Here is a 57,671-nt window from a genome sequence, read left to right on the forward strand (position 1 = left end):
TTACCAGGAAGGGTTTTTAATTAATAAACATTTACACAAATATATATAATTTAGTTAATTAAAAATATTAAAAAAGGATCAAAAGATGAAAAAACTTTTTAAAAACAAATTATTGTTACTTTCACTTGGCGGGGTGGCTTCAGCATTTGCTTTTACTTCATGCAACAACACAAAAGCAGCTACTGAAGAAGAAAAACAAGCCGATAATCATGTTGTTAAATTTGAAGAAATGAAAACAACTCAAATTCAAATTTGAGGTCAATTACTTGCTATTTTTAAAGCAATAAATGAGGAGATTTCAAGTAATGCATTTGAAAATGAGCAAGATTTGAATCATTTTATTGATAAATGAAGTGAATTGAATTTTTTTGAAAAATACAAAGAGTCGATAAAGAAACATAGTCAAGTACTTTTTGGAGTTAATTACCTTGCGAAAATAAATCAACTTAATAAAAATTTTATTGCTGTTATTGAAGGCATTGCTAAAGATGAAAATCCATCAGTAATTGAAAACAAAGTAAAAGCACTTGCTCGTTTATATATGACATATGTTTTTGGAAAAGATAATACTTTCAAAAATATGCAAAACTTCTTCGCTTCAATTCCTACTCAAGATAAAGAACTTGCTACAATAATCTCCATGGCTTTACCTAGCATATTAAAACTTCCTGTCGCAAATATTCCAAATATGGGTATTCTTGTTGAAAAATTAGCTGGAGGCCAAATTAGTGAAGAGGATATTGTAAATGAAATTACTAATGTTGTTGTTCCAGTGCTAATGAATTCAAAAGAAGAATTTAAAAAGATTGTAGATTTACTTAAAAATAAAGAAATTAAAAATGAAAATGATTGATTTGATAAAAAAGAAGCGCAAAAATTAACGGATGCTTTATTTAAAGAAGGTGCTCCTAACGAATCATTATGAATTTTTGATTTATTAATTAATAATGGTGAAAAAGTAAAACAATTAAGTTCAAGCGAAAAAGCTAAAATTTTAGAATTTATGAGATTAATGAAACAACAAATTGCAGAAACTCTCCCATTATACCTATCAAGTTTTGAAGCACTTAAACTTATCATATCTCCTGAATAATAATTAACAAAAACTGACACAGTCATTGCTGTGTCGTTTTCTTTGCAACCTTAAATAACTTCACCACCAATACGGTTGTTTTCTTTATCCATTTCGGTGATTCTGGCTTTAATAACTTCACCTGGAGAGAATGATTCATAAATAGTTTTATCTTTTAAATTGATTTTACTAATGTGAATAAAAAGTGATTTTTTAATGCCGATATAAACAAATAATCCAAAGTCTGTGATGTTTTCAACAGTTCCTTCAATTTCTGTCCCAATGTGAAGATCTTCCATTTTAGTAATATCTTTTTTAAGAATAAATCCAGTTTTATTTCGATCAATATTTTTAATCGGATTTGATAAAGCTTTGATAATTAAGTCTATTTCATAAAAATTGCTATTATATTTAGCTGCAAGTTCATTAGCATCTAAAAATGATAAATCAACACCTTGTTCATTTGGAGTGATTTTATAATCCTTAATAATTGTATTAGCAAGTTTATATGATTCAGGGTGAATGAAGGTTTTGTCTAGGAAGTTTTTAGAATTGAAAATTCTTAAAAAACCAATACATTGCTCATAAGTTTTAGCGCCAAGGCCTTTAACTTTTTTAATTTGATTTCGATCTTCAAAATTCCCAAGCTCTCTTCTGAGTTCTAAAATGTTTTTAGAAGTGCTTGGTTTAAGCCCTGAAACATGAGTAAGAATTTCTTCGGTAGCTGTGTTAACATCTACTCCGATTTGGTTAACAACTTTTGAAACCTTAAATGCTAAATATTCATCTAATTCTTTTTGATTTAAATCGTGTTGGTACTGCCCAACCCCAATTGATTTAGGATCGATTTTAATAAGTTCATTAAGTGGATCTAAGAATTTTCTTCCAATATGAATAGCGCTTCTTTCTTCAACGCTAATATCAGGAAATTCTTTTAAAGCTATTTTGGAAGCCGAATATACACTGGCTCCAACTTCAGAAACAATTGTATATTTAACGTTTAAATTGTTTTTAGAAATTATTTCAGCTACAAATTCTTCAGTTTCTCTTGAAGCAGTTCCGTTTCCAATGACAATAATAGAAACTTGAAACTCCTTGATTAAATCCAAGATAATTTTTTTAGCTTTATCCACTTGTTTTTGCGGTTCATGTGGATAGATTTTAGCAAGCTTTAATAAATCACCGTTTTCATTTAATACCGCCATTTTGCATCCGTTTGCATACCCTGGGTCAATTGATAAAACAATATGATTGGTAGTTGCTGGAGCAAAAAGCATTTTTTCAACATTATTTGAAAAAATTTGAATTGAAGCTTTTTCGGCTTTTTCAAATAAATCATTAAAAATTTCTCTTTCAATACTTGGCAGAATTAACCTTTTTAAAGAATCTTCTATTGCTAATATAATGTTTTTATGGTTGAATTTTTGCTTAATATATTTTCTTGCGATGATATTTTTTAGAAATTCTTCTTGATAAACAAAATCTAGTTTTAAGATTTTTAAATTCACTCCACGGTTAATAGCAAGCACATTATGATTTTTAATGTATTTGATCGGAATGATAAATTCATAATAAATTTTGAATTTATTTTCTTCATCATTTGCGCCCTTTTTAAGGGAAGTTTGAATTTTTCCATATGTTAAAATGTTGTTTTTGATTTGCTGACGAACATCTGGATCTTGACTAATTCATTGGGAAATAATGTAAAAAGCGTTTTCAATTGCCATTTCAGTTGAACCAACTTTTTCATTTAAGTATTTTTGAGCTTCTTTTTTGATATCAAAATTAGGGTTTTTGTTTTCTAAAATGATTTTTGCAAAAGGCTCAAGACCCATTTTGATAGCTTCACTAGCTTTTGTAATTTTTCCCAATTTAAATGGTTCATAAATTGCTTCCACTTCACTTTTAGTAGTTGCATTTTTAATTTTGTTTGCAAGTTCTTCAGTTAAAATGTTTTTCTCTTCTAAAATAGCAAGGATGCTCTCTTTTCTTTTATTTAACTCTTGGTTATATTTATAAATTGACTCAATTTGGTAAATTTGCTCTTCATTAAGTCCACCAGTGGCATCTTGTCTATATCTTGAAATAAAAGGAACTGTGTTCCCTTCACTTAAGAAATTAAGTACTATTTCAATTTGCTTAGTTGAAATATTTAGTTGTTTTGAAGTATCTTTAATTGCTTTTTCTATCATTTTATTTACCTATCATCTTTTTAAATCTACGGTGTTCTTTTTGACTGTTGATTCTCATTGAATCAAGTAAATTCATTACATCTTGTGTATCAAAAACAACAGGAAGCTTATCACTTTGTTTGTGAATTAATTTAATTTTTTCAATTAATTTATCTTCTGTTACTAATAGAACGTGTTTTTGAATATTGCTTACATCAATTTTGGTATCTTTTGGAAAGACGATAATTGAAACTTTAGGGAATTTCTTTCCAATTGTTTTTTGAAAGTGAGCAAGGTGTTTTTCGTTTTGCAGAATTGGGTTTTTAATCTTAATTTTCTTGCTTTTTGAATTAGATAAATAAAGATCGGGTTTATTACCATCGCCATTAATTGTCCCTTGATAAGCTTTATATTCTAAAACAATTGCGAATTTATCGCTAATAATAAAAGAATCCAGCTCATACATTTTTGAATCATATGAGTACATTCCGCCTTCTTTAAATTTAAGTTCTGGAATGTCTAAGTTGTTTTTGATTAAATTGTTGACTTTCTCTTCAAATTGATACCCAATATTTAAGTTTTTACGATATTTTCATAAGTATCAATAAAGGAAATAGCCAAATGCTGCTAAGATGATTAAAGTAAAAATGACAATAAGAGCAATAACTGCATTTGAATCAATTACTTTAGATACAGCTTGGACTGTTTGTTTAGCTTTTTCAGTAGTAGCTTCACCGTTAGCTACTTCAATATTATTATTTGTTGAATCCATTTCTCTCTCATTTCAATCGCTATTTAAACATTAAAAATAGTGGTTTTATATTCACTTCCATAAATTTTATCAAGTTGTTCTTTATATGAATTAATTTGAAGTGGATATTTTGTTTTATCTCTTCCATCAATTAAATTGTACGGATAAATTGTTCCATTTTCATTTCAAAGTTTAGCACTTTGCACAAATTGAATAAAAAGAATTGTGTGATTTGTAACATATTCATTTTCATCATTTAAGTAAACTAAAGAATCATTTTTTAACGCTCCAAATAGCACACCAATTGGCAGCGCATCTTGATTAATAACCAAGCTTCCGCTTACACCACCAACGCTTTTATTTGCTTGATCACTTCGATAAGCTACTCCATAAAAATAAGGTAAATCTTCTCCGTTAAATTTAGCTCCATGATCTGCTATTTGTTTATTATGAAATTCGTCAAGTGGTAGAAAAGGAACTTCTTTTTTACCATATCAATCACTTCGATTTAAAGAATTTAAATCTTTGTCTAAAACATTAGAAAAAATCCCTTGCCGCTGAGCTGAATATGAAGGAAATCCATACACAAAAAGAGAATTTGGTCGATAACGATATTTCAAGTCTCTATTATCTTTTAAAATATTACCTAAAAAATTAGAAATCTCTTGTGCTTTTTCATAAGTATTTACTTCGTTTAAATTACCTAAGTTATCAACTCCAATCATATTTGCTCTTGCTTGTCAAAATGAACGATAATCGTAGCTTGAATAAGGGATTTCCTTATTAAACATTGAAATATCATTATTTTTCACTTTCGCAATTGATTCATCAATTAGTCTTGGAGCTTCGATAACTAATTGTTTTAAGATAGGTATATTTTTCTTTACTTTTGAATATTTACTTACTTTTAAATCTCATTCAATTACAGCAAAATCAGTGTAATAAACTTTATTTTCAACATAATCTGGATAAGCTTCTCGTTTCATAAAATTACGAGATAAAAAGAAAGTTCTAGGTAAATTATCAAGCGAAATTTCCATATATTCTAACTTACCATTAAATACAGAATTACTATTTCCTATTGCAATAAACAGACGAGAAATAGCTTTATTTCTATTTGGCTGTCTATATTCTGGATAATCAAATTTGCTAAAAAGTTCAACAGCAACATGATAGTTTGTTCCAAAAAATAGCTTGTATTCATCTTTTTCTTTAATTAATTTGTAATCAAGTAATCAAAGAGTTCCAGCAGTATAAGTTCCATCATCAAAGTATGTTACTAGTGAAAAACTACGTTTTCTAATTTGATCTAAATACTCATTATTTGTACTCAATTTGTAGTAATTAGGAACCGCGTCATTATATTTATAAGCATTTGGAAACTCATTGTAGTAATATTCAGCTGTTTTAGAGCTATTTGCATCTTCAGTAGCAGAACTTTCTTCAGGTGAATCATATACTACATTTTCAACCCCATTTGTTTGTTCAACATTATTATTTGAGTTTGAATTTTCGCTGCTTTTTTGATTTTCGTTAACATTGTTTTCTAAAAATTGATCATTAGTGTGTTCATTGTTTGATTCTAGATTATTACCAGATTGACTTTCATCATCGTGAGAACTAACTTCTTGATCTGATGGATTATTTGAATTTTGATCATTTTGGTTTGGTTCGTTAATCGGAGTAGAATTATTTTCTTTGTTATTTTCACCACTTGGAAGCTGAGTATTATCTTCTAAAACATTATTATCATTTTCACTATTATTAGTATTAGAAGTTCCTTCAAGCTCTTTATTATTTTCTTCTTGTAAGTTGGGATTTTCTTTATTGATAGTTTCTTTTTCAACTAAATCTGAGGCATTTTCATCATTTTGATTATTAGTAGTTTCTTGCGATTCACCTGCTACACTCTCATTATCTAAATTAGAATTTTCATTGGTTCTCTCATCATCATTAGAATTATTTTCTTGAGTGTTTTCAGTAGGGTTTTCAGCTTTATTATTAAATGAATTCTCACTTTCTAAAGCATTGTTATATACTTCTTTATTTGTGGATTTTTCACTAACTAAAGTATTTGATTTTGGTGAATTGCAACTAAAAAACGCACTAGTTCCAAAAACTAGTGAAATTACAATTAAGATTAATTTTCTGAACTTTTGAATTATCATGAAAACTCTTTCCAATATTAATATAAACAAATTATAAAGAATTAACGAAAAAAAGAAATAAAGATGTAAAAAACACACCAAATGCTTGATGTGTTTAATGTTTAGAAAATATTAATGAACTTTAGCAACTACTGTATCTAAAGCGATTTCATCACCAATTTGTGCAACGAATTCAACATTTGTGTGTGTTGATTCTGAAAGAACTACAGCAATTACATCACTTTGAATATTTTTCTCTTTAAGTAATGAAAGGTCTACTTTAGCAATTAAATCACCAGCTTTAATTGAATCACCAGCTTTTACTAAAGCTTCAAACCCTTCTCCGTTAAGTGTAACTGTGTCAATTCCAATGTGGATTAACATTTTTACACCTTCTTTTGTTGTAATTCCATATGCGTGTTTTGTATCAAATACTAAATCAACAACACCTTCAACTGGAGAGTGAACATTTCCTACTTTATCAGCTTCAAAGGCGATAGCAAAACCATCACCCATCATTTTTGCAGAAAATACTCCATCATTAACTTCTTCGATGTTTAAGAATTTTCCTCTTGCAGGAGTTTTAATTTCAACATTTACTGTTGAAGATTCTGAAACTACTTCTTCTTGCTGTTCAACAACAGGTTGTTCAAAAGCAACTTCTTTATCTTTATTTTCTGCTTCTCATTTAGCAATGATTTCTCTTTGTCCTTTAATTTTTGAATTTAATTGTTCAGCAACAGGTCCAAAAATAGCTTGAACATGGTGTTGTCCTTCAACTTTAATACCGGATGCACCAGCTGCTTTAAGAGCATCTTGATCAACTAATGAAGCATCAACAACGTCGTATCTAAGTCTTGATGCACAGTTGTTAAATGCAGTAATGTTTGAAAGTCCTCCGTAAGCTTGAACTACTGCTAAAGCTTTAGGATCAACTTCACCTAAAAGACCATCTTTTTTAGCTAAGAAATCTTTTTTAGTGAATAATTTTGTGTTGTTTCCTCTTCCTGGGGTTTCAAGGTTGAAACGTTTAATAAAGAAGAAGAATAATCCAAAGTAAATTGGGAAGTATCCAAGTCCAATAACAAGTGATCATCAGAAGTGTGTTCCTTTTTGAACTGGAATAATTCCGTAAATTGTTAAGTCTAATAATCCTCCTGAGAATGCCATTGGAACATGCACACCAGCAAGGTTAGCAAACATGAATGAGAATGCACATAAAACAGCATGTACTCCTCAGAATAATCATGGTGCTAAGAATAAGAAAGTAAATTCGATAGGTTCTGTAACCCCTGTTACGATACATGTAACAACAGAAGGAAGAACTGTACTTAATGCAACTTTTCTATTTTCTTTTGGAGCTGCTAAAATCATAGCAAGACCAGCTCCTGGAAGTCCAAAGATCATAAATGAGAATTTACCATCCATAAATCTTCCGATTTTAAATCCTAATTCATTTGAAACAAATTCAAATAATGGTAATGAATGTCCTTGCCCATTAACTGTTCATGTAATAGTGTTGAATGGGAATTTTAATAATGCATTTGAAGTTGTTGAATCACCAACATATTTTGTAGGTTCAGCAGAAACAGCTTTAATAAGTTCAGTTAAACTTTCTCCTGGAACCATTGTTTGTTTAGCTGTAACAAAACCATCTTGTCATACTTTTAATGACTCACTAAGATCCCCACCAGCATTTGAGTATCAAAGCGGAGCATAGAACACGTGATGTAATCCAAATGGAACAAGTGCTCTTTCAACAAATCCGAAAATAAATGATTCAAATCCGTAAGGAACTTTTCCTAACGCATTACCAAAAGCACTAAGACCAACCCCTACTCATGGTCATAAAAGAAGGTAAGCAAATGCTAAAACAATCATTGAAGGCATTGTTATGATAGCAACAAAACGTTTTCCTCCAAAGAATGATATAACTTGTGGTAATTGAATTTGGTGGAAACGGTTGTAAAGTCATTGAACAACAAGACCAACTGTTAATCCTCCAAATACTGATGTTTGTAATGATTTAGTACCTAAAGTAGTACCTACTAATGCTTTAAGAGATTCAGGATTTCTTCCAGCACCACCAAAAAGAATTGTGTAACCTTTAAGAACAGATTCTTTAACTGAAACTGTAGCTTCTTGATTGGTTGTTCCCTCAAGAATCCCTTTTACATTTTTGGTTTCTTCAACCATATGATCTCAAATAAATACGCTTTGAATAGCATTGAATACAAAGTATCCAATAATTGCTGCAAAGACTGCGACCCCAGCTTCATCAGTGAAAGCTATAACGAATGCAGCAGCAAAAAGAAGTGGTAAAGCACTAAAAACAGGATCACCTAATTGGGCAATGAATTTCCCAAAAGTTTCTCATCCAGTACCTACTCCTGCACTAGCAATTGCGGCTCCAACTCCAAGGAAAAATCCGGCAATAGCCATAACAGAAATAGGTAACATGAATGCGCCTGAAATTTTTGAAAGTACCTTACGAACATTCTTTGAAGAGCTATTATCTAAATTTTTAGGTTCTTTTTTTCTTGAAAAAAAAGACACTTTTTGAAATAAAGACTTCATTAACGTCCTTTCTATATACTTTATGAAATTTAAATTTAATTTATAAATTGTAAAAAATTGTAAAAATTTTACTTTTTAACTATATCAAAATTGAAAATTTTTTTACAAAAATGGATCATAAAATGATAAAAATGCAATAAATATAAAAAATTTCCACATTTGTGGAAGTGTTATGCTAACTGACTAGTTATAAATGAAATTCCAATGATACAAAGTACAAGCCCAATTATTAGTGGTGATTGGTATTTAGCTCTTTCTCATGAAGGCACGTAAAGTCCCGTTTGATCATAAGAAAGGTGTTTTTTCTTTGGGTGGTTAATTCTGTATTGCTCAAGTTGTTTTTGTTTAAACTCTTTCATTTTTCTCGAAGTAACTGTATAAAAAAGAAACACAGTAATCCCAAGAAGCAAAAGTAGAATTCCCATTATTATTAAAACAATTTTTGTGCGATTATCAGTTTGTGAAGCTGAAGCAATAGTTGCATTATTTTCAGCTTCTAATAAGAAATTTAAAAGTGTATTCATAAAAATAATTTTACAATAAAAACAATATTTTGGTATATTATTAAAATATGAAAAATATAATTAAAGTTAAAATTGAAATTCAAAAATATTCAAAAATTAAATACGAATATAACCGTAAAACAGGTGAAATTGAAGTTGATCGTATTTTAAGAGGAGATTTTAAATACCCTGCAAATTACGGTTTTATTCCTAACGCACTTGACTGAGATGGTGATGAACTTGACGTACTTGTTTATTCAGAAGAAACATTTATGCCAGGAACTACATTAAATGCTCGTATTATTGGTGCTATGAAAATGATTGATGATGGTGAAACAGATACAAAATTAATTGCTGTGCATCACGATGATTACCGTTTAGATCACATTAATACACTCGAAGATCTTCCGGCTCCATTTATTGATACAGTAAGAACTTTCTTTTCAACATACAAAAACTGAAAACGTCCAGGAATTACATCAGTTAATGGATTCGAAGATGTTCAGTGAGCATTAGAAGAATATGCTGAATGTGTCGAATTAATGGATAAATACGGATCAATGGATAAAAAAGAATTCATTGAAAAAATGATGAAAGAACACCCAGAAAAATATACAGCTTAATTTTAAGTAACTAAAGCCAAATGGCTTTAGTTTTTTTGCACCTATTTTTGCAAAGAAAAAGACATAGCTCTAGCTATGTCTTGTGAATGCGTTTAATTATTTCACAACGTATTCTGTAATTTGCTGGTTTTCCACAACAAGGTATTTGTCACCTTTTTGTGCACCATAAGGAGCAAGAGCTTCTTGTCCTTTTGAATGATCAGCTTTAACTTCGCTAAATAATGATTTTGAATCAAGAGAAGTAAATACACTTGAGTAAACTCCAAATCCATTTACTAATTTTTCATCTTCTAAAAGACCAATAATTAATGTGTTTGGACGGAATTTAGCAACTTCTTTAAGAAGTTTTCCTGTTCTTGAAAGAACAACAACAAATTTGTAATCACCTCTTCTTGCACGGTTAGCAATATCGTAAGCTATAAGTGAACGAACATCCATATCGTTTGAATTTTGTCTAACTTTTTCAAGTTGAACATCGTAGTAATTTTTTGAGTAGAATTCTTTTTCAGCTCTTTTGTTAATTGCTGTCATTGTTTTAACAGCTTCAAGTGGGAAGTTTCCATTTGCAGATTCACCTGAAAGCATAACTGAGTCAGCTCCAAGTTCAACAGCAAAGTAAACATCTGTTACTTCAGCACGTGTTGGGTGTGGTGAATTTTCCATTGAATCAAGCATTTGTGTAGCAACGATAACTGGTTTTCCTGCTTCACGGCAAACTCTAATCATTTTCTTTTGGTAGTAAGGAACATCATAGTAAGGAATTTCAAGTCCTAAATCTCCACGAGCAACCATAATTCCATCAGCTGCCTCAGCGATTTCTTCGATGTTTGTTACACCAAGGTGTGATTCAATTTTAGCAATAATTTGAACATGTGATCCACCGTTTTCATTAAGTAATTTTCTAAGTTCATGCACGTTTTTAGCTGAGTTAACAAAAGAAGCAGCAACATAGTTAATTCCATTTGCAATTCCGAATTTAACGTCGTTAATATCTTTTTCAGCTAAGAAAGGAAGGGTAAAGTCAACACCTCGAAGGTTAATACGTTTGTTTGTTTTAAGTTTGTGGTTGTTTTCAGCTTTAACTTTAACGTATCCTTTTCCAACTTCTGTAACAACTGTTGATAATTTACCATCATCAAAAAGCACTTGGTTTCCAACTGTTAAATCTTGTGACATATCATATGAAACAGATAATTCGTTTTCTGTTCCAAGGTGGTTAGCAAAAGCTTCTGGTGTTGTGTGAACTAAAATTTCTGTATCAGCTTTAATAAGTTGAGCACCGTCAGTCATTTTTCCAACACGAATTTCAGGTCCTTTTGTATCAAGCATTAATGATACAGGGATGTTTAAATCTTTAGATACTTGTTTTGCAATAACAAATTTGTTTAATTGTTCAGCGTGATCACCGTGTGAAAAGTTTGCTCTAACACATGTAACCCCATTTTCTACTAATGAACGTAATGTTGCATAATTATCACTTGAAGGTCCAATTGTTGCAACTAACTTTGTTCTTTTTTCTGTAAGTTTCATTTTTCTCCTAATTTTATTAGTTAAATCTCATTTTCTTAAAAATTTAGCTTTAAGTAGTTCTATTTTATCACATTGATTAAAAAATAGCCATAGAAATGACTATTTTTAAACGCTTAAAAAGGAAAAAATTACATATCAATATTTTAGTGTCCACTTGCTTCTGCTGATTCATTGTTTGCAGCGTTATTAGCTGTAGCACTTGAATCGCTTGCATTAGTTAAAGCAAATAAATCCTTAGATAATTTTAATTTAGACATATAAAGCAAAGTTCTTGCATCTGGGTTTTTGAAAACAGAATAGCTAAGAATGTAGTTATTTTCATCTTCACCTACTTCAGGATCAAATGAAGCATCATAACCTTCAGGAAGATTTTCAAGATTTAATTTAGAGAATTTGTGACTATTTTTGACATATGAAGCTTTAAGCTCATCCACAGTAATTTTGTCACCATTTTCCTTATTTACAACAGTTGCTCTAAAGTTAGTAAATAACTTTTTAACATTAAAGAATTGAATAGCATATTCATAAGTTGCTCTTGTATTAATTTGTTTATCAACTTCAACATTAATTAGCTTATCTGTTTTAGCTGCATCCACTTTTGCATTGAGCACTAAATTAAATACAACATTGTTATCTGAAACAAAAACTAAATTTGACTGAGCTAAATTAATTTGAGCAAATTTTGAAGCTTCAAAGTTAAAGTGCTTACTTAAAAATTCTGCTTTTTGTGCTTCGGTTTCTAAGTTTTGGTATGCGTTTTTAAAGGCTTCAAAGTTTTCGTATGTTTCAAACTCAGCAGCTTTCTCAGTTACGCTTGATACAAACATATTTTCGCTAATGTCACTAAGAGCAAGTTTTTTAAATCCATCAATTTCAAAAGTTGCTACTTGTTTATTTTTATCTGTTTTAGATTTTGGAGCTATAGTTACAACGATAAATAATTTGCCTTCTAAGTTGTTAGCATATGAATCAAAGTAAAAATTCACTTCACCGTTGTTAAAAACATTAAGCAATTCACCTTTTGGTCCAATGAGAGCTAAATCTTGAGTTGCAAGTTGATTTTGGTTTTTAATAGAGCTAAAAATGAAGTTATCTTCAAAATATGAAGCACTTTTTGCTTTTGAAAAAGTATTTTGGTAAGTTGCATAATTACTTGCAAGCTCATTTTTAATTCTCTTTTTAAAAGCATCACTTTGAAGTAATGTAAAATCCTTTAATGTAAGCTCTTTAGTAACTTTTGAATAATGCACCATTGTAATTGTTCCAGCAAAAAAACCAGCTGAAGCTACAAAACCACCAATTAAAAGGGCGCTTTTAAGACCTTTTGACATTCTTTTTTTACTCATGATTTTCTCCAAATATTTCATTAATTTGATTGATTAAATTTGCTATTCCATAAGAAGTTTCAGAAGAAACAATGTGGTATTTGTCAAATTTGTAATTTTGCATATCTAGCTTAATTCTTTTAAGTAAAGCTGACTTTTCTTTTTGATTTAACTTATCAACTTTAGTATAAACTGCAGTAAAAGGTAAGTTGATTCTTGTTAAAAATTCCATTACCTCTTTATCACTTTTAGTTGTTGGAATTCTTGAATCTAAAAGCAAGAATAAATGAGTTAAATTATCTCGCTCAATTAGATAATTTTCAATCATCTTCATCATTTTTTGAATTTGGCCTTGTGACAGTTTTGCATATCCATAACCTGGAAGATCCACAAAGACAGCTCCATGCTCATTTTCAAAAAAATTTAAAAGCTGCGTTCTTCCTGGTGTTTTAGAGACTTTAGCAAGCTTTTTATTATCAACAATGGCATTTAAAAGTGAGCTTTTACCAACATTTGAACGACCTCAAAAAGCAATCTCTTTATTGCTATGCTCATATCAATTGCTTTTTTCGGTGCTAGATTTGACAAACTTAAACATCTTTTTTCATTTTCTCCTTATGTCTAATTAAAGTTGATGAATACTTGATGTACTCATAACTTGGGATTAATAAAACGGTTTCTAATTCATTATTTAAACTATTATTCCCTGCTGCAAGTTCAAGTTCGTAATTAAAATCAATTACATCCCTTGCACTTCTTACTAAATATTTTACATCTAATTCTTGAGCAATTTCAGCAATAAAGCGGTCTTTGTTTTTTAATACTTGCACATTAGTTAAATTACTTAGTAATTTCTTTGTATTATTATATCTTATATCAATATCGCTAGCATCTGGTTTATCTGGGTTAATTGAAACAATTACATAAACAAAATCAAAAAGCCGAGCGGCTTTTTGAAGTATTTGAAAATGTCCATCATGAAAAGGATCAAAAGATCCTGCATAAATTGCTTTTTTATCTGTTTTCATAAATTTTTCTTGCGTTTTTAGCAATTACAAGTTCTTCGTTGGTTGAAATTACATAAATAGGAACTTCTGAATCTTGAGCTGAAATTACCCGATATTCAGAACCACGGCTAAGTTGGTTAAGTTCTAGATCAAGCTTGATGTTTTTAAAGAATAATTTTTCAACAATCATTCTACGAATGCTTTTATCATTTTCTCCAATACCAGCGGTAAAAACAATTGCATCAATCTTTCCACCGAGTTTATTTGCATACATTGCTGTATAATCAGCTACTCTTTGAGCAAATAACTCAAGTGTAAATTGTGCATTTTCGTCACCTTTAAGAGCTGCATCACGTACATCACGCATATCACTTGAAATTCCTGATACACCTAAAAGACCACTTTTTTTGTTAAGTAAATTAGTAAATTCTTCAACATCCATTCCAGTTTGTGCTTTAACAAATTGGTGAATTGAAGGATCAATGTCCCCACTACGTGTTCCCATCATAATTCCAGCAAGTGGTGTAAGTCCCATTGAAGTATCAAATGAACGAGAATCTTTAACAGCACATAAGCTTGCACCATTTCCAAGGTGTAAGTTAACAAAAGTAACTTTTTCTTTACCAAGAATCTGGCTTAATCTTTCAGTAATGTATTGGTGACTAATTCCGTGAGCTCCATAACGTTTTATTTTTAATTTTTCAGCAAGTTCGCGGTTAATTGGATAAGTGCTATTTACTTTATCAATTGTAGTATGGAAAGCAGTATCAAAATCCGCACTTAAAAGAGCATTAGGGAAAACTTTTTTAAACCCATACATGGCTTGGACAGCTCCTGGGTTATGTAAAGGTGCATAAATTGAGCACTCTTGGATTAAATCAATTTCTTTTTGAGTGATTTTTGAAGTTGAACTAAAGTAAGTTCCACCTTGCACAACTCTAAATCCAATGTACTGAATTTCATCTTTGTTTTCAATTAATTTGATTTCTTGCATTAATTTATACACTTCTTCAACAGCTACTTCATGATTTGGCATAGCTACTTCTTTTTCGAATTTTTCACCCTTAAATTTAATTGAAATGTTACCCATTGGAAGGGTAATTCTTTCAGCAATTCCACTTGCAAGAAGTTCTAAAGAATCTTTGTTAAATAAGCTTAATTTAATTGATGAGCTACCTGCATTAATAACTAAAATTTTGTGTTCCATATCTTATTTCTCCTCACTTTGAAGTGCAGTAATTAACACTGTGTTATAAACATCTTCGATTGTACTTCCTCTTGAAAGATCATTAACTGGTTTTTTAGTTCCAACTACAATAGGTCCAATTGCACCATAATTAGCAAATCTTTGAACAAGTTTGTATCCAATGTTTCCAGCATTTAAATCAGGGAAAATAAGAACGTTTGCACTATGTTTGTATGATTCGCCTTTGTATTTAGCTTTTCTAATTTCTAAATCAATAGCAGCATCAAGTTGAATTTCACCAAGAGCTTTTCTGCCTGTAGTTGTTTCATTGTATAAATCAGTTGCTTTTTTAACTAGCTTGCTTTCTTCAGTAACTGCTGACCCTGAAGTTGAGAAACATAAAAAGGCAAGTCTTGGATCAAATCCCATTTGAAGAGCAAAATCATTAGCATTACGAGCAATATCTGCAAGTTGCTCTTCATTTGGTTTAACATTAACTGAAATATCAGAAAAAATGTAGTTGCTTTCTCCATTGTGCATAAGCATTACTGAAGAAATTGTTTTGGTTCCTGGTTTTGGTCCAATCGCCTTAAAAGCAGCTCTTAAAATATCCGCTGTAGCATACTTAAGTCCACCAACAACACCATCAGCTTCTCCGTTAGCTAAAAGCATCATTGCATAAAACGGTCTAGTTGATAAAGATTCAATACATTGTTCCATTGACTCTTTACCTTTTCTGATCTCAAAGTATTTTTGAGCTAATTCTTCCATCTTTTTATTATCTGCATTAATATTTAAAAAGTTAAGGTTTGATGACCCTTTTACATCTTCTTCAACAAGAAGCACTGTTTCGATGTTTTTATGTTGTGCAAGAAGCTTTGCAGCTTTTTGCATTCTTTCATCATCACCATCAATTAATACAATTTTTTTAACACTTTTTAAATTACTTACTTTTGTTTCAAGTAAAGCTTCAATATTCATACTAACTCCTAAGTCATTTTTAATTAAATAATACTAATTAACTAATAATTAGTTAAATATAGTCTTATTTTATAAGTTTTTTACAATAATATTGCTATTTATAAAGTTTTTTCATAATTTATTCCATAACAATGAAAAAAGTAACCAATCTGGTTACTTTCATAATTTGGTTAAAAGAAAATCTAAACGTTTTTAAGAACAACTTCTTTTGAGTGGCTAGCACCTTCAAGGTTGTTTCTTTCTACATGAAGAATTTGAATTTTTTCATTTTGTTTAGTGTGTAATCCGTATTTTTGTTTACGGCGGAAGCTTTTAATTTGCCCTTCAAGATCTTCAAGTGAATTTGATTGAGCTACTAATTCACCATTTGAAAGTAATTTTGCTTTATATTTATACATATAAGTACCTCCATTATTACTACACTTAAATTATATTATTTTCGGAGCTTATAAGCTATAAAAGGGGTGTTTTTATGGCAATTTTTCATAAAAAATCTCCTTAAACAAGGGGCTAAAAAATAGTTTTAATTGTATAATTAAAAAGTAAAATATAGTAAAAAGAAAGAAAAATAATGAAAAAAAGTACTAAATGAATTTTTCCAGTTGTTGCTCTAGGGTCGCTTGCCGCAGCTGGAGCTGCAGGATATGGAATATATGCTTCTGGTGTGCTTCAAAATCTTTTAAATAGCTCTTCAAACCAGTATTTTGCTCCAACAATTAAAAACATTACTGACGATATTGCCATTCGCAAAGAATACAAGTCTCCATTTTTTTATAAGGAAGATGCAGACCAATATAATGCGCTGATGAGCAAATTAGTTACAGATTATGATCTTGAAACACTTCAAATCGATTCAAGTAAATCCAAAAAAGAAATTGTTGAAAATTATTACAAAAGTGCAGAGAAATTTATTAAAGATGTTAAAAACATTGATAATCAAGTCTATCGTGAATATGTGGATCCAGTAACTAAAATTAGATTTGTCGATTTTGCTTACTATGAAGATGAAATAACAGAAACTAATGAAGATGGATCAATTACAACTTATAAAATACCAAGATACTTGCTTGGTGAAGAAGGATTAAAATTACTAGCTACTGAATTTAAACGTAAAATACCTTTTGGTCCTGAAGTTTTTGCATTAAAAGAAATTAACATTAACAACTTTTTTGTATCACCACCTAAAACTAAGGGGTTATACATTCAAGAGCTTCAAAACATCTATTTAAATGGGGCTAGCTTAGCTGAAAAAGGTTTAGATTTATTTTCAATTGTCAAATATATGACAACTACATTATTTCACGAATATATGCACCACTGAGCAACATTTTATGCCGAAACTGGAAAAAAATCTGATCAAAACACAGATTTAAATAATAAAGACATTAAAACTCAGCAGCTTCTTTATTACAAAGATTCTTCAGCTTCAAGTTTAGCTAGTGGCCACAAGCATTCGCTTACTCAATATTGAAATGGTTATTTTTCAAGTAATTTTAAAAAGCTTTTAAATTATGATGTTGATAAAAAAGCGCTTTATAATAACCCAATTAAAACTACACTGAGAGTGAGTCCAGATCTTGCTGAAAATACCTTATTTACAACTTTATCTTTAAATGAAATTTGAAGATTAGCTAACGAAGCAAACACTGCAGATATTACAAATAAATTCACAACTGTAGATGATACCCAATTAATTTATGGTGTAAATCAAAGCGATACTAATAAACCAGAAATTAAATTTGAAATTGGTTTAAATACAATTCAATACTACTTCTCATTAACTGAACTTGTGCCGCGTGAATATACAAAATATGCTTTTGAATCATATTTTGATATCAATGATGATAATAACGCTCAAAAAAGAGATTTATACTTAAAAAATAATGGTTCGTATGTTTCTTGAAGTGGGCTTTATTTTACAAACTTAGAAAATAGAAAAACATATAATTATCTTCCTTCGGCTAATGTTGAAGATTGATGAAAAACTTTCTATATTAAACCATCTAACCAAATTTTAAAAGCTTCAAAACAACAGCCTGCATACCTTGCTTATCCAAATAACATTTTTGATGCTTCTAAATTTATTGATAGAAATGGAAATACTCTTGAGAAAGAAAGAACTAAAAATAGATCGGAAGAATTTTACCAATTGTTCTTAAATACAATGGGATATGGTAAAGAAATTGCTCAAATCTTCTCAGATATTAAATGAAGATGAGGTGATTCATTAAATGAAAATCACAAGTATCACACTGCTATTGAAAGCGAAGATGCTTACACTCAAGATATTAAATTTATTGGTTATATGCCAAGTAAAGAATACACTGGTTTTGCAATTATTAAAAGCTCAGGTGATATTCAAGTTACTCCTTTTGAATACCAAGATACTTTTAGTTTCTTTGGTAAATCAAAAATAGACACAGGGGCATCACTTTGAGATCCTGCTACTAGAAATGATCAAATTAGAAGCAGAATTTATCCAAAAGAAAAATATTATCCTTATGTAACTAAAGATTTTATAAAATTAGAAAACAATTCAGTGATTGCTTTATGAAAAGATCTTAACCAAAACGGAATTTATGATGCTGGTGATGAAATCGTTCATAGAGAGCTTTCAATTCCAACTCAAAGATGAGTTTCTACTGAAAAATCATCTATTACAAGCCAAGATTTAGAAAAAAATTCAAATACATATAAAATTACAGTAACTAATGTAGATTCACAAACCAAAATTCAAGTGCGAAAATAAATAAGAAAGGAGGGATTATGGAATGAGATTTTTCAAAGTTAAAAATTGGTTCAATGATTAACGTTCAGGCCTATAAACACAATGGATTCTTATATCGCCAGTGAAATGGTGCTAAGGTTATATTCCAAAACAAAAGACACATTGTTTTATTTTTATATGGAACTAAAGTAACTGAATTTAATCGTGAAAACAATGGGTGAAAATATAATGAAAATGCTATTTGATTTCTTCCAAAAAACTCCTTTTATAATGCTATTGTTCTTTTTAAAGAAAACATTGGAAAATATTATTATATAAACATGGCTTCAAAACCTATTTTTGAAGATAATACAATCAAGTTTATTGATTATGATTTAGATATTAAATGCTATCCTGGTAAGAATTTACAAGTAGTTGATCGTGAAGAATTCAGCCAAAATTCAAAACTTATGAACTATAGTGATGAAATTAAAACCAAGATCTATGAAGAGATAAAAAACATTATTGAAGATTACAACAGTTTTTCTTACTTTTTTAATGATGAAATTATTGATTATTATTTAGAAATACTTCTCAAAGATAAGCTTATTAGTAAAAACTTTTATAGCTATGCTATAAGTGAAGAAATTTCTTTAAATAAACCTAAGAAGTCCAAAAAAGTAGTGAAAAATAAAATAAAACAACATAAATCAAAAAAAATGCAAAATAATCCTAAAAGTCATGAGTAATCTCTTGTGGCTTTTTATTTTTGCTTTTAGTTCCTATCCTGAGTTTCCAAGTTAAAACTGTTTAACAAACGAATACATCTACTATATAGACGTATTCGTTTTTTTGTCTTAAAAATTACTAGAACTATTTCTCTAGCATGTTGTAAAAATCACTATATATTTTCTTCAACTCTTTCTGTGAAGGATCCAAATTATTTGTAATTTCGGATACTACTTCATCATTTACTATTTTTTGAGTGACATTTATAAGTTTTAAAGCATCTATAAATTTCTTAATTGAAATTTTCTGAATTTCTCCATTTGTTTCATAGAATTTTTTAGTTTAAAGATTGAATATTGTAGAACAACAAGAGGTAAGAAACATAAAAATACATGCGCCAGAATATGCTCTTCTTTAAATTTTTATAACTTATATTTTTCATTATTTAAATAAAGAAATTAATATATAATACCTTTGTTATGAATAGACCAAACACAAACAAACGTTTTTACATCAAGAAATCAATTATTGTGAATCAATGATTGTCTTTTGTATTGTTTTGTGGATTATCTGATTAAAATATATTTCGAATTTTAATAATTTAATAAAAATAAATGCTCACAAGATAAATACAAAGCTTGTGGGCATTTATTTTATTCATAACATAAAATAAATACTAAAAAGGAGAAAATAATATGTTGAATGAAATTTATAATCAAAATTCATTAATTGAACAATCACCATTAATACAAAATTATGTGGGTGAATTCTTGATGCAAGAAAGCAACCAAGAATCAGAGTTTTTAAAAATTACATTCTTTTGTCCAAATTCATATAAATGCTCATTATAGTGATTTATTTAAAAATATAAGAATTAAATAATCAAAATTGAAAGGTTTATTTATATGTTTATAGACTCTAAAATACAATTTGTAAATCATCTTTACGAGATAAAAACTTATAAGTTTTTTACATATTTAAATAATAAAAATCAAATTTTGCCTGATTTGGGTTGAAAAATTCACATAAGTGCCACTAATGATAATATCTCATTAATATTTGATAAAGTTTTCAAATTCTTAATAAATTCAAAATTAACATTTAAATTTGTAAAAGATAAAACAACATACTTCAAATTTCTTACAGATGAAGTGAAATTGGAAAATGCTTTTAAATTTATAACTATTTATTCAGAAAATAGAGAACAAGCTATTTTAACATTAGAAAAACTCCATAAAATATTAAAAGATTTTAATTCACCTTTAATTGTAGGGGATAGAAGATACAAAGATTCTGGATGTTTATTTTACAGATATGGTTACTATGTAAATAAAAATAAATATGATAATAGGAGAGTATTTAGTCTAACATCTGGAATTCAAGATTTACAAGAAGTTAATACAAATTTAAATAAATTATTGTTAAATCAAAAATATGAAATTATTAGTTTATTAAAAGAGAAAACTACTTCCAGTGTTTATTTATTAAAAAATATAAATGATCATAAATTTTATATTGCAAAACAAGCAAGGAATTATACTTTTTACGATGAAAATAATTCAAGTATAAATTTAAGAGAAAACGAAGTCAATAATTCCTTGAAATTATTAAGTGAATTTGTGCCTAAGTTTATTGAAAGTTTTGAAATCGAAGGGGATTGTTTTTTTGTTTGAGAATACTTAAATATAATACCCTTAAACATTTGAAAATTAAGAGAAACAATTAATTTAGAGCAAACTCTCTCAAACGAATTTATTTCTGAATTAAAAATTATTACATTAGAATTTATTAAAATGCATAAAGAATTTCAAAATAAAAAATTTAACATAAACGATTATAATTTATCTAATTTTGGATATGACAGAAAACTAAAAAAACTATATTTAATTGATTTAGAACACAGTTATTTTGAAGGGTCGAATAAAAAAATTAATGTATGTAATTCTATTTGTAAACTAGATAAAAAACCCCTGAATCAAAACAATATCAGCTTAGCTTTATTAATTAGCGATTTACTATTGGATTATAAAAAGTTTTTATCTTTTGATCCAGATCTTGAAAATTATTTAAGATACTTAAATTTTATTATTTCTAAAACTAATATAGATTTTGGTTTCTTTGAAATTATAGATTATTTATCTAATGTAAAAATTTTTGATTTTGAAAAATCAATTCAATTATTAAAAAGTCAAAAATTAAACGATAACATTTATTTTGAACAAAAAAATAAAGAAAAAGTTATAAATTTTTTAAAGATTAAATCATCACAGAAACACAATTTAGAAGAAAGACTTGAATCAAAAACCTTTGTCGATATCAGGTTTCTTCTTTCATTATCTTTTAAAAGATTTTCGTTTTGAATTCGAAAATTTAAATATGTAAAATTAAATTTAATTGATGCGGAAATAGATTTAGATCTTACTGATAGATATCAAAAAATAATTAATATTCTTTTTTCAAATAAAAAAACAAATTCTGAAATATTATTTAAAGAATTTGATGAATTTATATCAGAAAAAGTTGTTAAAACAAAAGAAAATACATATGGAGTAAAAGTTAAAAATTATTATTCTCCTTATTTAAATTATGGGCTCGCTTTTTTGATTGCATTACTTTTATTTAGTAAAGTAAAAACTCGATCAAATAAATTTGATGAATGAATTTTAAAATTTACTGATTCATTAACTAATAAATTTACTTTTAAGCAATCTTTTTTAAATGGTAATATAGGTAATATTGTGATAATTCATAATGTTGGTAAACTTTTTAAAAATAAAATATTTATTAAAAACGCAATAGATCAAACTTATAATAAACTAGGACACGAAATATGGACACAACCATATTTAGTGTTTTTATATATTTAGGAGGTATTATGAGACAATTAAAGGCACATGAATGATTAGAACTATTCGGTAGTTATGAAGATTACAAAAATAATTTGATATCGAAAAATGATTTTGAACTTAAATATTACTCAATTAGAGGTTTTAGTTTCTTTGATAGAAAATTCAATGATGCTAAAAAATATTTTGTATTGAAGTATAACAGATATAATTTAGGAATGATAAATATAGAATCGCAAACAGGTAAATCACCTAAAAAAGGTAAAGGTTCAGGTAGACCAAGGAAGCAAAAAATTACTCCTATCGAAATTGTAAAAAAGGAGTGAGAAAAAATGCCTAAGGAACAATTGATTGAGATTTTAGAAATTTATAAAGACTCTTTTGATAGAAATAATATTGAAGTTGATATTTCTAAAATCAAGAAATCTTCACTTTCTACAAGAAAATTGGGTCTATGCTTTAATAAATCTAAGTCAACAATTCACAATCTAAAAAATAAAGATCAGCAAGCGAGAAAAAAATCTGTAAATACTAAATATGATGAATTAATAATTGAGTCATTTAAGAAAAATAAGGGTTTGTTTGGCAGAAAAAGATTGGAAAGCTATATTAGAACAAAATTCCAAATAGCTCTAAATTATAGGACTATTGGTAGAGCAATGAGAAGATTAAACTTATTTTGTTTAACCAGAAGAAAGAAAAGAGACAGAGAACAAAAGAACACAAACGTAAAATTTATAGATCTTGTTAATCGTGATTATCATGGAGAGACAAACCAAATAATTGCTACTGATGTTACTTATATTTCTGCACCAAAAGATTGCTTAAACAATTTTGTATTTTTATCTGTTGCGATTGATCACAAAAGCAAATTTGTTGTTAATTATAATCTTTCAAAAAGAAATGATTTAGAACTAGTAATGGAACATATGTCTAAAATCAAAATGGACAAAAAATGAATAGCTCATTCTGATCATGGTTTCCAATATTCTTCAAAAACTTATGTAGATTTAATTCAGAAAAACAATGGTGTTGTATCAATGGGTAGAGTTGGAAATTCTTTAGATAATAGAGAAGCAGAATATTTCTTTTCAATTTTAAAATCAGAATGTTTAAAATTAATCGACATTACAAAAATAACTTTTAATGAATTAAAATCACTAATCGATGATTTTGTATTTTGATACAACAATGAAAGAATTCAATCAGTATTAAATTGAAAAACACCTCAAGAGTGTTGAGGTGTTTTACCAAATTAAACTTTTTTGTCCACTTTTCGTGTCCCAGTTTATAATTTATCTTATTTTATTAATAAAAATGGAGAATTTAAAAGCGAAAACTCTAATTGAAAAGAAACTTACGCTAATTATAAGGTTGCAAAATTTTTATATAAAGAAATTTTAAATAGAGGAAAATTATAGATGCAGAATGTATTGAAAAAGAATTGATTTATAGTTTTTTTAGCATTGATTTTTACAACCATTATTTTTCTAATTAATTTTTTAGAAGTATCATATTTTAATAAATTTCTAGCTGTTTTGCAATTAGATTCCAAAGGAACTCAAGTTAAAAATCTTTTAATTAAATTCCTTTTAATAAGTCTTTTTGCAACAATTTCTATCTTAATTAATGAATTTTTCTTTTTGATTTCTAACTTTTTATTTAAAAAAACTGTTCTTAAAGAAATGATTCATAAGTTATTTTCAAAAAACTTTGCAAAGTGAGCTTTTGTTTCGCATGAAAGTAGACTTGTCGCTTTCTCAAATTCACCAGATCTTTTGTCTCAAGGATACTATTTAAGTTTTATAAATGGTTTTATTAGACTTGTTTCTTTTTTAGCCACTTTAATTTCTCTTGCGATAATTAGTCCAATCGTACTTGCTTATATTTTGCCACTAACTATAATTTCAATTATTTTGCCGATGCTTGCCCAAAAAAAGGGAGAACAATTATCATATATGAACAATCAATTAATGATAACCCCTAAAAAAATTTCATCAAACATCACAAAACAACTTTTTACCAATTCAATTAATGCTACTTTTAAAAATTTAGAAAGCAGTTATAAAGAAAGCTTGAATAAAGAAGTAATGTCTAACATTAATATTTTTACTAAAATTTATGGAGCATTTATGTTTTGGCAAAATTTAATTGCACTTCTTTTTGCTGCTTTAGTAATTGTTATTTCATTATTTATCACTTTATTTGCACCTAGTTTTCTTACTATTTCGTTATTTGGAGTTATCTTAACTAAATTACCTTCATTTAAATCATTTATTCAAGAATTTTTGGCAATGTTTTTAAATGTTTATATGTGTAAGATGCACTTTAAACAATTAGAGTCAGATTTATATTCAAAAAATGAACTAACTAATCAATTAATTGATAAACCAGAAGAAGGAAATTTAAGTTTTCAACAATTAAATCTTGAAAATGCAAGCATTGTATCTAAAGAAACTAATGAAACCATTTTGCAAAATGTGAATCTTACAGTGAATAAAAATGACAAAATTCTTATTTTTGGTGAAAGTGGTGGAGGAAAAAGCTCTCTCTTATTAAACCTTACTGGATCATTACCTATTGTTGATCAAAAACAAGTATTAATCAATAACAAAAAAGTTAACAATTTGGATTTATTGAATCAAAGTTATTTAACCGATGAAAAAGAAAGTTTATTAGAAGGGAACTTGCTTGAAAACTTAACTTTCTTCAATGATGATTTAATTAACAATACTAAGGAATTATTAAAACTTTTTGATCTAGAAAAACTAGATCTTAATGAGCAAATTAATATCGAGAACCCGCAATATTCACATGGCCAATTACAAAGAATTTCACTGATTAAAGCAATTAACTCAGGCAAAGAAATTTTATTTTTTGATGAATCTTTAAGTAATATAGACGAGAAAGCAACTACAGAAATCTTAAGATATTTATCAAGCTTAAATAAAACAGTGATTATCGTTTCTCATAACCACAAAATAGAGCATAAAGAATTATTTAATAGAATTTGAAAAGTAGAAAAAGGAGTAGTTCATGAAATGAAATAGACTAATTTTCAAAGATAGAAAATTATATTTAATTTCTGTTCTATTTAGAGTGCTTTCTTCTTTTCTTACTGTTTTTGGTGTTTGGTGCTTTTACCAAGCCATTGGCAATCTTCATGATGATAGTGTCAATGCTTCTTTATACTACATTCTTGGTTTTTTTGCCTGTGAAATTATAGGTTTGTATATTGAGTTTCAAAATCAAAAAAAATTCATTAAATTAATCTATGTTACTCAAAATAATTTGCGGAATGCATTTATGAGTAAATATTCTACATTTCACCCTAGAGAATTTTTAAACAAGTCAAATGAAATGATACTTAACAACTTAGAAACTGATTCACATTACATAGCTCAATATGCATTAGTTCATGTTGTGGTATTTGGACATTTATCATTATTTTTTGGTTATATAATTTTGTATGGTATATTATCATGAACTATTCTTTTAATACTTCTTGCTTTAACAAGTATAAAATTACTTTTAAATCTAACTGTTGTTGTTTTAAAAAGCAAAATTACAATTAAATCCCAATCGCTTCAAAATGATATTTATGTCAAAATTGGCAATTATATTTCTAATTTTAGTAGCTTTGTTTTTGCAAATAAGAAAGAACTGCTTGCTAAATTGTTTATTGAGAGAATTGAAAAAGTATATCAAAAGCAAGCTAAATATGCTGCTCAAGGCGAACTTGTTTCATTTATAACTCAAATTATTAATTGAGCTAGTTTATTATGTTCTTTGGTTGTGGGAATTGTGCTTCTTAATAATAGTTACATAAACTTAGCTTTATTCTTAATTTTTATTGTTAAATATCAAGAATTTAGCTCAAGTGCTTCTGTTGTCTTTTCAACGATCCAAGACTTTAAAACTATTAAAGAATATAATAAAAAAGTTAATGATTTTTTTGCTACTTTCAGAACTAAAAATACTTTAGATAAAGTGCATTTTAAAAAATTAACTCTTGAAAAAATAAGTTTTGCTTATGAAGAAAAACAAATTTTTAATAACTTTAATTTAGAAATTTTTAAAAATCAAAAGCACTTAATTATAGGTAAAAGCGGAAGTGGAAAAACCACTCTAACAAACATTCTTCTCAACATTATTAGTGATTATTCTGGTGATTTGTATTTAAATGATTATAAAATTAATAATGATGATGATTTATCATTAAATATTTCAGTCTTAAATAAGGAAAATGTTTTACCCCAAATAATACCTACTTCATATTGAGATAATGAAAATATTAAAGATAAACTTATAAATTTACATATTGATTTTGTGGATTTTGAAAAAGAATTAGAAACAAGTCAACTTTCCCTTGGTCAACAACAAAGGTTAAAAATTCTTGAAGTTTTATCCCAAGATAAAGAAATTTATATTTTTGATGAAGCGCTAAGTAATTTAGATAAAGATAAACAAAATTCAATTTTTGAATATTTAATTAATTTAGATAAAACAATTATTTTTATTTCACATCATTTTGATCAACAAATGATGTGAAAAATAGATAAAATCACTAATTTAACCTAATTAATTTATTCGAAAAATACAAAAGATTATTCACACCTTAATTCCTTTTTAACAAAGGTATTAAGGTGTTTTTTACAACAAAAATCAACTATTTATCTTACTGTATATCATAATTAAATTAAAAAACACTCATTTTTAAAATAAAAACTCAGAATATGAAATTCCATATTCTGAGCGATAATTAACATCTTAAATAAATTCTAAATCAATATAAACAGGAAGGTGATCTGATGTTTTTGAAAAGTAGTTAGAAGGGGTTGTTGAAGTTCCAACTTCTTCATTTCAAATACTTTCTATTGTTGATTTATAAGTTTCATTTTTCTTATTTTCTCTTCAGTTTTTGTACATATTAAGAACATCTAATTTAAATATATCTTTGTTTTTCTCAGGTTGTCTAAAATGTGCTGTGTCATAAATCATTTTGTCATATGGTTGTGAATAACCGGTTGGTCTACGGTTACTTAAAAATGCATCTATACTTTGATTTCTGCCTAAAGAAGTTAAGTATTTATCTTCATTGAAATCTTTTCATCCAGTTGAATAACCTCTTTTAAATGAAGAAATGAATGATTTATCATTATTTGCTTGTATATTTGTATCTCCACCAAAAATAATTTTTTCTCCGCCTAAACTTTTAAAGTAATCAATAACATATGGAAGTCCATAAGCTTCACTGATTTCAAAATTACCTTGTGCTTTTTGTAGATAAATCACTCTACCATTTCCATCAGGAACTGCTTTAATAGATATTTCATTATTTTTAGTTTTCGCTCCCGGAGAATCAAAATGAGCAAAAATAGTTGTAAAAAACTTATTGTTTGATTTTAATTTAAACCTTGCTCCAAAAGGAGGTCTTTGATATCTTTTTCTTTTATTAGTAAGAGTTCCATTTTCACCAATTAACTGAATTGAGCCATGAAAACTTGCTGAACTAGAATTATTAGAAAAAAGACTAGGATCAATTTTATTTGCATCATAAATAATTGCAATTTGCTCAACTGTATCTGAATTTACTTCAGGATTATTTGCTTCTTCAGGTGTTTGTAAAATAAATTTGTAGTTTCTAGAAAGAGATTTACTATAAAGGTTTAATTGATCTACAATTTTTGAAACTTGTGCTCCAGCTCCGTAATTTAATTCAGTAATTCCAATAACATCAGGATTAACTTGGCTAATGTTATATGCCAATGATTTCACTTTGTAACGGAACTCATTTGTTAATTCTTCTTCTTCAGAAATACCAAAATTAAGAATATTGTAATGTGCTATTCTTAAATCATGTCTGGCGGCATATTCTACGGAAGGTTGATTATTATCCTCGACGTTATTGAAGCTGTTATTGTCTAAATTTTCACTAGTTCCTAGCTTCAGCTGATTCAATTGGGGTTTCAGTGTTTTCTACACTTGCAACCCCATTTGGAAGAACGATTGTTGATGTGTAAACTTTATCAGAAATTATTATGTCGCTTTTTTCAGGAACAGATTTCTCTGTTAATCCTGCATTAAAATATACAACTCTATAATAAAGAACAAGAGTTCTGTTTTCACTATCGTACTCAAATGTAACTTTACGTTCTACGAAATATCTATTTCCGCTGCTTGTCTTTTTGTATTTACCATTTGGATGAGATAATCTAAAGTGTTGATCATTAAATTTTCTTGAATTGAAATCAAAGTAAATTTCAGTACCGGTATATTTTGAATATGTAGAAATACTTTGACCATTCTCGACATTAAAGTCTAATGTTTTTTCTTTTTGAACCAAGATATTGAACATATTCTTCAAAAGTAGAATAATCTTGTCCATCTTTAAGAACGATTAAATTATTATTGTTTTCATCATTTACTTTCTCTTCAATGGTTAATTCTCTTCTTTCTTCTACATTTGTATCCGTGTTAGATGAACCATTTGATTCTGTATCTGTTGTATTTTCTGATGAATTTGAACTTGAATCTGTTGATACAGGTGCATTTTCTTCAGATGTAGGAGTGCTATTTTCTGCTTCAGTATTTGAAGTGGTTACGGTTTCTTTAGCTTGAGTTGGTAATTGTAAAACAGAAGTGAAAACATCATCTGAAATTGTGTAAGAACTTTCTTCAATTTGGTTTGGTCCTGAATAAACTACTTTATATGAAACAGTAATTGTGTTGTTTACTTCATCATAAGTAAAGTTTAAAAACTTGCTAACATAATATTTTTGAGTATTACTTGGATTTCAAAGAGGGTTTTCATGAGTAGCTAATTTGTAATCTAAAGAATTATCAAAGTTATCTCTATTTAAATTAAATTCTCATGTTTTTTCTGTATATCCATTTTTTCCGCTGCTACTTGTAGTAATTGTACCATCTTGGTAGTTATAAATAAGACTACTTGGTTTTCCAGTTGTTTTAGAAAAATCGATGTATTTATAAAAATCTGAATAATCAAAACCTTCTTTTAATGAAATAATGTTGTTGTTATCTGAGTTAACCCTTTGAGAAGGGGTTAAAGTTTGTTCTTCTCTATTTTCAGTTGCTGGTTCTACAGTTCCGCTAGCTGGTTGTGGAGTCGGTTGTGTGTTTTCAACTGGAGCATTTCCTCCTGATTGATCTGATGTATTTGATGAAGAATCAGAATTTGCATCGCTATTTCCTTGATTTGGTTGTGCATTATCTGTTGATGATGAACCTGAATTAGCTGTTCCATCCCCTTCTGAACTAGTTCCTTGGCTAGGTTGCGTATCATTTGATGGTACTGGGCTTGAATCTGAATTTGGTGTACCTGTTCCTTGATTACTATCTTCTTGGTTTGCTTGTGAATTAGTTGATGCTGATGGATTAGAATTATTTGGATTGTTTTCTTTTGTAGCCTCTGAATTAGTATTTGTTGTTTTTTCAGAGCTTTCTTGGTTTTTTGCCCCTTCTTCTTTAGCTGTATTATTACATGCATACATAAAAGCAGGCGCTACTGCAAGTGGTGCTAATAAAAATAATCCTCTAAGTTTTTTCATAATATATATCCCTTTCTTTTTATTGAATTTCCCAAGTATTATAAAGGTAAAAAAATAGCAAAAAAGAAATTTCATTAAAGTTTTCACAATTAATTAAAAAGTCATTTTATAAAATTTTTTATAAATTTTTTCCCTTATAATTCTTTGTTAGAAAAACCAAAAAAGCTATTTTATCTAGCTTATTTTTCTTCACTTACTTTAATAATAAATAATTGTGTTATCAATTTTTAAAATCACAGATTTTTTGTAAATTTTTTACATAAAAAGAAGTTTAAATTGATAATTTTTAACTAATTATTTATATAAATATAAAAAGATGCATTTTTACCTAGCTGGCAAAAAATAAGTTTTGGCTTTAATTTTTTTGGTTTATAATAATTGAGCACATTTAATTACGTGCTAAATATAATAAATATTCGTGATGCATAAAGAGTATGGTAGCTTGACAGCGATGACCATTGCCAACCTGCTAGTTGCAAGGTGGATAGTTAGGGAATTTCCAGCATGCAAAAATAATCCTAACCTCTTTTTTGTTATCGCGCAAAAGAGAGGTTTTTTTATGAGAAAATTATTTTCAAGTGAATCAGTGGGTAAAGGACACCCAGATAAAGTTTGTGATCAACTTTCAGATGCTATTTTAGACGCTTATTTAGCTCTTGATCCACACGCTAAAGTAGCTGTTGAAGCTATGGCTAGTGGTCACAATATTTTCATAGCTGGTGAAGTTGGGTCAATTGTTGATATTGACGTTATTGAAATTTGTAAAAACATTTTAAAACGTTTAGGATACTACTCACACAAAACTAGCTTTATTGTTGATATTAAAACTCAAAGCCCTGACATTGCTCAAGGTGTTAATTTAGATAAAGAAATTGGTGCTGGAGACCAAGGGATTATGTTTGGTTATGCAACAAATGAAACACCTCAATATATGCCTCTTGCTATTACTCTTGCGCACCAACTTGTTCGTCGTGCTGAAGATTTAAGAGTAAGCGGAGAATTTAAATGAGCTAAAGCTGATATGAAAAGTCAAGTAACTCTTGATTATACAGATCCAAAAAATGTAACTGCTGATACAGTTTTAATTAGTATTCAACATGATGAAAAATTCAACGAACAAGAATTTAAACAATTCATTAAAGATAATATTATTAAATATGTTTTTGACAAATATAACTTAGAAGTACCTTCAAAAATTTTAATTAACCCAACAGGTAAATTTGTTATTGGGGGTCCATCAAGTGATACCGGATTGACAGGTAGAAAAATTATTGTGGATACTTATGGTGGAGCATCAAGACATGGTGGTGGCGCTTTCTCAGGGAAAGATGCAACTAAAGTAGATCGTTCAGCAGCTTATGCAGCTAGATGAATTGCTAAAAACGTTGTAGCTGCAGGTCTTGCGGATAGAGTTGAAATTCAAGTAGCTTATGCAATCGGAGTAGCTCAGCCAGTTTCAATTATGGTGGAAACATTCAGAACAAACAAAGTTGATAATAACATCATCGAGCAAGCAATCCAAAACATTTTTGATCTTTCACCAAAAGGAATTATTGATGCACTTGATTTACGTAAACCAATTTACCAAAAAACTGCATACTATGGACACTTTGGTAGAGATGATTTAGACTTTACTTGAGAGAGATTAGATAAAGTTGAAGAACTTAAAAAAGAAGTTGCTAAATTAAGCAAATAATTTCTATTTTTCTTTAAAATTTAATTATTAAATTGATTAAATAAAAGAAATGAGAAAAATATGTACAAAAGTAAATTATCAGTTAAAGAAACTCAATTAGCAATTCAAGATTTAAAATACAACTTTTCAAAGAATTTTGCTAAAGCATTAAATCTTGTTAGAGTTTCTGCTCCTCTTTTTGTCCGTAGCACAACTAAAATTAATGACGGATTAAACGGAGAAAATCCTGTTACTTTTTCACCAGCTCAAATTGATGAAACATTAGAAATTGTGCACTCTCTTGCTAAATGAAAAAGAGAAGCGCTTTACAAATATCATTTCAATGTTTATGAAGGAATTTGAACCGATATGAATGCTATTAGACAACAAGAAAATATTGATTATAAGCATTCATATTATGTTGATCAATGAGACTGAGAATTGATTATTAAAAGAGAGGATCGTAATTTAGATTTTCTTAAGGAAGTAGTGAAAAAAATCTACAAAACAATCCGTTTTGTAGAGCACAAATTAATTTTTGACTTTCCACAATTAACTAAAAAATTACCAGAAAATATCACTTTCATTTCTGCTTTAGAGCTTTATAATAAATATCCACACCTTTCACCAGAAGAAAGAGAAAACCTTTTTGCTAAAGAAGTAAAAGCTTTTTTTGTATATAAAATTGGATATCCACTTCCTGATGGAGTTAAACATTCAGCTAGAGCATTCGATTATGATGATTGAACACTTAATGGTGATTTAATTGTTTATGACCCAGTTAATGATAAAGCTTTAGAAATTTCATCAATGGGAATTAGAGTTGATAAAGACGCTTTAACTAAGCAAATGATTTTTGATCAAAAAGAAGATAAAGTTGCTACTTACCACAATCAAATTCTTGACGAAACTCTTCCATTTACAATTGGTGGCGGAATTGGACAAAGCAGACTTTCAATGTTTCTTTTAGAGAAAAAACACATTGGTGAAGTTCAAGTTGGAATTTGATCAGAAGAAGTAATAAGCGAAGCTAAAAAAGAAGGAATTGAGCTACTTTAGGCTCAATTTTTCTTTATGAAATTCAAAAATTAAATTAGTATAATTAAAAATATGAATAACATTGTTAAAAATAAGAAAAACGCACACTTTTTCAAAAAACCGTTTGTTCAACTTCATGATACCTTTACTAATTCAGACATTAAATTGCATGATTTTATCAATTCATACGACAAAGAAATCTTTGATCTTTCACAAAAAGAACTTGCTCGTTATTCAAATGTTAGCGAAGGGAGTGTTTCTAGGTTTGTTAATAAAATCGGATTTAAAAGCTACCGTGAATTTATAGCTCATATTAACTTAGTAATTAAAGATTTTTATACCAATTACTTAAAGAATAACATTGAGAATTTAAACCAAATTACTCGCAGGGAAGAAATACTTTTAAGTCATAATTTTGCAGTTAATAGCATTATTAATGAGAAAACTTATTCTTCAATTGAATATGCTGCAGAACTTATTTATAAAGCTGAAAAAATATTTATTTTAACAAGCAATGAAGATAAAGTGATTAGTTCTGAATTTGCTTATTTACTCCAAAAAGTAGGTAAACATGTTATTTATTCAAGTGACTTTGACATCTTTTTACCCCTTCTTGCTAACGCGAGCAAAAATGATGTTGCTGTTTGTTTTTCTGATGTTATTGAGTCATTACAAATTAAATTTATCTCTAAATATTTACTTAAAAATGGAGCTAAATTAATCACTTTATCAAGTGATAATGTTCTTCCTGATGATGTTCGGGTAGCAACTAAAATTATTTATTCAAAAATTCAAAACCCTATCAATAAAATTTATTTTAGCAACAAAGCATCACAATTATTAATTGCTGAATTGCTTTTTGATGCACTTGTTTCAATTGATAGCGCTATTGAAAAAAAATACAAAAAGTCAAAAGATATGCATTCATTATGAATCGATTTTATAAACCTCAAAAATAATTAAACCCTTGTTCGAAATACTGAAATTGGTATTTCGAATTTTAATTTAAGCTCTTATAAAAAAGTGTCAACAGTGTTGACACAATTTGGTTTATCGAAACTTCTTTCCAAGTTACAAGACAAAAATTCACCAATAAGCCTATAAATAAGGAGTTTTGGTAAATTTGAACCAGAATATTACAATGATAGAACATGGTTTATTTGTAAAATCCAAAAAGTGTCAACAGTGTTGACACAATTCAAATTTGTATATTTTTAGTTTTAAAAAAGCATATTCAAGTGTTATAGACCATTAATATAATGGGTATAATTTAAATATAATAAAAATTTATTAAAAAGACTAGAATTTTATGTATTTTTAAGGAACATACTTTTAAAACAATAGAGAGCTATCTTATGCGTGAAGAAAATAAATTAAAAAGAATTGAACTAGAAAATGAAAATCAAGAAATTCTTGAAATTGCTAATATTGTAAAAAAAGCAAAATCACGTACTTATAGAAAAATAAATAGAGAATTAATTTTAATGTATAGAGAAATAGGTAAATATCTAAGTGAGAAAAATGGTAACACCAAATATGGTGCAAATTTTATTGATAAAGTTGCTGAATTTTTTGAGAAAAACCATCCAGACTTAAAAGGTTTTACTCGTAGAGGTCTCTATAGGATGAAACAATTTTACGAATTATATAAAGATGATAAAAAAGTTTCAACAATGTTAACAAAAATAGGTTGATCTAATCATATAAAAATAATGTCTAGTTGTAAAACTCAAGAAGAAAGAGAGTTTTATATTAAGTTAGTTGTTAAAAACAACTTAACTCACCGTCAACTTATAAGACAAATTGATAGTGCTTATTATGATTGTTATACTCTTTCTAACAAACCTAGTGTGCCTAGTATAGACAAAGTGAAAAAAGCTACAAATAATTTATTTTTGGATAAATATGTGTTAGAGTTTCTTAATGCACCTAGAATATTAAGCGAAAAAGATTTTCAAAAAAGAATAATTCAAAATTTAAAAGATTTTATATTAGAGATAGGGAAAGATTTTTCTTTCGTTGGAAATGAATATAGAGTCCAAGTTGGTTCTCATGATTATTATATTGATTTACTTTTTTACCATAGAGCTCTTTCATGTTTGGTGGCTTTTGAATTAAAAATAGGTGAATTCAAACCCGAATATGTAAGTAAAATGAATTTATACTTGGAAGCTTTAGATAGAGAATATAAGAAAGAATGCGAAAACCCAAGTGTTGGTGTTATATTATGTGCTACCAAAGATGATGAAGTTGTAGAATTTGCTTTAAGTAGAAGTTTGTCACCAACATTAGTAGCAGATTATACCCTTAAACTCATTGATAAAAATAAACTTCAAGAAAAATTGAAAGAATATATCGAAATTGCTCAAGAAGCTGAAGAAATTGAATAATAAACAATTATATTTGCTGATTAAAAAAATTAGTTGATTAACAATAGTTATAAAAAGAAAAAGTGTCAACAGTGTTGACACAATTGAGTTAGTTGTAACATTATACCCAAGTCAAAAAGTGTCAACAGTGTTGACACAATTCAATTTCTTCAAGATTCTTTCCAAGTTGCAAGACAACAATTTACAAATAATCCTTATTTATAGGTTCATTTGTAAATAATCTAAAGGTTCCTACAATGATAGAACTGGTTTATTCCCAAAATTTAAAAAGTGTCAACACTGTTGACACAATTCAAATTTATATGTTTTTGGTTGCTATTTAACTTCAGCCCGCAAGTGGAACAATTTCCTTTTAACAAAAACAAGACTAAAAAATAGTATAATTTAAATAAGCACTTTCGATTGAAATTGCTTATTTTTTAAAATAGAGAGCAATTTAATTAAAGGAGTAATATGGAAAAAGAAAGATATCTTTTTGCAATTGATCTTGATGGAACTACTTTACGTTCAAGTCAAACCGGTGAAATTCACGATACAACAGTTAATGCAATTAAAAGAGCAACTGCTGAAGGTCATATTGTTTGTATTTTAACAGGTAGACCTTGAAGAAGTACTAAATTTATTTATGATGAACTTGGGCTTAAAACTATTGTAAGTAACTACAACGGAGCTCACATTCACCACCCATATGAATATGAATTCATTCCATACATTAAATATTTAAACTTAAATGAAGCATTATACATTCTTGGAGATGAAAAAGTTCAAGCAGAACTTACTAACATTGCTATTGAAGGACCTGACTGAGTGCAACTTCAGCACCGTGATCCAAATTTAGAAAAAGTCTTCGGATTTGAAACTACACCTAAATTTAGAGAAGGTCTTGATTTTCATAAACTTCCACTTATGCCTACTGGAATTATTTTTGACGTTAAGCAAACAACAGATGTTGAAAAACTTAGAAAATACCTTAAAGCTCGTTATGGAGATTTAGCTGAATTTTCATATTGATCAAAAGGTGAAGGGCTTTCACCAGTATTTGATATGACTAACATTACAGCTAATAAAGGTAAAGCCTTAAGTATGCTTATTAGATATTATGATGTTAAAGTTGAAAACACAGTTGCTATTGGTGATGGATTTAATGACGTTGCAATGTTTAAAGTGGCTAACGTTTCAGTAGCTATGGCTAATGCAACCAAAGAAGTTAAAAAATATGCTAGTGTTAAAGTAAGTAAAACTAACAAAGAAGGCGGAGTGGGTTGATATATTAATAAGTTTCTTGACAACCCAGAAGCTGAAATTAATAAAAGTAGCATTTTTAAACAAAAATTATCTAAATCAGTAGAAATTGAATAATGAAATATTTTGACAATCTTAATCACCTAAATTTAGGCACTAGAAATGTAGTTGGAGTAGATGAAACAGGAGTAGGCGATTATTTTACACCACTAATTGCTGCTGCAGCATTTTTACCTAATCATTTAACTGAGTGAGCTAAAAAAATTGGTGTTAAAGATTCAAAGAAACTATCACAAAAACAAATAAATGAAATTGCTCCTATTTTAATTAATACCATTCCACATTCTGTATATACACTTACACAAAGTGGTTATAACTCTTTAAGCAAGGTTTATAACGCTAATGAAATGAAATTTTTTGCACATCAAAAAGCTATCAATTTGCTCGTTGATCGTTATAACCTTAGAGTTAATCATGATATTGATTTAATTGTCATTGATCAATATTCAACAACTAATTCAATTCTTAAATATGATAATAAGATCTTGAAATTAAACAATTGAGCTAAGTTGCAAGATTATGAAATTGACACTTTACTTATTAATAAAGCAGAAGAAGTTCATCTTTCTGTAGCTTGTGCTTCAATTATTGCACGCTACACATTAAATTTAAAAATGCAAGAGCAATCTCAAAAATGAAACTTTAATTTTCCTCTTGGGGCTTCCTCTAAAACTAAAGAAGTTGTCAATGAATTTACCTTAAAATTTGGTGAGAAAGCTCTTGCAGAGGTTGCAAAACTTAATTTTAAAAAATAATCTAGGCCTATTAACCTAGATTATTTTTTAAACTTCAATTAAAGAAATAACTTCTGTTTCCTTACCTAAAAGTTCACGACCTTTAAGTTCTTTAAGTTCTAATAAAACAATGATTTTTGAAACAATTGCGCCTTGAGATTCAAGAAGTTTAATAATTGCTTTAGTTGTCCCTCCGGTTGCAAGAACATCATCCACAATAGCTACTTTTTGTCCTTTTTGGATAAATCCTTTTTGGATTTCTAAAACGTTGCTTCCGTATTCTAAATCATAATTCATTGAGATAACTTCACCAGGAAGTTTATGTGGTTTTCTCACCATTATAAATGGTTTTTTCAATTGAGCAGCTGTAGGAGTACCAAATAAGAATCCACGAGCATCTGGCCCTACAATTACATCAACATCATTGCAATGACTTGCAATTTGGTCAATTGTATAACTCAGTGCTTCTCCATTTGCAAGGAGTGGAGAAATATCTTTGAATATAATTCCTGGTTTTGGAAAATCTTTTACATCTCTAATTAATTTTTTAATATCCATCATTTACCTTCTAATTTACACGTACATCTTCATAAAATTCAAGTAAATCATCTTCTTCGATGTCATTAAATCCTTTAATATGACATCCAAAGTCTTTACCTTTAACAACTTCTTTAGCATCGTTAAGTTCACGTTTTAGTGAGTCAAGCACACCTTCATGAATCATTTTACCTTTGCGATAAACTTTAACTTTTGAACCTGCTTTAACTACACCAGTATCTTGAAGACACCCTGCAATTTTTCCAACTTTTGAGTAGAAAAATACTTTAATAATGTGAGCTTCACCGATTTTTCTTTCTTCATAAACTGGAGCTTTTTCTCCATCAAGCATAGTTTGAATATCATCTACAATTTTGTAAATAACATCATGAGCAATAAGTTGCACACCTTGGTTTAAAGCATTTTGTTTAATTGCAGGTTGTAATTTTAAGTTAAATGCGAAAATAACTGCATTAGAAGCTTGAGCTAAAAGTAAATCACTTCCGTTAACATCACCAGCTGCAGCTGAAATAACATTGACCATAGCTTCATCATTTTCAAGTCCGTGAATTTGACCTTTAATAGCTTCACTAGTTCCATGAACGTCAGATTTAATAATTACATTAATAACTTTTTTACCTGAATTGTTCATATTTGCACGTGAGTTCATTGAGTTAATTTTGTCAAATTGTTCTTTTTGACTAGCAAGTCTTTTAGCTAATTTTTCATCAGACATACCAATAAAACGATCACCAGCATTTGGAGCATAATTTAAACCACTAATTCTAGCAGGTGCTCCTGGTTCAACTTTTTCAAGGGTATTTCCATAGCTATCTTGAATTGATCTAACGCGACCATATTTAGAACCAGCAAGTAAGAAATCACCTTTCATTAAGGTTCCATTTTCTACAATAATAGTAGAAACTGAACCAACTCCACGATCAATTTTTGATTCAATAACTGTACCAATTGGATATCTTGAAGGGTTAGCTTTTAGATCTAAAAGTTCGCTAAGAAGCATAATGGAATCAAAAAGCTCATTAAGACCTTCACCTTTAAGTGCAGATCCATACACAATTTGTGTATCACCACCATATTCTTCAATAACAACTTCGTTTTCAGCAAGTTCCCCTTTAATTCTATCTAAGTCTTTATTTGGTTTATCCATTTTATTAACAAAGACAATAATTGGAACATTAGCTGCTTTAGCATGTGAAATAGCTTCTTTAGTTTGTGGCATAACTCCATCATCAGCTGCCACTACTAAAATAACAATATCAGTTACTTTAGCACCTCTAGCACGCATCATTGTGAAAGCTTCATGCCCTGGAGTATCAATAAAGGTAATTTTATTTCCTTTATGCTTGATTTGATATGCTCCAGTATGTTGAGTAATTCCACTGCTTTCACTAGCTACAATATTTGAATTCCTAATTTTGTCAATCAGAGTTGTTTTACCATGGTCAACATGTCCCATAACAGTAATAATTGGTGCTCTTTTGACTAAGTTTTTTTCATCATCGATAATTACAAGTTCATCTAAAAAGTTTGTACCATCAACATTGGTTTCCTTTTTAAAATCAAATCCATATTCTAAGCAAAGCTCAGCAATTTCTTCTTCTTCCAAAATTTGGTTTAAGGTATACATTTGACCTTTTAAAAAGAATTTTTTAATAATTTCATTAGCGTTAATTTTGGTTTTTTCAGCAAAGTCACTAATTGATAGTTTTCCAGTAAATGTAAAAACTCCATCTTTAAGTTCTGTTTTAGTTGTAGATAGTTGCTCTTTAACATCCTGTACATTACTAATTCTTGTATTTTTCTTGCTCATTTAGTACCTCCTGAATGATTGTGTCTATTTTGTCATATGTCTCTTTTGAAACATTTGTGCGAAAAGCACGGTTTAAGGCTTTGGTTTTTTTAGCTTTAGTTCAATTTTCATCAGTTAAAAGCATATAGCAGCCACGCCCTTTTAAAGTGCGATCTAAATCTAGATTCACTTCATTTTTACTTTTGTTGTAATCAAAACGAATTAAAAGTTCGTGATTAACGATTTGGTTTGTGATAATGCATTTACGGGTGTATGAAATTTTATTCATCTCATTCATCTTCGAATTCGCTTAAGTCTAAGTTTCCATCTAAACCGTAGTTAGCTAAATCATTATCAACTTTGAAACCTTTAAGTTCAACTTTAGCTTTCTTGTATTTTTCAACAGGTTTTTTAGCAGCAGGAGCTTCTGCGAACGCTTCTTCTTTAGCTTCAGTTTCCTCTTCTTCTTTAGAAATTAATTCTTCAAAGTCAATTTGTTCAATGAAATCATATTCACCTTCATCTTCAACATCGATTTGAATGTTTTCTGGACTAAATCAGTTATCAATTTCATTTTCATTTAATTTAGTTTCAGCTTTTGGTTTACCTTTTACTTCTTTAACTGGTTCATTTTCAGGTTCATCATTGAAACTTTCCATGAAGTTTTGAACATCAGCTTTAAAATCTTGAAGGTCGATTTCGATGTTATCAAAGTATTGTGAACGAGCTTTTTTAGTTCTATCATTTTTAGCAGTTGCTTTAAATAATGGTTTTTCATACATATTGCTTTTGTTAAATTCAATTCCATCTTTAATAGCATCTTCAGTACTTTTAACCTCAATTTTTGCACCTACAAGTTTAGCTGCAAGGTTAATGTTATTTCCTTCACGTCCAATTGCTGATACTACTTCTTCTGGTTGTACAATTGCAAGATATGTATTTGTTCCTTTTTGATAAATTACATCAATTACCTTAGCTGGTGATAAAGCATATTTAATGTATTCTTCTTTATTATCGCTATAACGAACAATATCAATTTTTTCACCATTAAGTGATTGTGATACAGCTAAAATACGTCTTGCACCTTCACCGAAAATTGATGAAATAACATCATAATCAAAGCTTCTTTCAGGATTTGGTTGAACTGCAATTTTAGATTTAATACCAACATTTCTCTGGATTTTAACAATTAAAATATCTCCATTAGCAATTTCAGGAATTTCTCTTTTAATTGCATCTTCAATTTCTTTTGGAGAAATCATTGTAACTTCACAAATGCTTAATTTGTTTTCCAAATTAATGTTTTCTAAGTAAACATCAATATAGCTTCCAAGTTCCATTTTTGATTTTGTATTAACTTTGTTTTTGAATAAAAATGCTGTAACTCCATCTTCAAATTCAAGGTTAAATGAACCATTTTTGTATTTTGAAAGAATTTTTGCACTAAGTTTTGAACCAATAAGATCTTTGTAAGCTTCATAAGTTTTTGACTTAATTTGAGCTCTTAAAGACATATTGAATCCGCTCATAATTGCATTTCTACTTTTTCCAGGAAGTGCTTCAAGTGAAAATTTAATAGAAACAACATCGTCAACTTCTAATTTTTTTCCGTAAAGATCACGAGCTTCTGAAAGTTTAATAAATGAAATTCTAGTAGGATCTAGTTCAAATGCTTCATCACTATTAATTTTGTCTTCATCTTCAAATTCGTATGAATCTTCAACTACTGAACCATTAACGTTGTAAATGTAAACTTTTTTGTTTTCAGCATCTTCTACTAATTGAACTTCAACTTCAGGGTCGATGTTTTTAGCAATTGTTTTGTTAATTTCTGATTGGAAAATTTCTAAAATTTCCTTAAATTCTAATTTGTTGTTTCTTGCAAACCCTTCAATTACTTGATAAAATTCTGAATCTCTATTTGGGTTTGGGTTTAATAAATCATTTTGGATTTTACTCATAAATACCTCTAAAATTTAATGTATTTTTCTGCTTTAGTAATATTGCTTTTGTTTAATTTGATTTTTCTAAAGTTTCCTTTATTGTTTCATTTGACTAGAATTTCATCGCCTAGATCTTCTAAAATTTCCACATTGAAAACATTTTGTCCTTCAAAACTTTTATGTAAATTGAAAGTTACCATTTGACCTACAAAATCACTTGCATTGTCTAAATTCACATTTAAATCAGTTCCTTTTGAAAGAACAATAACGTTTCATGAATTTTTAAATCAAGTTTGATTTTCAAGAAAATCAACAATTTTTCTTGATTTTTCAGTAACTACATCTAATGAATCTGTATTGATTGTAATTTCTAAACTACTTTCCGGATCAAAAACCATTTTGGCATCTAAAATTAGGTCACCAAAGTGTTCATTTAAAATTTTTTTATAATCCATTTTTACCTCTTAAAAATATGAAAGAGTTGCTTGCGCAACTCCCTTTAATATATGGAAATCTTTCTAATTATAACATATAAAAAATTATAGAATATAAATTAGAAAAGTCACACGCAAATTTAATGCATGTGACTTTTCTAATTTATAATATTTATTTGATAAATATATAGGTGCATAAAACAAGTAAAAATACCCTTAAGTGGGAAATGTGCAAAAATTAAGCGATAATGAGCTTATTCTCGTTAAGAAATGATTAGAGTTATCTTAAAGATTAACAACCAAAATTAAGCCTTATTAGGCCATTTAAAAGCTAAATTAAAAGTCACGTGCCATTATTAGCATGTGACTTTTAATTTGTGATTATAAATCGATATTCTTTACAAATTTTGCATTCTTTTCAATGAATTCACGTCTAAGTTCAACATTTTCACCCATAAGAGTTGTAAAGGCAAGATCAGCTTTATAAGCATCTGCGATTTGAACTTGCAACATTTTACGTTTTTCTGGATCCATTGTTGTTTCTCAAAGTTGTTCAGGATCCATTTCTCCAAGCCCTTTATAACGTTGAATATTAATTTTTTGGTTTGGATTTAAAGTAGCAATAATTTTTTCTTTTTGCTCATCTGTATAAGCATATTCAACAGTTTTATTTTGCTGAATTTTGTAAAGTGGAGGCTGAGCAATATACACAAAACCATATTCAATAAGTGGTTTGAAATAACGATAAAAGAAAGTAAGTAAAAGAGTTCTAATGTGAGCACCATCAACATCGGCGTCAGTCATAATAACAATTTTATGATATCTTAATTTGTTAATGTTGAAAGTATCACCAAGTCCTGTTCCAAGAGCTGTAATTAAAGACATAATTTCTTCATTTTCAAGCACTCTTTCTTGTCTTGCTTTTTCAACATTAATTACCTTACCTCTAAGTGGTAAAATAGCTTGAATGTTTCGATCACGTCCCATTTTAGCGCTCCCACCAGCTGAATTCCCTTCGACAATGAAAAGTTCACTAATTTCTGCATTTTTTGAAGAGCAGTCACTTAATTTTCCTGGAAGTCCACCATTGTCAAAAGCACTTTTTCTACGAGCATTATCTCTAGCAGCAACTGAAGCAAGTCTACTTTTACGAGCCATTATAGCACGATCAATGATCTTTTTAGCAATATCTGGGTTTTCATTTAACATTCTTTCAAATGAAGCTGAAAAGACTTTATTTGTTGCAATCCGAGCATCTTTAGAACCTAACTTACCTTTGGTTTGCCCTTCAAATTGAGGATCAGGATATTTAATTGAAATAACTGCAGTAAGACCTTCAGTTAAATCATCACGAGTAAACTTATCACTTTCAACTTTAATAAGTCCTTTTTCAATTCCGTAGTTATTAATGATTCTAATTAATGCATCATAAAACCCTGAAACGTGAGTTCCACCTTCATGAGTAGCAATATTATTGGTATATGAAATAATATTGCTACGGTATAAATCACTAAGGTATTGACAAGCTACTTCAATATTAACAGTCTTTTTATGCTCAGGATCATTTTCATTAACTACATAATCGCCACTAGCAAAGATAATATCACTAATTGGGTTATATCCTTCATTAAGTTCTTTTACATAGTCAATAATTCCATTATCATATTGAAACTCTTCAATTTTGCCATCTCTTAAATCAGTTACGCTAATGTAAAGCCCTTTATTTAAGTGAGCAATTTGCTTAGCGTGGTCAATAACAAGTTCTTTATCAAAAGGAACTTGTTCCATGATTTTGTAATCAGGATGGAACTCAATTTTAGTTCCTGTTTCGCCTGGTTTCACTTCACCAATAACTTCAGTTGATTTAATTGTTTGACCACCATTACCAAATTCGGCAAAATAAAGCTTTCCGTCTCTTTTAACTCAAGCTTTAAGTGAATCACTAAGTGCATTAACAACACTAGCCCCCACCCCATGAAGACCACCAGAAACTTTATATGCATTTGATTCAAATTTACCACCAGCATTAAGTTTGGTTAAAACAACTTCTAAGGCACTAATCCCAAATCTTGGATGAGTTCCAACTGGAATTCCACGTCCATTATCTTCAACAATAATATGCTCATCTTTAGTAATTGTAATGTAAATTTTATCTGCAAAACCAGCCATTGCTTCATCAACTGAGTTATCAACAATTTCTCAAATTAAGTGGTGAAGTCCAGTTTTTGAAGTGCTACCAATATACATTCCAGGACGTTTTCTAACGTGCTCTAAACCTTCTAAAAACTTAATATTACTTGCATCATAACTTTGGTTTTTTTCACTCATTTTAACCCCCATATAAACATAACATATTATAAATATGTTATTGTTTATAAATTATATTAAATTTTTCACTTTCTAAGAGTAAAAGAAGTAAAATACTTAAGTGAATAAGTTATAATTTAATAACTTTTAAACTCAGAAAAGGAGAATAAAAATGTCATTAAAAGCTGGTATTGTTGGTCTTCCAAATGTTGGTAAAAGCACTCTTTTTAGTGCTATTACCAAAAAAGAAGCTGAATCTTCTAATTATGCTTTCACAACTATTGAACCTAATATTTCATCAGTTCCTTTAATGGATAAAAGATTAGATGAAATTGCTAAAATCGTTAATCCACAAAAAATAATTCATGCAACTTTTGATTTTGTTGATATTGCTGGTTTAGTCCAAGGAGCTTCAAAAGGAGAAGGTCTTGGAAATAAATTCTTAGCTAATATTCGTGAAGTTGATGCTATTATTCATGTAGTAAGATGTTTTGAAAATAAAGACATCTTACACGTTGCTAATTCAGTAGATCCAGTTAGAGATAAAGATGTTATTAACTATGAACTTATTCTTGCTGACTTAGATACAATTAATAATGTTTTAAACCGTGTTGCTAAAAAAGCTAAAAGCGGTGACAAAGAGGGAATTATCGAGCAAAATGCTGCTTTAAAAGTTAAAGAAGCACTTGAAAAAGAAATTCCTGCTCGTGAAGTTATCCTTGATGAAAATGAAGCTAAATTCATCAAAGGATATCATTTATTAACCTTTAAGCCTATTATTTATGTAGCAAATTTAAGTAATGAACAATTTGCATCATATCAAAATGATCCTCTTTACTTACAATTAAAAAATTCACTTAAAGAATATGAAAGAGTAATTCCAATTTGCGTGCAGCTTGAATCTGAACTTATTAACATCGAAGATGAAAATGAAAAACAAGAGCTTCTTGGTCTATACGGAATTGAAACTTCAGGACTTGATGTTTTAACAAGAGAAGCTTTTGATCTTCTTGGGCTTGAAACTTACTTTACAGCTGGGCAAATTGAAGTTAGAGCTTGAGTGTTTCACAAAGGATGAGCTGCACCTAAATGTGCTGGAATTATCCACACTGATTTTGAGAAAAAATTCATTAAAGCTGATGTTATTTCATATTCAGATTACATTGAATTTGGTGGTGAGCTTGGAGCTAAAAATGCTGGAAAATTGCGTTCAGAAGGTAAAACTTATATTATGAAAGATGGTGATATTTGCCACTTTAAATTCGGAAAATAAAAAGAAAGTTTGAACTTTCTTTTTTTATTTGTAATTATCAAAGTAAAATAGTTTTTTGTTTTTTTCATAAAAATTAGGATCAACTTTTTTAAGGTAGAAAAGTCCTAATTTTTGACAAATTAAAACATTGTGAATAGCAGTAATATTTAATTTATTTTGGTTCTCTAACTTAGCTCAAAAACGGTGTGCAAATTGAATTGTTTCTTCAACTTCTTGTTTAGAGATATCAAAATTACATTTAATTCTAATAAACATATCTCAAAAGTAGTTTCATAAATCGATATTGATTTTCTTATAAAGTGCATCTTTGTTTTCTCTAAGGTTATCATATCTGCTTGAAGAAGCTTCAAGCTCTAATAATTCCATCGGAAAAGAAACATCTTTATTTTTTTGCATAATTAAATCAAGAAGTTTTTTACCATAAGCAAACATTACAGCATTTAAATTCTCAGTTCTAATAACATTTAAAATTTGTTCTTTTGCTTCTTTAAGTGAATAAATACCATATTTATGTAAAAGAGGTAAAGTTTCTTCATTTAACTCTTTAGTTACAAATTCAGTGATGTTTAAAATCTTAATTTTAAGATCGCTATTATTATCTTTTAAAATATCTTCAGCACCTTTGTTTTTACCAATAGCTCATGTTATAATTGGGTTTTCACTATTTTCACTTACTTCAAGCATTGTTTTACTTGATTGTTTTGTTTTAACGCTTGTAATTTCTACTTCAATAAGATCACCAACTGAAACATTAGAATCTTTATCTACTCTGAATTTATAGTTTTTAAAAGTGTGTTCAATAAACGCTTTACTTACCTCACTAAAGTTATTCTCAAAATCATATTTTAGTTCCGAAGGCGTTAAATCCATTTTAATAAAATTTAAATCATCAATAACATATCAAGAAAGATCATAACTAAATTCTTCTACATTAGCAACAATGTTGCTAATTACTGGTCTAAAGTAAATCTTTTGGCCTTTAGCTTCATTATTTAACAAGGTTCATTGCTTGTTAATTCATATTCTAGAAGCATATTCTTTACTATGATCTAAAATGATTTTTTGATTAATTTCTTTACCTTGCGCTACAAGGTTGTTATATACATCATTTTGAATTTTGATTCATATTTCTTTTTCTGCTGTAAAATGTTTTTTTTCAAGTCTCATTTTTACTCCTTATTGTAATTTACATTATACCAATTTAGAAATAAAAATAGAACCTAAGTGGTTCTATTTTCTCTTATTAGTTAATTATTTAGATGCTTTTTTCTTTGAGTAAACTCTAAGTAATCCAGCAGCAATGATTACTGTTCCAACTACTAATAATGAAACTGGAATTCATAATCATTTTTTTCAATTGTTATCTGAATTTGATTCAACTTTGTTATTAACAACTGGTTTAGCTTCTGCAGCTTTAAGGTTTTCTTTGTTGAATGCTTGTGAAAGAGCATTAAAGCTTTCAGTAATTTTTTCTAATGAAGTTGCAGCTTTTAATTCTGCTTCAAGAGTTCTTGGGTTTTGTCCTCTAGCAGCATCTTTAACTTTGTTATATAAAGCTAATTGTTGCTCTACAAGATTATTGAAGTTTGCTTTAGTTTCTTTTGAAGCGTTTTCATATCTTGCTGGTTTGTCAATGATTGTTGATGTAGCTGAGCTAAGTAATCTAATGTGTTCTCCAGCAACTTTGTTAACTTCAATTGCTTCATTAACAATAGCATCAACTTGTTCTTTTGTTGGGTTTGTTAAATCATTAATTTGTTTTACATATTCATCAACAGCAACACGTGAAAGGTTAACAAGTAATCTTGCATTTTTGTATTCATTAAGTTTGTCCATTGCTACTTTTTTGAATCCATCAAGTGCAGCTTTTGTTCTCTTAATTTCAGCTGTAGCAGCATCTACCGCTTCTTGTGTTGTAGCTTTATCTTTAAGAATTTCATTTGAAAGTAATGCATCACCATTTGTAATAGCATTGTTGAATGCTGCTTGTTTTTCTGGTGTAGCTTCTGTGTAGTTTTCGTTTGTTTTGTATGCTTTTGCATCTCTAAGAGCATTAACAAGAGCTTCTACTGAAGCGTTTAATGCTTTAGCAGCATCTTTAATTGCGTTAACTGCGTTAATGCTTGAAGCATCATTAATTTCATCTCTTTTTGCTTGTTTGTATTCTTCTGGTAAGTAGTTTAATCCGTCAAGAGCTGTATTAGCATCTTCTTTAGCTTTGTTAAGTCTTTCTGTACCATTAAGTTCGCTATATGTTCTTACAACTTCATCTTTTTTGGTTTCAACATCAAGTTTAGCGTCAGCTTCTGGTAAGTTTTCAACTCATTCTCTTAATAAGTTGTTTTCTAAAAGAGCTGTAGCAGCATCCATTGCGTTGTCAAATGCTGTCTTTTTATCTTGATCAGCTTCGATGTAGTTTCCATCTTTCTCTTTGTAGTTAGGGTGTTTTTTAACTTCATTAATTAATTCACCAGCTTTTGCATTAACTGTTGTAGCAACTGTCACAACACCATCAATAGCTTTTGGAACTTCTAATGTATCAATTTTATTGTTGTATTGTGATTTTGCATTATCTGAAAGGAACTCTAATGCATTAATTTGAGCTTTTGCATCTTCACGTTTTTTAGCTAAAACTTTATCCCCATCAAGAGCATCAATAGCGTCTTTAATAGCTTTAGCAGCTGTATTTACAGCATCTTTTTCTGTATCTTTTGATGTTAATACATATGATTCAGGTGTTTCACCACTAGCAGCTGTGTGTGTTAAAAGATTTTCACCTGCAGTTTGCTTTTCGTCAAGAGCTGTTTTTAAGTTATCTGGAGTTTCTGAAGCTAATGTATATTTAACAGTTGGTTTAACAGCAATAGCAGCTTTAACTTGATTAATAAGTTCTTCTGCTGATGCATTTAAATCTGTTGCTTGTTTTTGAAGTCTTTCAACTTCTGCTACAAGAGTTTGTTTGTCGATTTCTGCTTTGAAGTGTTCTTTAATTGCTGTTGATAAGTATGGTAAAGCATCAATAGCAGCTTTAGCAGTGTCTTGAACTTCTTTAAGTCTTCCTTCTCCGTTAAGAGCAGCTTCTGCAGCTTTAAGATCTTCTGTTAATTTTTTTAATTGAGGCGCTGTTGTTGTTTCGCTATTTAATTTATCACCCTCTAAAAGATCTTTAATAGCTTTAACAGCATTGTCATAAGCTTGTTTTTTATCATCTTCAGCGTTTAAATATTTAGTTTCACCATGAACTGCGTCTTGCTTATTAACTTCAGCAACAGCAACTGGTGTATCTTCTTCTAAAGCAACAATTGTGTTTTTAAGTTCAACTAATGATGAAAGTCAGTTTGTTTTATCTGCTTTATCTTTTGTTTTTGTTTTTAAACTTTCTGAAATATGTGATGTTCCTTCAACAAAATTTTTAAGCTCAGTTTTTGTTTCTGAAACAACAGCTTTAATTTTTGCATCTGTATCTTTTTCAGCTTCTGCAAGAGCGTCTTTTTTAGTTTCTAATTCTTGTAATGATGCTTTTACAGTATCAAGGTTTGTATCTGATTTAAGTGAGTTTACTTCAGTAACTTTTGTGTCTAATGCTTCTTTTGAAGCTTTTAAGTCTTGAACTTTTTTAAGTGTTTCATTACTTTCGTTAGCTAATGCATAAACAAGGTTTCTGTTTTGTTTAAGAGCGTCAGCATTAGTTAAAAGTGTGTCAACATTTCTCATTAATGTATCTGATTCTTCAGCAGCTTCAAAAACAGTTGTATATTCTGTTGATTTATCTGATGAATCTGATTTATATTTTTCAACTAAATCATTTGAGTAAACAGTTTTTTGTGTAGCTGTTAAGTATTGGAATGCCATTAAACTAGTAATTTTAACAGCTAATTCTTGAACATCTTGTAATTGTGTTTCCACTTCATCAACTGTTGTTGCGGCATCAATTTTTTGATTTGTGTATGTTTTTAATTCTTCTGAAATGCTTAATTCAGCAATGTATGATTTTGCTTGAGCTTTAGCTTCTTCTGGTGATGAAGCTGTAGCAACTGATTTAGCTTCTGGTTGTGCAGGTGTTGCAGGTTGTTCTGGAGCTGTCTCTGTTTCTGCACCATTTCCTTCACCTGCTGTGTTTGTTGTTGCTTCAGCTTCAACTTCAGCAAAGATTTGAGCAAGTGATTTTGCCTTTGTCTCTTCTGAATTTGCTGCTACTAAAGCTGCTGGAACAACTAATGTTGTTGCAACGCTAGCACCAACTAAAACTTTATTTTTTAATTTCATATTTTTTCTCCTAATAAGAATTGAAATAATTTTGTTTTGTTAATTTAACTATTAAGATTATATCCTCCATATATTAATAGCGAGTATATTTTTATAATCTTGCTCTAATTATACAAAATATAAGCTTAATAGGCTTGATATATCTTATTTTTATTTAATTAAGATCAAACAAAACAAAAGTTATGTCTGCATTTATCTTAATTTTTTATTTTTTATATGTGTTAATTTTATTATATTTTTGTGAATTTTGAATAAATAAAAATTTATTTTTATCCCCTTGGCGCACCTTAAGTTAGTATAATAAATGCATGAATTTAGAAAAAGACAAAATCCAAGAAAAAATCAGCAAATTAGTTGCTGAAATTAATAAATGAAATAATGAATATTATAATTTGGATAGCCCTACAGTTAGCGACCAAACATATGATAAAGCACTTAGAGAACTTGAAGAGTTAGAGCAAAAATATCCAGATCTTATTTTAGAAGGTTCACCTACGCAAAAAATAGGTGGATTTGCTTCAAATAAGTTCCAAAAATACACTCATAAAAAACCAATGCTTTCACTAGCTAAAGCATATACATTTGAAGAAATTGGGAAATTTGTTGAAAATGCACAAAAATTAGCTGGTGGCGAAAACCTTTCATATTCACTAGAACCTAAAATTGATGGACTTTCAATTGCTCTTTTTTATGAAAATGGGCAGCTTATTCGAGCTGTTACCAGAGGGGATGGAAAAATTGGTGAAGATGTTACTGAAAACATCTATCAAATTAAATCTGTTCCAAAGCGAATTGATTATAAAAATGAATTAGAAGTTCGTGGTGAAGTTTATTTAAGCAAAAGTGTCTTTCAAGAAATTAATAATAATTTAGAAGAGCAAGGATTAAAAACTTTTGCCAACCCTAGAAATGCAGCTTCAGGAACTTTAAGACAGCTAGATGCTAAAATTGTAAAGCAAAGAAAACTAGATGCTTTTTTATATCAAATCGTTGATACTGATTTTCATAATATTACAACTCAAGAGCAAGCTCTTGAGTTTCTAGGAAAACATAAATTCCCTTTAAATAATTATCATAACATTGCTAAATCATTAGATGAAATTATTAATAATATTGAAGAATTTGGAAAAATTAAAAACGATTTAGATTATGAATGTGATGGGTTTGTTATTAAAATTAACCAGTTTTTCTTATATGAAAAACTAGGTTATACTGCCAAATTTCCTCGCTATGCAATTGCTTATAAATATGAAAGCGAATCAGCTAATACTGAAATTAAAGACATAATTGCTACTGTTGGCAGAACTGGAAAAATTACTTATGTAGCTAATTTAGAACCGGTTAACTTAAATCAAACTACAGTGTCTAATGCTACCTTACATAATTATGAATTTATTAAAGATATGGAAATTAACATTGGTGATATTGTAAAAATTATCAAATCTGGAGAAATTATTCCAAAGGTTATTGAATTAGTTGCTAAAAAAACAGATTCTATTTTTTCAAAAGTCACTAACTGCCCAAGTTGTAATTCAGTTTTAGTTCATGTAGATAATTTAGTAGATCAGTTTTGCACCAATGAAGATTGTCCTTCTAAAATAGTGAAAAAGTTAATTCACTTTGTTTCTCGCAATGCAATGAATATGCAAGTAATTGGTGAATCAAATGTTGAGTTATTTTACAATTTAGGAATTGTTAAAAAAGTAACTGATTTTTATCAGTTACATAACTATAAAGAATTGCTTTTAAGTCAACCTACTTATAAAGACAAAAAAGTTAATAATATTCTTGATAGCATTGAAAATTCTAAAAATGTATCTTTTGCAAAAACTCTTTTTGCACTAGGAATTAAGCATATTGGTTCTCAAGTAGCTGAACTTATTGCTCAGAAAGTAGGTAGTTTTAAGGAATTATTAGATCTAAATTTAGATTCACTTGCTTTAATAGATACTATTGGTGATAAAATTGTCAGTTCAATTAAAGAGTTTATTTCTAAAGATGAAAATAAAATGATTATGCTTGAGCTAGATCAAATTTTAAATTATCAAAAAGTTACTAATGGCAATTTACTAAGTGGTAAAACTTTTGTAATTACCGGAACTCTTTCGAAAGAACGTAATTACTTTAAAGATTTAATTCTTCAAAATGGTGGTAAAGTATCTTCAAGTGTTTCAAGTAAAACTTCTTTCCTTCTTGCTGGTGAAAATGCTGGAAGTAAAAAAGAAAAAGCTCTTGAAAATGGAGTTGCAATTATTGATGAAGATGCTTTTAATGAAATGATCAAATAATAAAAAGTAGCAATTAAGCTACTTTTTATTATTTGGAAAAGATGGTATTTATTATCTTTTGATTTCTTTAAGACGAGCACTTTTACCTTGACGTGAACGCATAAAGAATAATCTTTGTCTACGAACTTTGTTTGAACGAACAACTTCGATGTGTGCAATTAATGGTGAGTTAAGTGGGAATGTTCTTTCAACACCAACACCATATGAAATTTTTCTAACTGTGAAAGTTTGTCTTGTTCCTGATTCTTTGTTAACAATTGCAAGACCTTCAAAAACTTGGATACGTTCTTTTTCACCTTCACGGATACGTACGTGAACACGAACATTATCTCCTGTTTGGAATGGAACGATATCTGTACGTAATTGTGATTGCTCAACTAATTCAATTAATTTATTTCTCATTTTTAATCCTTTCAATAATATCAGGTCTGTTTTTTAAAGTTTTCTGATATTGTGCATTTGATTTTCATTCCTCAATTTTTTTATGATCTCCACTAAAAAGAACCTCAGGAACTTTCATTCCTTTATATTCTCTTGGTCTAGTGTACTGAGGATAATCAAGTAACCCATTTCCTTGGAAAGAATCATAGACATGTGATTCTTCACGAATAACTCCTGGAACCAATCTAGCAACTGAATCAGCCATAACCATTGATGGAAGTTCGCCACCAGTTAAAACATAATCTCCAATTGACAGTTCTAGATCACAAAGTTCTACAACTCTTTCATCAAAACCTTCATAGCGTCCAGAAATAAATGTAATTTGATCATATTTAGCAAGTTCATTTGCAATTTCTTGATTAAAGGTTTTACCTTGAGGTGTTACTAATATTTTATAACCTCCTCGATCTTTAAGTGAATCTAAGGCAAGATCAATTGGTTCTACTTGAAGAAGCAACCCATGACCTCCACCATAAATTTCATCATCAACTTTACGATGTTTACTTTTGCTAAAATCTCTAAAATCAACAACTTCAAAATCTAAAAGGTTTTTTTCTTGAGCTTTTTTAATGATGCTTTCATTAATAAAAGGTTCAAAATATTTTGGAAAAAGGGTTAGGAAATTAATTTTCATAATTAACTATTTTTTTAATTCGCTTGTTAATTTGTGAGCTTTGAATAAGTTAGCAACAGTTGCTGTAGGTTGTGCACCTTGTGATAATCATTTTAAAATTTGTTCTTTGTTTAATACAACTTCATCGTTTAATGGGTTGTAGTGTCCAAGTGCTTCAATAAATTTACCATCACGAGGAGCTCTAGCGTCAGCAGCTACAATTTTGTAAACTGGGCTAAATTTGCTCCCCATTCTTTTTAATCTAATTTTTACCATTTGTTCCTCCGTGATGTCAAGCGAAAGTGCTTGACAGCTAATTAATGTATGTATTAATATTTTATACATAAAATTTAAAAAATTAAATAAAAAAATGATTTTTTCTTCTTATAATTTAAGCATGTTAAATATAGTTTTATACCAACCCGAAATTTGCCCTAACACAGGAAATATAATTCGTACTTGTTTTGCTCTTGGAGCAAAACTCCATATCATTAAACCACTTGGTTTTGATTTGCACCCGAAATATCTTAAAAGAGCTGGTGCTGGAAGAATGCTTTCAGATATTCCGCATGAAGTGCATGCTGATTATGAACAGTTTTATAAAAAGTACCATGATAAACACATTTACTACATTACTAGATATGGGCAAAAAACTTATACTGATGTAAATTACAAACAAACTTATGAGCAAAACGGTGAAATTTGACTTATGTTTGGTCGTGAATCAACTGGAATTGATAAGGATATTCTTTTTAATAATTTAGAAAGATGTCTTAGAATTCCAATGGTTTCAGCAATGCGTTCAATTAACTTAGCTAATTGCGTGTCAATTTTAGGATTTGAAGTAATGCGTCAACTTGATTTTCAAGACTTATCTAAATTCGAAGTAGAAAAAGGAAAAGATTTTTTAATCAACTATGGAAATAACAAGCAAAACTAATCCAAAAGTGAAATTTATCCGAAAATTACAAAATAAAAAGTTTCGTCAAGAAAGCTCTAATTTTGTAATTGAAGGTGAGCATTTAATTAAAGAAGCTTTAGATTCAAATTTAATTATTGAAATTTTTGAAAACATTGATTCAAAAGAGTTTCTTTTTGATGGTTCTACCAAAGTAACACGTGAAATTATTGAATCTATACTTCCTTCTAAAAATCCTCAAAATTGCTTTGCTCTTTGTAAATTTAAACCTGAGCAAAAACTAGGACAAAAAGTCATTGTTTTAAATAACTTACAAGATCCAGGAAATGTAGGAACAATTATCAGGTTAGCTAAAGCTTTTGACTTTGATTCGGTAATTGTTGAAAATTTAGATTTTTACAACGATAAAGTTTTGCGTTCTTCACAAGGTGCTTTTTTTAGTGTTAATCTAATAGCTACTAAAAATGCAAATCAGACAATGAACCTTTTAAGAGAAAAAGGATACAAAATTTATCACACTCTTTTAGATAAAAATGCGCTTCCTTTAAATAATGTCAGTTTTGAAAGCGAAAAACTTGCAATTATTTTTGGAAATGAAGGAAATGGAATTGATCCATCTTTAGTATCTCAAGACGATACTAAAGTTTATGTTCCAATTAGTTTTGAAAGCTTAAATGTTGCTTGTTGCGCTGCAATTGTACTTAATAAAGTAAGGAATGGATAAATATGAAAGAAAAAGAAATACTGCAATTAGGTTTACAGCAACTATCTGAAATTTCTTTTACTAAATCAGTTAATGGACTTTCTAAAAATGAAGTGTTGTCATTTTTAGAAAGTTTGAAAGAAAAAATGGAACTGCTTGATTCTTACCTTGAAGAATTGCTTGAAAAAAATGAAGAGCTTAAAGAAGAAAATGATAAACTCAAAAATCAAATGCAAATGCTTAATTTCGAAAACAAAAGATTAAAAAGTTATACAAATATAAAGGATAAAAATGAATCAAAATAAAATAAATGAAGAATTTAATAATTTAATTCAATGATTCCCAGGCCACATGTCTAAAGCAATGAAAGACATTAAAGAATCTGCTAATTTAGCTGATCTTTTTGTTGTTGTTTTAGATGCTCGTTGCCCAATTAGTTCATATAATGAAGATTTTGATGCAATTCAACCACAAAAACCTCGACTCTTTATCATTACCAAAAGTGATTTAATGGATAAAAGTAAAAAAGACCAAATTGCTAAGCGTTTTGGTAATGAAAACTTGCTTTGACTTGATCTTAGACAGCAAAGTTCTAAGAAAATCATTTTAAATAAAATTAAGCAAATTCTTAAAGAGAAAATTGCAAGAGATAAGGCTAAAGGTATGCTTGTAAGCAGGCTTAAATCATTTGTGGTGGGAATTCCTAACTGCGGAAAAAGCACCTTAATTAATCTTGTTTCTTCAAAATCAAGATTAAAAGTAGCTGATATGCCTGGAGTAACCAGGGTTAAGCAATGAGTAATGGATGGTGAGTTTTGATTTTTAGATACCCCTGGTATTTTGCTTCCTAAATTTGACGATCAAGAAAATGCAATCAAACTTCTTGCAATTGGTTCAATTAAAAATGACATTTTCCCACTTGAATTTGTGGCAATTCAACTTTGAGCACTTGTTTCAAAATACTACCCAGAAAAACTTGCTGATTTAGGTATGACGTCATCAGAAGATACTGTGCAAATTTATGGACTTTTTCATGAATATGCAGAAAAATTTGGATTTTTAAAAGAAAAAGGAAAAGTTGATTTGCAAAAAGCACAAATCAACTTTATCAATTGAGTAAAAGGATTAAAAGGAGTTACATACGATTAAAATTAGCAATTTAATTAGTTTTTTGCTAATTTTATGCTAAAATTATATTACTATGAAAAATAAGAGAGATTATTATGAAGTTTTAGGCGTTAGTAAAACTGCAACTGAAGCTGAAATTAAAAAGGCATACCGTAAGTTAGCTATGAAGTATCACCCTGATAAAACAGATGATCCAAAAGCTACTGAAATTATGCAAGAAATTAATGAAGCTTACGAAGTTTTATCTAATGCAGATAAAAGAAGAATGTATGACCAGTATGGGCACGATGGAATGAATGCACAAGCTGGTGGATTCGGTGGTTTTGAAGGATTTGAAGGGTTCTCAGGAGATTTTAGTGATATTTTCGAAAATATCTTCTCAGGATTTGGTGGTTTTTCATCAAGAAGAAACCACAATCCAAATGCTCCAAAACGTGGTGATGATATTAAAACTACAATCACTATTTCATTTTTAGAATCAATTCACGGGATGGTGAAAAAAGAAGAATACCCTAAATATGAAACTTGTCCAGATTGTAATGGTACAGGAGCAGAAACTCCTAGCGATATTCAGCAATGTAGTGATTGTCATGGATCAGGATATGTAGAGAAAATTCAACGTGGGATTTTTGGTGCTCAAAGAGTGCATACAACTTGTTCTAAATGTTCTGGAAAAGGTAAAATTATCACAAAAGTATGTAAAAAATGTAAAGGAAATTGTAACGTTAAAGTTATTAAACCTGTCACAATCCCTATTTCAGAAGGGACAACAGATGGGACAATGTTAAAACTTTTAGGTTATGGAAATCCAGGTCAAAATGGTGGGCCATCTGGTGATTTATACATAGAAATTCGTGTAAAACCACATCCATTTTTCAAAAGACATAACCATGATATTTACTTAGATTTCCCAGTATCATTTGCTGATATTTTATTAGAAAAAACAATTATTGTTCCAACTCCTTATGGTGATCAACAAATTAAACTTAAAAAATCTTACTTAGATTCTAAAGTTGTTAAAGTAGCTGGTAAGGGAGTTAAAAACAAATATGGAACCGGTGATTTAAAACTTAACTTAAGAATTATCATTCCTGATTATGGTAAAAAAGATAGAAAGAAAATTACAGAAGTTTTAGAAACTATCCAGGATGATACTAATGAAAATTTTGTAAAAGAAGTTAATAAGGCAAAATAAGATCAAGTTAATTCTTGATTTTTATTTTGCACCTAACTTTAAGCTTTTATATAATTAATACTAATATGAAACTTACAGAAAAATATATCCAGGTTTATAACACTGATTCATCATTAATCCATTATACAAACGCTATTTCAAAAGTAGGTCTTTTAGATGCTGAAAACAAAGTTTTAAAGATGCTTAAATTACCTAAAGCCCTGAGTTTCCAAGTTGATACACTATAAAAAACGAATACATCTATAAATAAGGTGTATTCGTTTTTTATATTTAAAATTACACACATAGAATTAACTCATACATGCGATAAAATCTTTATAAATTTTTATATTTTCTTTATGGTTTTCATCCAAATCATTAATTATTTCTTGTTCCACTTTTCCATTTACTTCTTTTTTTGTTATAGTCATCATTCTTAATGAATCCACAAATAAATCTAACGTCACTTTTTGTACTTCTCCATTGATTTCATAATATTTCTTTAATTTGTAAAGACAGTATTTTAAAACAACAAGAGCAATGAAACATAACAAAAGATGCGCAAGTATATGCTGTTCATTATGAACAAAAACAGGTCTAACTTGTAAATAAGATTTTAATGTTCTGAAATTTTCTTCTACTTTTCATTGTTTTCTGTAAATTTCATTAGCTTTTTCTGGTGTTAAATCTAGAATATTGGTTTCAATAATGTAAAAACCATCTTCAGATTCTTTTTTCTTAATTTTCTCTCAATTTAATTTACCCACTGTTTTGCCATCAATGTCCATGTATTTCTTTTTATATTCTGGAACTAAAGAACTAAGTGGTAGTTCTCCATTTACAGTTTTCTTATTCAATTTATCAATAAAATTATTTCTTCTTAATTTATCTAAAGTCTTTTTTCCAGGACTGAAAAACACACATCATTTTCTGTATTTACCGTTAAATCTATTTTTATTTCAAATAGATT

The 57,671-nt window shown here is 28.8% G+C and carries 50 protein-coding genes and 1 pseudogene (1 of these 51 running past the window's edge); 23 read left to right on the plus strand and 28 right to left on the minus strand.

What is annotated here, in order from left to right; translation table 4 throughout:
- Nucleotides 1–85: 85 nt before the first annotated feature.
- Entirely contained in the window at nt 86–1,093 is a 1,008-nt protein-coding gene (locus tag EXC51_RS01280; protein WP_129620157.1) for a hypothetical protein, read from the plus strand.
- A gap of 50 nt (nt 1,094–1,143) precedes the next feature.
- On the opposite strand, the gene EXC51_RS01285 is transcribed toward EXC51_RS01280, so the two are convergent.
- From EXC51_RS01285 to EXC51_RS01305, 5 genes are all read right to left on the minus strand, one after another.
- A complete protein-coding gene (locus tag EXC51_RS01285; RefSeq protein WP_129620158.1) occupies nt 1,144–3,264 on the minus strand; it encodes a Tex-like N-terminal domain-containing protein in 2,121 nt (706 codons plus the stop codon).
- A 1-nt stretch (nt 3,265) separates the two neighbouring features.
- Complete coding sequence (locus EXC51_RS01290) at nt 3,266–4,015, minus strand: nuclease-related domain-containing protein (RefSeq protein ID WP_129620159.1); 750 nt, start codon at nt 4,013–4,015, stop codon at nt 3,266–3,268.
- Between the two features lie 23 nt (nt 4,016–4,038).
- Nucleotides 4,039–6,162 (minus strand): MIP family Ig-specific serine endopeptidase, encoded by a 2,124-nt coding sequence (locus EXC51_RS01295; protein ID WP_129620160.1) that lies wholly within the window; start codon nt 6,160–6,162, stop codon nt 4,039–4,041.
- 111 nt (nt 6,163–6,273) lie between these two features.
- Complete coding sequence (locus EXC51_RS01300; protein ID WP_129620161.1) at nt 6,274–8,718, minus strand: PTS transporter subunit IIABC; 2,445 nt, start codon at nt 8,716–8,718, stop codon at nt 6,274–6,276.
- 170 nt (nt 8,719–8,888) lie between these two features.
- The gene (locus EXC51_RS01305; RefSeq protein WP_129620162.1) at nt 8,889–9,242 is read right to left on the minus strand and encodes a hypothetical protein; all 354 of its coding nucleotides are present in this window, start codon (nt 9,240–9,242) and stop codon (nt 8,889–8,891) included.
- Nucleotides 9,243–9,289: 47 nt separating this feature from the next.
- On the opposite strand from EXC51_RS01305, the gene EXC51_RS01310 reads away from it, so the two are divergent.
- The gene (locus EXC51_RS01310; RefSeq protein WP_129620163.1) at nt 9,290–9,844 is read left to right on the plus strand and encodes an inorganic diphosphatase; all 555 of its coding nucleotides are present in this window, start codon (nt 9,290–9,292) and stop codon (nt 9,842–9,844) included.
- Nucleotides 9,845–9,940: 96 nt separating this feature from the next.
- Here EXC51_RS01310 and pyk read toward each other — a convergent pair whose 3' ends face one another.
- The 7 genes from pyk to EXC51_RS01345 all read right to left on the minus strand — a co-directional run bounded on the left by pyk (nt 9,941) and on the right by EXC51_RS01345 (nt 16,271).
- Nucleotides 9,941–11,374, minus strand: a complete 1,434-nt coding sequence (pyk, locus tag EXC51_RS01315) for a pyruvate kinase (RefSeq protein ID WP_129620164.1) — start codon at nt 11,372–11,374, stop codon at nt 9,941–9,943.
- Nucleotides 11,375–11,517: 143 nt separating this feature from the next.
- On the minus strand, nt 11,518–12,720 hold the full coding sequence (locus tag EXC51_RS01320) for an MAG1430 family protein (RefSeq protein WP_129620165.1): 1,203 nt from the start codon (nt 12,718–12,720) through the stop codon (nt 11,518–11,520).
- Nucleotides 12,713–13,297, minus strand: a complete 585-nt coding sequence (gene yihA, locus EXC51_RS01325; RefSeq protein WP_129620166.1) for a ribosome biogenesis GTP-binding protein YihA/YsxC — start codon at nt 13,295–13,297, stop codon at nt 12,713–12,715. The genes EXC51_RS01320 and yihA overlap by 8 nt, the downstream gene beginning before the upstream one ends.
- A complete protein-coding gene (coaD, locus tag EXC51_RS01330; protein WP_129620167.1) occupies nt 13,290–13,727 on the minus strand; it encodes a pantetheine-phosphate adenylyltransferase in 438 nt (145 codons plus the stop codon). Before coaD ends, yihA begins: the two co-directional genes overlap by 8 nt.
- Nucleotides 13,714–14,913 carry an acetate/propionate family kinase gene (locus EXC51_RS01335; protein ID WP_129620168.1) on the minus strand — a complete coding sequence of 400 codons (1,200 nt, stop codon included), beginning with the start codon at nt 14,911–14,913 and terminating at the stop codon, nt 13,714–13,716. Before EXC51_RS01335 ends, coaD begins: the two co-directional genes overlap by 14 nt.
- 3 nt (nt 14,914–14,916) lie before the next feature.
- Entirely contained in the window at nt 14,917–15,873 is a 957-nt protein-coding gene (locus tag EXC51_RS01340; RefSeq protein WP_129620169.1) for a phosphate acetyltransferase, read from the minus strand.
- Between the two features lie 182 nt (nt 15,874–16,055).
- Nucleotides 16,056–16,271, minus strand: a complete 216-nt coding sequence (locus tag EXC51_RS01345) for an MAG6790 family protein (protein ID WP_129620170.1) — start codon at nt 16,269–16,271, stop codon at nt 16,056–16,058.
- Nucleotides 16,272–16,444: 173 nt separating this feature from the next.
- Here EXC51_RS01345 and EXC51_RS01350 point away from each other — a divergent pair, with 173 nt between their 5' ends.
- Both EXC51_RS01350 and EXC51_RS01355 read left to right on the plus strand, forming a co-directional pair.
- Nucleotides 16,445–18,622 (plus strand): MYPU_1760 family metalloprotease, encoded by a 2,178-nt coding sequence (locus EXC51_RS01350; protein WP_129620171.1) that lies wholly within the window; start codon nt 16,445–16,447, stop codon nt 18,620–18,622.
- A gap of 17 nt (nt 18,623–18,639) precedes the next feature.
- Nucleotides 18,640–19,329 (plus strand): DUF402 domain-containing protein, encoded by a 690-nt coding sequence (locus EXC51_RS01355; protein ID WP_129620172.1) that lies wholly within the window; start codon nt 18,640–18,642, stop codon nt 19,327–19,329.
- Nucleotides 19,330–19,453: 124 nt separating this feature from the next.
- On the opposite strand, the pseudogene EXC51_RS04205 reads toward EXC51_RS01355, so the two are convergent.
- A pseudogene (locus EXC51_RS04205) lies at nt 19,454–19,728 on the minus strand (IS1634-like element ISMsy1 family transposase); the annotation flags it as partial.
- Between the two features lie 276 nt (nt 19,729–20,004).
- Here EXC51_RS04205 and EXC51_RS04155 point away from each other — a divergent pair.
- From EXC51_RS04155 to EXC51_RS01375, 5 genes are all read left to right on the plus strand, one after another.
- On the plus strand, nt 20,005–20,160 hold the full coding sequence (locus tag EXC51_RS04155; protein WP_165001808.1) for a hypothetical protein: 156 nt from the start codon (nt 20,005–20,007) through the stop codon (nt 20,158–20,160).
- Between the two features lie 54 nt (nt 20,161–20,214).
- A complete protein-coding gene (locus EXC51_RS01360) occupies nt 20,215–22,176 on the plus strand; it encodes a class III lanthionine synthetase LanKC N-terminal domain-containing protein (protein ID WP_129620173.1) in 1,962 nt (653 codons plus the stop codon).
- An 8-nt stretch (nt 22,177–22,184) separates the two neighbouring features.
- A complete protein-coding gene (locus tag EXC51_RS01365) occupies nt 22,185–23,414 on the plus strand; it encodes an IS3 family transposase (protein WP_165001809.1) in 1,230 nt (409 codons plus the stop codon).
- Nucleotides 23,415–23,693: 279 nt separating this feature from the next.
- On the plus strand, nt 23,694–25,205 hold the full coding sequence (locus tag EXC51_RS01370; protein ID WP_165001810.1) for an ATP-binding cassette domain-containing protein: 1,512 nt from the start codon (nt 23,694–23,696) through the stop codon (nt 25,203–25,205).
- Nucleotides 25,192–26,736 (plus strand): ABC transporter ATP-binding protein/permease, encoded by a 1,545-nt coding sequence (locus EXC51_RS01375; RefSeq protein ID WP_129620176.1) that lies wholly within the window; start codon nt 25,192–25,194, stop codon nt 26,734–26,736. Before EXC51_RS01370 ends, EXC51_RS01375 begins: the two co-directional genes overlap by 14 nt.
- Nucleotides 26,737–26,925: 189 nt before the next feature.
- Here EXC51_RS01375 and EXC51_RS01380 read toward each other — a convergent pair whose 3' ends face one another.
- The 3 genes from EXC51_RS01380 to EXC51_RS01390 are packed head-to-tail and all read right to left on the minus strand — an operon-like array spanning nt 26,926 to nt 29,726.
- Nucleotides 26,926–28,116: an MnuA family membrane nuclease gene (locus EXC51_RS01380; RefSeq protein ID WP_129620177.1), complete on the minus strand. Its 1,191-nt coding sequence runs from the start codon at nt 28,114–28,116 to the stop codon at nt 26,926–26,928.
- A complete protein-coding gene (locus EXC51_RS01385; RefSeq protein ID WP_129620178.1) occupies nt 28,091–28,513 on the minus strand; it encodes a hypothetical protein in 423 nt (140 codons plus the stop codon). Before EXC51_RS01385 ends, EXC51_RS01380 begins: the two co-directional genes overlap by 26 nt.
- Entirely contained in the window at nt 28,470–29,726 is a 1,257-nt protein-coding gene (locus EXC51_RS01390) for a hypothetical protein (RefSeq protein ID WP_129620179.1), read from the minus strand. The genes EXC51_RS01385 and EXC51_RS01390 overlap by 44 nt, the downstream gene beginning before the upstream one ends.
- Nucleotides 29,727–30,285: 559 nt before the next feature.
- Here EXC51_RS01390 and metK point away from each other — a divergent pair.
- The 6 genes from metK (at nt 30,286) to EXC51_RS01420 (ending at nt 36,886) form a co-directional block, all read left to right on the plus strand.
- Entirely contained in the window at nt 30,286–31,422 is a 1,137-nt protein-coding gene (gene metK, locus EXC51_RS01395; RefSeq protein ID WP_129620180.1) for a methionine adenosyltransferase, read from the plus strand.
- A 60-nt stretch (nt 31,423–31,482) separates the two neighbouring features.
- Nucleotides 31,483–32,460 carry an aspartate--ammonia ligase gene (locus EXC51_RS01400; protein ID WP_129620181.1) on the plus strand — a complete coding sequence of 326 codons (978 nt, stop codon included), beginning with the start codon at nt 31,483–31,485 and terminating at the stop codon, nt 32,458–32,460.
- A 51-nt stretch (nt 32,461–32,511) separates the two neighbouring features.
- Nucleotides 32,512–33,402, plus strand: coding sequence for a MurR/RpiR family transcriptional regulator (locus EXC51_RS01405; RefSeq protein ID WP_129620182.1), 891 nt, complete (start codon nt 32,512–32,514; stop codon nt 33,400–33,402).
- A gap of 392 nt (nt 33,403–33,794) precedes the next feature.
- A complete protein-coding gene (locus EXC51_RS01410; protein ID WP_129620183.1) occupies nt 33,795–34,829 on the plus strand; it encodes a PDDEXK nuclease domain-containing protein in 1,035 nt (344 codons plus the stop codon).
- Between the two features lie 453 nt (nt 34,830–35,282).
- Entirely contained in the window at nt 35,283–36,188 is a 906-nt protein-coding gene (locus tag EXC51_RS01415) for a Cof-type HAD-IIB family hydrolase (protein ID WP_129620184.1), read from the plus strand.
- Nucleotides 36,188–36,886 carry a ribonuclease HIII gene (locus EXC51_RS01420; protein WP_129620185.1) on the plus strand — a complete coding sequence of 233 codons (699 nt, stop codon included), beginning with the start codon at nt 36,188–36,190 and terminating at the stop codon, nt 36,884–36,886. Before EXC51_RS01415 ends, EXC51_RS01420 begins: the two co-directional genes overlap by 1 nt.
- Nucleotides 36,887–36,913: 27 nt before the next feature.
- On the opposite strand, the gene EXC51_RS01425 is transcribed toward EXC51_RS01420, so the two are convergent.
- From EXC51_RS01425 to EXC51_RS01450, 6 genes are all read right to left on the minus strand, one after another.
- Nucleotides 36,914–37,423 carry an adenine phosphoribosyltransferase gene (locus EXC51_RS01425; RefSeq protein ID WP_129620658.1) on the minus strand — a complete coding sequence of 170 codons (510 nt, stop codon included), beginning with the start codon at nt 37,421–37,423 and terminating at the stop codon, nt 36,914–36,916.
- 10 nt (nt 37,424–37,433) lie between these two features.
- Nucleotides 37,434–39,233, minus strand: a complete 1,800-nt coding sequence (gene infB / locus EXC51_RS01430; RefSeq protein ID WP_129620186.1) for a translation initiation factor IF-2 — start codon at nt 39,231–39,233, stop codon at nt 37,434–37,436.
- Nucleotides 39,208–39,501 carry a YlxR family protein gene (locus EXC51_RS01435; protein ID WP_223211646.1) on the minus strand — a complete coding sequence of 98 codons (294 nt, stop codon included), beginning with the start codon at nt 39,499–39,501 and terminating at the stop codon, nt 39,208–39,210. Before EXC51_RS01435 ends, infB begins: the two co-directional genes overlap by 26 nt.
- Nucleotides 39,494–41,173, minus strand: coding sequence for a NusA N-terminal domain-containing protein (locus EXC51_RS01440; protein ID WP_129620188.1), 1,680 nt, complete (start codon nt 41,171–41,173; stop codon nt 39,494–39,496). The genes EXC51_RS01435 and EXC51_RS01440 overlap by 8 nt, the downstream gene beginning before the upstream one ends.
- A gap of 8 nt (nt 41,174–41,181) precedes the next feature.
- Nucleotides 41,182–41,610 carry an LSm family protein gene (locus EXC51_RS01445; protein ID WP_129620189.1) on the minus strand — a complete coding sequence of 143 codons (429 nt, stop codon included), beginning with the start codon at nt 41,608–41,610 and terminating at the stop codon, nt 41,182–41,184.
- Between the two features lie 360 nt (nt 41,611–41,970).
- Nucleotides 41,971–43,917: a DNA topoisomerase subunit B gene (locus tag EXC51_RS01450; RefSeq protein WP_129620190.1), complete on the minus strand. Its 1,947-nt coding sequence runs from the start codon at nt 43,915–43,917 to the stop codon at nt 41,971–41,973.
- A gap of 151 nt (nt 43,918–44,068) precedes the next feature.
- Here EXC51_RS01450 and ychF point away from each other — a divergent pair, with 151 nt between their 5' ends.
- A complete protein-coding gene (ychF, locus tag EXC51_RS01455) occupies nt 44,069–45,169 on the plus strand; it encodes a redox-regulated ATPase YchF (RefSeq protein ID WP_129620191.1) in 1,101 nt (366 codons plus the stop codon).
- 24 nt (nt 45,170–45,193) lie between these two features.
- On the opposite strand, the gene EXC51_RS01460 is transcribed toward ychF, so the two are convergent.
- Together EXC51_RS01460 and EXC51_RS01465 are read right to left on the minus strand one after the other, a co-directional pair.
- Entirely contained in the window at nt 45,194–46,336 is a 1,143-nt protein-coding gene (locus tag EXC51_RS01460) for a trigger factor-related chaperone (protein WP_129620192.1), read from the minus strand.
- 84 nt (nt 46,337–46,420) lie between these two features.
- The gene (locus tag EXC51_RS01465; protein WP_129620193.1) at nt 46,421–49,435 is read right to left on the minus strand and encodes a GA module-containing protein; all 3,015 of its coding nucleotides are present in this window, start codon (nt 49,433–49,435) and stop codon (nt 46,421–46,423) included.
- Nucleotides 49,436–49,749: 314 nt separating this feature from the next.
- On the opposite strand from EXC51_RS01465, the gene ligA reads away from it, so the two are divergent.
- Nucleotides 49,750–51,723 carry an NAD-dependent DNA ligase LigA gene (gene ligA, locus EXC51_RS01470; RefSeq protein WP_187468998.1) on the plus strand — a complete coding sequence of 658 codons (1,974 nt, stop codon included), beginning with the start codon at nt 49,750–49,752 and terminating at the stop codon, nt 51,721–51,723.
- Nucleotides 51,724–51,774: 51 nt separating this feature from the next.
- On the opposite strand, the gene rplS is transcribed toward ligA, so the two are convergent.
- The 3 genes from rplS to rpsP are packed head-to-tail and all read right to left on the minus strand — an operon-like array spanning nt 51,775 to nt 53,053.
- Nucleotides 51,775–52,125 (minus strand): 50S ribosomal protein L19, encoded by a 351-nt coding sequence (rplS, locus tag EXC51_RS01475; protein WP_129620195.1) that lies wholly within the window; start codon nt 52,123–52,125, stop codon nt 51,775–51,777.
- A complete protein-coding gene (gene trmD / locus EXC51_RS01480) occupies nt 52,115–52,798 on the minus strand; it encodes a tRNA (guanosine(37)-N1)-methyltransferase TrmD (RefSeq protein WP_129620196.1) in 684 nt (227 codons plus the stop codon). The genes rplS and trmD overlap by 11 nt, the downstream gene beginning before the upstream one ends.
- A 6-nt stretch (nt 52,799–52,804) precedes the next feature.
- Nucleotides 52,805–53,053: a 30S ribosomal protein S16 gene (gene rpsP / locus EXC51_RS01485; RefSeq protein ID WP_129620197.1), complete on the minus strand. Its 249-nt coding sequence runs from the start codon at nt 53,051–53,053 to the stop codon at nt 52,805–52,807.
- Between the two features lie 121 nt (nt 53,054–53,174).
- Between rpsP and EXC51_RS01490 the strand changes: the two genes are divergently transcribed.
- The 6 genes from EXC51_RS01490 (at nt 53,175) to EXC51_RS04160 (ending at nt 56,949) form a co-directional block, all read left to right on the plus strand.
- Entirely contained in the window at nt 53,175–53,717 is a 543-nt protein-coding gene (locus EXC51_RS01490; protein WP_129620198.1) for a tRNA (cytidine(34)-2'-O)-methyltransferase, read from the plus strand.
- Nucleotides 53,695–54,420 (plus strand): TrmH family RNA methyltransferase, encoded by a 726-nt coding sequence (locus EXC51_RS01495; protein WP_129620199.1) that lies wholly within the window; start codon nt 53,695–53,697, stop codon nt 54,418–54,420. The genes EXC51_RS01490 and EXC51_RS01495 overlap by 23 nt, the downstream gene beginning before the upstream one ends.
- A gap of 2 nt (nt 54,421–54,422) precedes the next feature.
- Nucleotides 54,423–54,704 carry a hypothetical protein gene (locus tag EXC51_RS01500; RefSeq protein ID WP_129620200.1) on the plus strand — a complete coding sequence of 94 codons (282 nt, stop codon included), beginning with the start codon at nt 54,423–54,425 and terminating at the stop codon, nt 54,702–54,704.
- Nucleotides 54,691–55,548: a ribosome biogenesis GTPase YlqF gene (ylqF, locus tag EXC51_RS01505; protein ID WP_129620201.1), complete on the plus strand. Its 858-nt coding sequence runs from the start codon at nt 54,691–54,693 to the stop codon at nt 55,546–55,548. The genes EXC51_RS01500 and ylqF overlap by 14 nt, the downstream gene beginning before the upstream one ends.
- 52 nt (nt 55,549–55,600) lie before the next feature.
- A complete protein-coding gene (gene dnaJ, locus EXC51_RS01510) occupies nt 55,601–56,722 on the plus strand; it encodes a molecular chaperone DnaJ (RefSeq protein ID WP_129620202.1) in 1,122 nt (373 codons plus the stop codon).
- Between the two features lie 65 nt (nt 56,723–56,787).
- Entirely contained in the window at nt 56,788–56,949 is a 162-nt protein-coding gene (locus EXC51_RS04160) for a hypothetical protein (RefSeq protein WP_165001811.1), read from the plus strand.
- A gap of 63 nt (nt 56,950–57,012) precedes the next feature.
- Here the strand turns inward: EXC51_RS04160 and EXC51_RS01515 are convergent, their stop codons facing one another.
- Nucleotides 57,013–57,671, minus strand: partial view of an IS1634 family transposase gene (locus tag EXC51_RS01515; protein ID WP_129620203.1) — the 3' portion only. It continues 970 nt past the right edge of the window; 659 of the gene's 1,629 nt are visible here — the last part of the coding sequence; its start codon lies beyond the right edge, outside the window; the stop codon is at nt 57,013–57,015.

This window comes from Mycoplasmopsis gallinacea (genome assembly GCF_900660495.1).
Taxonomy (GTDB): domain Bacteria; phylum Bacillota_I; class Bacilli_A; order Mycoplasmatales; family Metamycoplasmataceae; genus Mycoplasmopsis; species Mycoplasmopsis gallinacea.